Consider the following 55928-nt stretch of genomic DNA (forward strand, 5'->3'; position numbering starts at 1 on the left):
GATATCGTCCTGGCCGACATCGCCGGCTTCCTCCAGGGCAGCCGCCCACTCGTCAGCCAGGGCCTGGTCTTCGGCGGAAGTGTTTTCGTGTTCGGTAGCCATTACATGTCCTCGGCGGAGCAGAAATTAATGTGGATCAGCGGCGGTTGATCGGTTCAATCACTTGCAACGCGAGGTTGCCTTTGTGAGAGCCCAGCTTGACCTTGAACGACGGCACGCCGTTGGCGCGCATGATCAGTTCTTCCGGCAGCTCGACGGGAATCACATCCCCCGGCTGCATGTGCAAAATATCCCGCAACCGCAACTGGCGACGGGCCACGGTGGCGCTCAGGGGTACGTCGACGTCCAGCAGGTCTTCGCGCAGGGCCTTGACCCAGCGTTCGTCCTGGTCGTCGAGGTCGGACTGGAAGCCGGCATCGAGCATTTCGCGCACCGGCTCGATCATCGAGTACGGCATGGTCACGTGCAGGTCGCCGCCACCGCCATCGAGTTCGATGTGGAAGGTGGAGACCACAATGGCTTCGCTGGGGCCGACGATGTTGGCCATGGCCGGGTTCACTTCCGAGTTGATGTACTCGAAATTGACTTCCATGATCGCTTGCCAGGCTTCCTTCAAGTCGATGAAGGCCTGCTCCAGCACCATGCGCACCACGCGCAATTCAGTCGGGGTAAATTCACGGCCTTCGATCTTGGCGTGACGGCCGTCACCGCCGAAGAAGTTGTCCACCAGCTTGAACACCAGCTTGGCGTCGAGGATGAACAACGCGGTGCCGCGCAGCGGCTTGATCTTCACCAGGTTGAGGCTGGTGGGCACGTACAGCGAGTGCACGTATTCACCGAACTTCATCACCTGCACGCCGCCCACCGCCACGTCCGCCGAGCGGCGCAGCATGTTGAACATGCTGATGCGGGTGTAACGGGCGAAACGTTCGTTGATCATCTCCAGGGTCGGCATGCGTCCACGGACGATGCGATCCTGGCTGGTCAGGTCGTAGCTTTTGACGCTGCCGGGCTCGGCAGCCATTTCGGTCTGTACCAGACCATCGTCGACGCCGTGGAGCAGCGCATCGATTTCATCCTGGGACAGCAGGTCCTGCACGGCCATGTCGTGATCCTACTGCAATACGAAATTAGTGAAGAGCACCTGCTCGATCACCGGTTTGCCGACTTCCTTCTGGGCCACTTCCTGCACGCTGGCAGTGACCTTCTGGCGCAGCATTTCCTGGCCCACCGGGGTGGAGAGGGTGTCGAAGGGCTGGGCGGAAAACAGCATCACCAGGTTGTTGCGGATCACTGGCATGTGCACCTTGAGGGCATCCAGGTCTGCCTGGTTACGCGCCAGCAGGGTAATGCTCACCTGCAGGTAGCGTTGACGGCCGTTCTGATTGAAGTTGGCGACAAACGCCGGAAGCATCGGCTCGAAGATTGCCGGTTGCTTGACGTTAGGGTTGACCTCGGCCGTCGCGGCCGGTTTGCTCTGGGCGCTGTGCATGAAGTACCAGGTAGCCCCCACGGACAGGCCGATCGCCAGGAACAAGGCCAGGACAATCAGCAGGATAAGCTTGAGCTTGCCCTTGCCTGCGGGTGGTGTTGCTACGTCGTCGCTCTTCGCCATGCCAATAATCCGTCACTATTCAGGGATTCATAGTTCTGGGGAAAGGCAAGAGCAAGTGTTATGCCAGAGTTGTCAGTTCGGTCACGGTTTCGCCGACACTGCAAAACCAATGTGGGAGCGGGCTTGCTCGCGAAAGCGGTGGATCAGCACCTGTAACGGTGACTGACACTCCGTATTCGCGAGCAAGCCCGCTCCCACATTTTGATCATCGCCAGGCCTTGGATCAGGCGTAATAGTCCACGGCGCTGGAGCCAATCACCGACTGCACCACCGGCGCGGCAACTTCAGCCACCTCACCGATACCGCCGCCATCAACCCCATCACCCCGCCCGCCATTGCCACTGACGCCGCGTGCCTGGCTCTGCTGTTGTTGATCCTGACCCTGCTGACCCTGCCAGCCACGGGATTGGTCAGACACGTTGACGTCGACCTGGCCCATGCCCTGCTGGGCAAACATCTCCCGCAGACGGCCCGACTGGCTTTCCAACGCTTCACGAACCACCGCGTGGCCGCTCATGAAGGTGACCTGCGCCTGTTGGTCAGCGGACATTTTCACGCTGATGTCCAGGCGGCCCAGTTCAGCGGGTTGCAGCTGGATCTCTGCCGATTTGAGGTTGGCGCTGGACAAGTACATGACCCGGTTCACCACCTCGTCGGTCCAACCGCTCTGGTGCATGGCCAGTGGTGCGTTGGCCACCGGCGGCAGGGCATTTGCGGTTTTCGGCGTGGCGGCCTGGGTCAGTGCAGCGAGGCGATTGGCGAAATCGTCGACCCGGGTGTCGCTGCGGGCGTCTTTCAGGTCCTTGAGGCCGCCATCGATCAGGCCGCTGAAGGCTTTGTCGCCGCCCTGGTCGGTGCTGTCCTTGGACGCTTGCTGGTCGACCATGCTGGCCAGGCCAGTGGCGAAGTTTTGCGCGGCAGTTGGCTGATCCTGGGTCGGGGCCGGCGTGCCTTTGGCTGGGGTTTGGCTGCTGGCAGATACGTGTCCGCCCTGCTCCATGGCCAGGCGCACGGCGGGCATGGCGTCCAGTGGGTCGGCTTCGGGGTCGAAGGCGGGCTTGGCGTCGTCGGTGGCGGCCACGGGTGGCGCTACCACTGGCTGGGCCTTGTCGTCTTTCGCCGCGACCGGTGCCGGTGTTTCGACGGGCGCTGGCGTTGCCGGGACGGGAACGGGGACTACCGCGGCCATCAGCGCCGGGTCGACGGCGGGGTCGACCGGGGGTTGCTGGGCCAGGGTGGGGTCATCTGCCGGGGCCGTGTCGTCGGTCTTGGCGGTGGTGTCCGGGGTGTCGGACTTGGCCGGCGGGGTGGCAGGCAAAGTCTTGCCGTTATCGGCAACCGATGGAGTGCCGGCGGCAGGCTTGTCGTTGTTGGCGGCGGGCTTGGTGCTGGCGTCCGCAGGCTTGTCGCGGGTCGACCGGGTGGTGGTGTCGGAGGGTTTTGCCGTGGGCGCAGGGGCCTGTTTGGCGAACACCTGAGCGAAGCCCGGGGCCTTGTCCCGCGGGTCCGCAGCCACTGCCGGTGGATTGGCAGCGGGCGCTTGAGGCTTGGCCGCGGGGGCCGCCTGAAGAAGCGAATTCGGGGTGATTGCCATAGCTAAGAGTCTCCGCCGCACAGGGGTCGAGGGTGCGGTTACAGGAGGTATAGCAAGAGTTGGGCCAGGTTTTGGTTTTGGGTGTATATCCGTTATTTGGGTGATGGCGGCTTATGGTTCCGCTCTTACAGCGGCTCACTTTTGAAAGGAGCCCAAAAGTAACCAAAAGGCTCATGCCCCACCACTCGGCACCTCGCCTAGGCTCGGTGTGCCCTCACTCCGGCTTTGGACCGTGGGCCGCCGTCATGGGCCATCCCTGGCCCAGGACGGCTAACCTGGCGTCCTGCCAGGTTACCCACGCTCCAAAGCCTGCGTTCAGCCAGCGTGGTTTAACGGGGCGCCTAAGATCAAGATCAAGATCAACAGCCAGAGCACAGCGGCCTACCGGCCGGCTTGAGTGTTGAAGAGCAAAAGCCAAATCAAAAGCTAAAGCGGGCACGGTCAAATGTGGGAGCTGGTTTGCCTGCGATGGCATCACCTCGGTGTGCCTGATGCACCGAGTTGTCTGCATCGCAGGCAAGCCAGCTCCCACAGAAAAGCAGAGCTGCATCAGCTTCAGATTTGGCTTTCGCTCTGGCTTTTGATTTGGTTTTTAACACTCAAGCCGGCCGGTAGGCCGCTGTGCTCTTGCTTTTGATCTTGATCTGACTGCCCCAATAAGCCCGAGGCCGAACGCAGGTATTGCGGAGCGGGTAAACCGGCAGGACGCCGGTTTAGCCGCGCCGGGCCATGGATGGCCCGTCGCGGCGGCCCGCGGAGCAATGCCGGAGTGAGGGAACGCCGAGCCCTAGCGAGGCGCCGACAGGCGGGGCAGAGCCCTTTGCTTACTTTGGGGCTTTTCCAAAGTGAGCCGCTGTAAGAGCGGAACCATAAGCCGCCGTTACCTAAATAACGGATATACACACCACCTCAGAGCCAAAACGTCAGAGCTGAAACCGCTCCCGCTCATGCTCATACAACGGCCGCACCAGCGCGAATTCATGGTCAATCTCATCCACCAGTCGCCCCAAATCCGTAAAAGCGTGCTTCGCGGACGTATCCTCGAGCAACTGACAAAGCTCAGCCAACCGCACCGCCCCAAGGTTACCGCTGCTCCCCTTAAAACTATGGGCAATCCGCCCAAGGGCTTTCGCGTCATCCCGGGCCCGGCGCAGCGCCTCTACCCGCTTCTGCGAATCATCGAGAAAAGTGTCGAGCAGCTTCGGATACTCGCCCTCCATGACCTCCTGCAAGCCAGTCAGCACATCGGGGTCCAGATGAATCTCTGCCACTTGTTCGCTCCTTGATCAAGAATCGGCGGATTATGCCAGAGCCTTCCATGAAAACTCCACGCACGCACACCGCCCTCCGTCAGACCAGCCTACATCGCTGCTCAACTGCCGCACCAGGCTCAACCCCCGACCAGACAGACGGTCGACATCCAGCGGCCTGGCCAGCACCTTCTCCACATCAAACCCCGACCCACTGTCCTCGATCCGCAAGGTCAGGCACCCACCCTCCCCGGTCGGCACCACATTCAGATGCACCCGCACATACCCACTGCTCAACCGCGCCAGCCGCTCATTACGCTCGCGGTAATACGCCGCAAACCCCTGGGCATCACGCTTGAGCCGCGAATCCAACCCCAGCACCCCATGCTCCAGCGCATTGGAATACAACTCCGCCATCACGCTATACAACGCCCCGCTTTGCTCACGCAGACCATGAACCTCCAACAGCAACTGCAACAAATACGGCAACGGGTTGTAGGACTTGAGCGTCTCGGCACGAAACTCAAAGCTCACCGACCAATCCAGCGGCGACGACTGGCCGCTGTCGGAATACACCATCGACGGCGAACGCAACGCCTCCCCCGCCTGCAGGCTGATCTCCACCATGCTGACGTCATCACGCACTTCGCCGCGAAAAGCCGCCAGGGCCTGCTCGATCTCCTCGAATAACCGGTCCGGCTCGCGGTTGGCCGCAAAAACCTGCTGCAAACGCTCGGCGCCAAACAACTGCTCCTGGGCATCCGCAGTATCCAGCACACCATCCGACAGCAAGAACACCCGGTCGCCCAGCGCCATCGGCCAGACTTCAGTGCGGTCATCAAACGCCTCGGCCGTCAGCACGCCCAATGGCAAATGCCGCGACACCAGCGGCGTGCGCTTGCCAGTGGCGATGTCATGCACATAGCCCTCGGGCATGCCGCCGTTCCACACTTCCACCACCCGGCGCTGGGCGCTGAGGCACAGCAAGGTGGCGCAGCAGAACATGTCCACCGGCAGGATGCGCTTGAGCTTGGCGTTCATCTCCCGCAGGGTCTGCGCCAGGCCGTAGCCCTTGGCCGTCATGCCGTAGAACACTTCCGCCAGCGGCATCGCGCCGACCGCCGCCGGCAAGCCATGACCGGTAAAGTCCCCCAGCAGCACATGCATATCGCCCGACGGCGTGTAGGCAGCCAGCAACAAGTCACCGTTGAACAACGCATAAGGCGATTGCACGTAGCGAATATTTGGCGCGGCGTTGATGCAGCCGGAATGCGCGACTTTGTCGAACACCGCCTTGGCCACGCGCTGCTCCTGCAACAGGTAGTCGTGGTGCCGGGCGATCAGGTCTCGCTGCTGCAACACCGTGGCCTGCAAGCGACGCAGGCGGTCCATGGCGTTGATTTTGGCCGCCAGGATCACTTGGTTATAGGGCTTGGCCAGGAAGTCGTCGCCGCCGGCATCCAGGCACTGGGCCAGGGCTTCACTCTCGCGCAGGGAGGTGAGGAAGATAATCGGCACCAGCGCCTCCCCCGCCAGTTGCTTGATTTGCCGGGCCGCCTCGAAGCCGTCCATGACCGGCATCAGTGCGTCCATCAGCACCAACTGCGGCCGCTCGCGGGTAAACACGTCGACGGCTTCCTGGCCGTTGCTGGCGGTCAGTACCTGGTGGCCCTGACGGCGCACGATGCTCGACAGCAACAGCAGGTCGGCGGCGCTGTCTTCGGCGATCAATACCGTCAGCGCCTCGAGGACCGGGGCCAGGACGCTCAAGTGAGGTCGAACAGTTTGTCGAAGTTGGAGATGGCGAGGATCTTGCGCACGTCGGAGTTGCTGTTGACCACCTGCACTTCGGCATCGTCGCCGCCGGCATGGTCCCGCAGCAGCAGGAGCATGCCCAGGGCCGAGCTGTCCATGTAGGTGGTTTCCTTCAAGTCCACCACGTAGATCTCGGGCACCTTGTAGAACTTTTCGTAGGCATCACGAAAAGCCTGGTGACTACCGAAATCGAATCGGCCCTTGACGGTGATCGTCGCTTTCTTCCCATCCAGGGACACTTCTGATTCGACTGACATTCGACTGCTTCCTTGTCATTGGCAATGTGCAACAAGGTTTAGCAGGTGATGGGGAAGTGGGCAACTCCATGTGGGACGGGTGGCGTGCTCAATAGGGGTTTTGGCGGGGCAGACGCTGGGACAGTTCATCGAGCAACTTCTGCTCGCGCTTGTCTTCCAGTGCGCGGGCTTCGTCGATGTAGCGTTGCACCAGCTTGCGCAGGCCTTCGACCCGGGCGTAGGCCTGTTGCCAGCTGTCGCGGGCCTTGTCGACATTGGCCTGGTGCCAGGCCAGGCTCTGGCGCTGCTGGCCGACGGCGGTTTCCAACTGGTTGAGAAAGCCCTGGTAGCCCATCAGCCATTGGCCGGAGACGCCTTTGCTGCCGCGCTCGATCCACTGCTGCTGGTACTCGCCGCGAAAGCGTTCCAAATCCCCCAGCTTGCTTTCCGCCAGGCGAACCTGGCCCTGGAAGTATCCCAGGCGCTGGACGGCGGTCTTTTCTGCTTTTTCGGCCATGTCCACCACCGGGGCAAGGCGTGCGGCGCGGGTATTGGCCATGGTTTATCCGCCGGGTGCCGGAGCGAAGATGCTACCCAGGTGCGCCTCGCTTTCACCCATGCTGATCTTGTCGTTGAGGCCTTGGCGCAGGTAGGTCACCAGTTGCGGTTGCAGGGCAATCGCCAGGTCGGTCTCGCGATCACCGCCGGCCACATAGGCGCCCACGCTGATCAGGTCACGGCTCTGTTGATAGCGCGACCACAGTTGCTTGAACTGCTGCGCGCGCATCATGTGCTCAGGCGTGACCACCGACGGCATCACCCGGCTGATAGAGGCTTCGATGTCGATGGCCGGGTAGTGCCCTTCCTCGGCCAAGCGCCGGGACAGCACGATGTGCCCGTCGAGCACGCCCCGCGCCGAGTCGGCAATCGGGTCCTGCTGGTCATCGCCCTCGGAAAGCACGGTGTAGAACGCGGTGATCGAACCCCCGCCGGCTTCAGCGTTACCGGCGCGCTCCACCAGCTTGGGCAGCTTGGCGAACACCGACGGCGGATAGCCCTTGGTGGCCGGCGGCTCGCCGATGGCCAGGGCAATTTCCCGCTGGGCCTGGGCGAAACGGGTCAGGGAGTCCATCAGCAACAGGACGTTCTTGCCCTTGTCGCGAAAATATTCGGCGATGCGTGTGCAGTACATCGCGGCACGCAGGCGCATCAGCGGCGCGTCATCCGCCGGTGAGGCGACCACCACTGAGCGCTTGAGGCCTTCTTCGCCGAGGCTGTGCTCGATGAATTCCTTCACCTCGCGGCCCCGCTCGCCGATCAGCCCGACCACGATGATGTCGGCCTCGGTAAAGCGGGTCATCATGCCCAGCAGCACCGACTTACCCACGCCGGTACCGGCGAACAGGCCCAGGCGCTGGCCGCGGCCCACCGTCAATAATCCGTTGATGCTGCGAATGCCCACGTCCAGCGGCACGCTGATGGGGTTGCGCTTGAGGGGGTTGATGGTCGGGCCGTCCATCGGCACCCAGTCTTCAGCCTTCATCCCGCCCTTGCCGTCGAGGGCACGGCCGGCGCCATCCAGCACCCGGCCGAGCATGCTCATACCCATGGGCAGGCGGCCGGTATCCGCCAGCGGCACCACTCGGGCGCCGGGCGCGATACCGGCAACGCTGCCGACGGGCATCAGGAATACTTTGCTGCCGGAAAAGCCCATCACTTCGGCTTCGACCTGCACCGGGTGGTAGCTGTCGTCGTTGATCACCATGCAGCGGCTGCCCATGGCGGCGCGCAGGCCTTCGGCTTCCAGGGTCAGGCCGACCATGCGCAGCAGGCGGCCCTCCAGGATCGGCTGGCCCGGCAACTCAGTGACTTCGGCATAGCCACCCAGGCGCTTGGCGAAGCTGGTGCGATCAAGGCGCATCACGGGTGTCCAGCTCGACGCTCAAGTCCGGCTCCGCCGGGTGCAGCGCCTGCTCGTGCAACTGGTCGAACAGCTTGGCCATGATCTGGGTGATGCGCGTCTCCACCGTGGCGTCGATGCGGCTGTGTTCGGTCTCGACCCGGCAACCACCGGGCAGCAGCGCGGCGTCTTCGACGATGCGCCAGGTTTCTTCATGGCGCTCGCGCAGCGCTTTGACCTGTTCGAAATCCTGGGGATTGATGTACAGCCGCACATTGCCGGCGCCCAGGGGCAGCAGCTTGAGGGCTTCGCGCATCACGCTTTCGATTTGCGTGGAATCCAGGGCCAATTCGCGCTGAATCACCTGGCGGGTGATGTGCTCCACCAGCCCGACCATGGCTTTTTCGATCTGCGAATCCTGCTCGGCGATGGGCTCGAACAGGCTGCCCATCAGGGTTTCCAGGCTGGCCAGCTTGACGCTCAGCGCCGCCTCGGCTTCCTGGCGGACCTTGAGGGTGGTGCTGCGAAAACCGTCTTTCTCGCCGGTGGAAAAACCTTCGTTGTAGGCTTCCTGACGAATGCTTTCGAGCTCTTCCAGGGTCAGTGGCTGGACTTCTTCCAGCGGCACTTCTTCCATCTCGGCCGGAGCTTCTTCTACCGGCTCGGGCTCTGGCTCCGGGCGATGCGGGTCGAAACTGGGCAGCGACCAGACGTCGAACCCTCCGACGTCCCGTGCGCGAATCAGATCGCTGGGCGTCTCATCTTTGTTCGACATGCGCGGCGCCTTAAATCATTTCTTCGCCGCCCTTCCCACCGAGAACGATTTCTCCGGCTTCGGCCATACGGCGGGCAATGGTGAGGATTTCTTTCTGCGCAGTTTCCACGTCGCTGACGCGCACCGGGCCCTTGGCCTCGAGGTCGTCGCGCAACAGTTCGGAAGCCCGCTTGGACATGTTCTTGAAGATCTTTTCCTTGACGCCTTCGTCCGAGCCCTTGAGGGCCAGCACCAGCACGTCGGAGGAGACTTCACGCAGCAACGCCTGGATGCCACGGTCGTCGACATCGGAGAGGTTGTTGAACACAAACATGAGGTCTTCGATCTGCACCGACAGGGTATCGTCGATCTCGCGGATCGAGTCCATCAACTGGCCTTCCACCGAGCTGTCGAGGAAGTTCATGATGTCGGCCGCACGCTTGATGCCGCCCAACGTGGTACGCGAAGCGTTGGAATTACCCGAGAACTGCTTCTCGAGAATCGTGTTCAATTCTTTCAGGGCCGCCGGCTGTACGGTGTTCAACGACGAGACGCGCAGGATGATGTCCAGGCGCACCTTGTGGTCGAAATGGCCGAGCACTTCACCGGCCTGGTCGGGGTCGAGATACGCCACCACGATCGCCTGGATCTGCGGGTGTTCGTAGCGGATCACGTCGGCCACGGCCCGCGGTTCCATCCACTTCAGGCTGTCGAGGCCGCTGGTGTTGCCACCCAGCAGGATGCGGTCGATCAGGCCGTTGGCCTTGTCTTCGCCCAGGGCCGAGGTGAGCATCTTGCGAATGTAGCTGTCGGAGCCGACACCCAGGCTGGTCTGGTCGCCGACGATCTCGACGAACTCGCTCATCACCTGCTCGACTTGCTCACGGTGCACATTGCGCATTTGCGCCATGGCCACGCCGACACGCTGAACCTCTTTGGGCCCCATGTGGCGCAGCACTTGGGCGGCGTCGGTTTCTCCAAGGGACAGCAACAGCACGGCGGCTTTGTCGACCCGGGAGAGTTTGGCTACTGCAGCTCGGCTATCACTCATCTGCGTTAATCCACTCTTTCACGACCTGGGCCACACGCCCCGGGTCTTCGGCCACCAGGCTCTTGATTGCGTTCAACTGAGCGTCATAACCCTCGCTCGGGCTCGGCAACAGAATGCTTTGCGGGCCACCGAGGCTCACGCGGTCGTTGGCCAGTTCGCCATCGAGGCCGCCCATGCCACCCAACTCGACGTCGCCGCCGGCCAGGGCCAGTTGTTTTTTGCCGTGACCGGTAATGTTGTTGAGCACCGGACGCAGCACGCCGAACACCAGCACCAGGATGAACAACACACCCAGCACTTGCTTGACGATGTCCCAGAACCACGGCTGAGTATAGAACGCTGCCTCGGCAATCACCTCGCCCCGCTCGGCGGAAAACGGCATGTTGATTACGCTGACGCTGTCGCCACGGCTGGCATCGAAGCCCACCGCGTCCTGCACCAGGCGGGTGAAGCGCGCCAATTCATCGGCGCTCCATGGGGCGCGGGTGATGGCGCCGTCTGCGGCATTGACCTTGACCTGGTCATCCACCACCACCGACACCGACAGGCGATTGATCCGGCCCTGTTGCTGCTTGGTGTGGCTGATGGAACGATCAAGCTCGAAGTTCTTGGTGGACTGGTTGCGCTTGTCGGCCGGGTACGGCGCGAGCATGGGCTGGCCGGTGGCCGGGTCCATGATCTGCTGGCCGTTGGCGTCCAGCAGCGGCTGGCCAGGTTGCACCGCGCCTGCGGTAGCAGCAGCGCCACCGGTGGTTTGCGGGGCAGTGGCCGGGGTTGGTGGCTGGTTGCTCAGGGCACCCGGCACGCCTTGCGGGCCATTGCTGGCGGTACGTTGTTCGGTGGTCGATTGCTCGCTGCGCAGGGCCGGCTGGTCCGGGTTGAACTGCTCGGAGGTCGATTCGACGGCGCTGAAGTCCACGTCGGCCGACACTTCAGCCTTGTAGCGATCATTGCCCAACACCGGTTGCAGGATGTTGTGCACCCGCTGGGTCAGCATGCTTTCCATACGGCGACTGTAGTCGAACTGCTTGCCGGCCATGGTCAGCGAAGAGTTTTCCGCGAGGTCCGACAGCAAGTTGCCCTTCTGGTCGACCACGGTGATTTGCGACTTGCTCAATTCGGGAACGCTGGTGGCCACCAGGTTGATGATCGCCAACACCTGGCCAGGCTCCAGGGAGCGGCCGGCAAACAGCTCGACCAGTACCGAGGCGCTGGGCTTGCGCTCGTCGCGTACAAACACCGAGCTTTTCGGAATCGCCAGGTGTACCCGGGCGCCCTTGACGTTGTTCAACGCAGAAATAGTCCGCGCCAGCTCGCCTTCCAGGCCACGACGGTAGCGGGTGGCTTCCATGAACTGGCTGGTACCCAGGCCTTGGTCCTTGTCGAGGATTTCAAAGCCGATATTGGCGTCGGAAGGAGTGACGCCGGCCGCAGCCAGCTTCATCCGCGCACGGGCCACATCATCGGCCTTGACCAACAGGGCGCCGGAATTCGGTTCGACGGTGTAGCCGATGTCGGCTGCTGCCAGGGTTTCCATGATCTGCTTGGAATCCATGCCCGCGAGACTGCCATACAGCGGGCGGTAATCCGGTTGCTGGGACCACAGCACCACGGCAAAACCAATCGCCACGCTGGCAGCCAGGCCGACCATCAGGCCCACCTGACGCAGCATGGTCATCTCGGAGAGGTTTTCCAGGAACGACAGGCCAAACAGCGGCGGCTTGCCGTCTGCCTTGGCGGGTGCGTTATCCACGACTGCTTCTGCCATGACTCAAATCGTCCTTAAACCGGCATCTGCATGATGTCTTGATAGGCTTGAACCAGCTTGTTGCGCACCTGGGTCAAGGCCTGGAATGAAACGCTGGCTTTTTGCGAGGCGACCATCACGTCGGTGAGGTCCACGCCGCTTTTGCCGATCTCGAAGGCGGTGGCCAACTGATTGGAGGCCTGTTGGGTATCGCTGACTTTGTTGATGGCCTGGCCGAGCATGTCGGCAAAGCTGCTCTGGCCCAATTCCGGCACGGCTTGCGCGGCGGATTTCGGTTGGGCCATGGCATCCATTTGCATGGACCGCATATCCAACATCAACCGATTGAACTCAACACCTTGGCTCATGACCTTCTCTCTCCGACGACCCGCAATTTTTTGACACTACACAGCGATTACAGGGGTGGTAGCAACAAGGGTGCCAGCTCCGTGGCATTCTGTAAGAAAAGGCGACTGACCTTGTCGGCTTCGAGAATTTTCAGGTGGCGTAGAGGTAGGCTTCCACGTCCATCCCGGCATCGCGCATCTGCGCCAGCTTGTAGCGCAGGGTGCGCGGGCTGATACCCAGGCGCTCGGCGGCCTCTTTGCGGCGGCCGCGCTCGGAGCGCAAGGTGTCGATGATCATCTGGAATTCGCGGCGGCGCAGGTCGTCACCCAAGGCACCGGCCGACTCGGCAGGCGCGGCTTCAATCTGTGGCGCGACCGCCAGGCTTGGCAACGGCGCTGCGCCAGTGCCCATGGCCAGGCAGAAGTCTTGAGGCTGGATCAAACCGCCCTGTTGCAGAATCAAAGCGCGCTGGATTGCATTGTCCAGTTCCCGCACGTTGCCGGGCCATGGGTAGCTGATCAGGCAGGCCTGGGCGTCGGCCGACAGGCGCGCCTGGGCGTGCTTCATTTTATTGACGTGCTTGCTCAGCAGGCGTTCGGCCAGCGGGATGATGTCTGCCGGGCGCTCGCGCAACGGGCGCCAGGCCAACGGGAAAACCGAGAGGCGGTAGAACAGATCCTCACGGAAACGCCCCGCCGCCACTTCGCCCGCCAGGTCGCGGTTGGTGGTGGCGACCACACGGATGTCCAGCTGGATCGGCTTGCGCGCCCCCACCCGCTCCACTTCGCGCTCCTGCAACACTCGCAGCAATTTGGCTTGCAGGCCCAGGGGCATTTCGGAGATCTCGTCCAGCAGGATAGTGCCGCCGTCGGCCTGTTCGAACTTGCCGGCCTGGGCGGCGATGGCGCCGGTGAACGAGCCTTTCTCATGGCCGAACAAGGTAGCTTCGAGCATGTTGTCGGGGATGGCCGCGCAGTTGATCGCAATGAACGGCTGGCTGGCACGATGGGATTGCTGGTGGATGTAGCGCGCCAGCACCTCCTTGCCGGTGCCGGACTCGCCGGAGATCAATACGGTGGAATCGCTGCGGGCGACCCGGGCCGCCAACTCCAGCAATTGCGCACTGGCCGGCTCGAAGGCAATCGGGCCTTCGCCGTCAGCGACACCCAGAGTGCCGAGGGCATGGCGGGCGACCAGTTCGATCAAGGCTTTGGGTTCGAAAGGTTTGACCAGGTAATCCGCAGCGCCCTGGCGCATGGCGTCGACGGCGCGCTCCACGGCACCGTGGGCGGTCATCAACAGCACCGGCAATTGCGGCTGGCGCGCACGCAACAGGCCGAGCAATTGGTGGCCGTCCATGCCCGGCATGTTCACGTCGCTGACCACCAGGCTGAAGGACTCCTGCTCCACGGCCTCCAAGGCGTCTTCGGCAGAACCGACCGCCCGGTAGTCATGGCCCGCCAGCAACAGCGTGTCAGCCAATGCTTCACGCAGGGCGCGATCGTCTTCAACCAATAAAACCTTGATAGCCATGACCTTTACTCCGCGCTGACGGCGCATGAAAACAGCGGCAGCGTGATCAACGCGCACGTGCCGCGACCCAACCGGGAATGCAGCTGCAATTCTCCCTGATGGGCACGGGCGACTGCCTTGACCACGGTCAGGCCCAGGCCGGTACCGTTAGTTTTGGTGGTGAAAAAAGGTTCACCGAGGCGCTGCAGCACCACCGGGTCAATCCCGCTGCCACTGTCGCTGATGCTCAGGCGCAAGGTGTCGCCGCGGCTATACAGGTGCACTTTGAGCCGCGCCCCGGGGCCGCTGGCCTGGGTCGCGTTTTCGATCAGGTTGAGCAGCGCGCCCACCAGGGTGTCGCGGTTGCACAGCAACTCGCCGTGATGGCTGTCGCACTGCCAACGGACTGACGCTTCCTGGATATGGGTGGCGGCTGCGGCTTGCAGGGACTGCATCAATGCAGCCGGGGTGACACGATCGGTCAGCGGCAATTCGCCGCGGGCAAACACCAGCATGTCGCGCACCTGATGCTCCAGCTCGTGCAGGCGCTCCTTGAGCCGCCCGGCAAAACGCTGGTGGGTGGCCGCCGGCAACTGCTCATCAGTCAAATGACTGGCGTAAATCAGCGCAGCGGACAACGGGGTACGAATCTGATGCGCCAGAGAAGCGACCATCCGCCCCAGGGATGACAGGCGCTCGTGGCGTGCCAATTGGTCTTGCAGGTGACGGGTTTCAGTCAGGTCGTTGAGCAACACCAACTGGCCGGGCTCGGCGTCCAGGGAACGGGTGGCGATGGACAGGCGCCGTCCGTCCTTGAGGGAGATTTCGTGGCCGTCGTCTTCCCGCGGCGCAAAGCAGCGGGTGATGACCTCGCGCCACAGCTCGCCTTCCAGCGGCAGGCCCAGCATGTCGCAGGCGGCCGGGTTGGCTTCGCGCACGCGGCCCTGGTCGTCGATGACGATCACGCCACCGGGCAACAGGTCGAGGAGGTTTTGCAGGCGGTTGGCCAGGCGCTCTTTCTCGGCCAGCTCTTCCATACGCTGGGCGCTGACCACCGCCAACTCGCCTTTAAGCTCGGAAACCCGTGCTTCCAACAGGCTGTAGGAGTCAGTCAATTGGCTCGACATCTGGTTGAACAGGGAAAACGCCTGTTCAAGCCCGAGACGGCTGATCTGCTCTACGGAGGGGGCAGGCCCCTGAGTGTCAGGGACCGAAGATAGTTGGGCGGCGTGGGGCATCATGCTCTCTCGCTTGGCTGACCGTCAGTTAAACGGAACGTTGCGAGTGCTGTAGCAATACCCGTGCCGAAAAAAACCGCTGATTAATCAGCGGTTTGAAAAACAGGCGTCAATCATCCGCCTGTTCATCACCTTCTTTGCGGCTCATGCCGTACTTGCGCATCTTCTCCACCAGGGTGGTGCGGCGAATGCGCAGGCGTTCGGCGGCACGGGCGACGATGCCGTTGGCGTCGTCGAGGGCCTGCTGGATCAGGCCTTGTTCAAGGCTGCCGAGGTAGTCTTTCAAATCCAGGCCTTCCGGCGGCAACATGGCGGTGGAACCCAAGTCCGGCGTATGGCCGTTGATGGCCACGCGCTCTTCCAGGTCGCTGCGCAGGCTGTCTACCAGTTGCTCGTCTTCGTCGTCGACGTAGCGGAATTTCTTCGGCAGCTCGACCACGCCGATCACCCCGTACGGGTGCATGATCGCCATGCGCTCCACCAGGTTGGCCAGCTCGCGGACGTTGCCCGGCCAGCCGTGACGGCACAGGGACATGATCGCCGCCGAGTTGAAACGGATCGAACCGCGCTTTTCGTGCTCCATGCGCGAAATCAGTTCGTTCATCAGCAGCGGGATGTCTTCGACACGCTCGCGCAGGGGCGCCATTTCAATCGGGAATACGTTGAGGCGGTAGTACAGGTCTTCGCGGAAGCTGCCGACCTCGATCATGCTTTCGAGGTTTTTGTGGGTAGCGGCAATGATGCGCACGTCGACGCTTTGGGTCTTGTTGCTGCCCACGCGCTCGAAGGTGCGTTCCTGCAAAACCCGCAGCAGCTTGACCTGCATCGGCAGCGGCATGTCGCCGATTTCGTCGAGGAACAGGGTGCCGCCGTTGGCCAGTTCAAAACGCCCGGCACGGCTGGTGATCGCCCCGGTAAAGGCGCCCTTCTCGTGGCCAAACAGTTCGCTTTCCAGCAGCTCTGCCGGGATCGCCCCGCAGTTGACCGGCACGAACGGACCGTCGCGGCGCTTGGAGTGGTAATGCAGGTTGCGCGCAACCACTTCCTTGCCGGTGCCGGACTCGCCAAGGATCAGCACGCTGGCGTCGGTGTCGGCAACTTGCTGCATCATCTGGCGCACGTGCTGGATCGCACGGCTGGTGCCGACGAGGCTGCGGAAAAGATTGGGTTCGCGGTGACGGCCGCGTTCGCGGGCCTGGTCGTACATCTCGCGGTAGACCTGGGCACGGTGCAGGGAGTCGAGCAATTTGCTGTAGCTGGGTGGCATTTCGAGGGTGGAAAGGACACGACGGCGCTGGTCTTCCGGAAGGTCCACAGAAGAAATATCGCCCATCAGCAACACCGGAAGGAACTCATCCCAGGTTGACAGTGTCTTTAACAAGCCCAAAACGGCGCCAGGAGCATTTACCGTCCCGATCAGCACACAAATGACTTCACGGCTCGACGACAAAGAGCTGACCGCCTGCTGCCAGTCGTGGCTGCCGCAGGGTAAATTTTCTTCCCCAAGAAAATTCAGGATCACCGCCAGATCGCGGCGTCGAACGCTATCGTCATCGATCAGCAGGATTTTGGTTTCACGCCACATGCAATAGCAACTTCCCTAGTAAAACTCTAATGCCCTCGAGTTGGGGCAATCTAGATAGCGGTAGGCATTTTCTGCGCTACAGCTTTCTGACGTCTGAAAATAGCACTAGTTAAGTCAAAAATATGTGCACGGTCAAATTAATGACGCGCCTTGTTCGGATTAACTGAGCCTTCAGCCGAACAGATGGTAAACCTTTGACGCACTTTCCGCTCGGTTGATCTGCGACATCTCCTCGAAAATCGCCTGACGCTCCCCGGTTGTCACCTCAAGCAGCTGCTGATACACCTCCAGCAAACTCTCCAGTTTTTCCCGCAGGGCATCTTCGTCCACCGGCGCATTGCTCAGCGCCTCATCAATCACTGCACGACACCCCAGGTCCAGTTCGCCGATGGCGTCCCAGTTACGTGCGGCCAATGCGTCCATCAAGGCTTCGCGGGTCTCGTCAATCCGTTGCAGGGCGTGGTTCATAACGTCTTCCTCAGGCCAGCAGGCCTACAGTGTTGCAATACCGTCCCAGCCTTCCTTGAGCGTAATCATCAAGCCGGCTACTTCGTCGATCATTGCCACATCGCTCTTGGTATTGGCTTCGAGCAAGCGCGTGGTCATGTAGGCGTACAGGTTATCCAATTGCTGCAAGGCGGCCGGATCATCGGTTTTTTCCGGGTTCAGGCCGTCACGCAGGCCAATCAGGATATCGATCGCCTTGCCCAGCAACAGGCCCTTTTGCGCGATGTCACCACGAGCCATGGCGCCCTTGGCCTGGGCCATGCGGTCCAGCGCGCCTTCCATCAGCATTTGAACCAGACGGTGCGGGCTGGCTTCGGAGACCTGGGCATGGGAATTGACCTTCTGGTATTGGCGAAGGGCTCTCATGGGATTCATGTTTCTACCTCGTGACAGGCAACAGCTAAAAAGAATGGGCTCTGACTATTATGTCGACGGTGTCGCAAAAAACTTTAAGCCGGCGGTCTGCTGAAGATCCCGCCCAGCGAAGCTATTCACTTCACCGGGCGGCTTCATTGAGGATCAACTGTCCGAGGAGGTCTTGTTCAGCGCGTTGAGCGTGGTCATGACACTGGAGCGTTGACTGGTGAGCTGAGCCACCAGGTTGTTCATGGTCGTGTACTTGGCGGTCAGGCTTGTCTTCAGGGCAGCCATGCGCGCGGTCAGGGTGTCCTGCTGGTTTTGCAGGTCCTTGAGGTTGGCCGACAGCGTCGAAGAACGCGTGGCCAGGACGCCGGTGTTGGTCACCGCATAGCTGTCGGTCGCAGATTTCATACGCGCCAACAGGCCATTGTCACCATTGAAAATGCCGCCGATGTCGGTGGGATTGGTGGCGATGGCGGCACTGAACACCTTGTCGTCAATGCTCAACTTGCCGGTTGTCTGGTCAGTGTTCACACCAAACTGGGCCAGGGATTTCAATGTGCCCGTACCGGCCAACGCATTCAGCTGAGCACGCACGGCCGTCTGCAAACCGCGCATGGTGGAATCGCCCGTCAGCGCAGCAGAAGTGGTGGAACCATCCGCGTTGGTAGTGACGGCGGTCTCGGTATTGATCGCGGTCATCAGGGCGTTATAGGTGTCGACAAAACCCTTTACCGAACTCTTGAGAGTGTCGGTACTACGCGTGACGGTGATGGTTGATGCTATCCGATCCTTTTCATCTTTGCTGCCGGTGGGCAGCGGAGACACCGCCACCAACTTAATACTCACACCACTGATCGCGTCGGACAGGGTATTGCTCTTGGATTCCTGAGCAGTACCGTCAATGGTGTACTTCGCATTCTGCGGCGGGCTGCCCACCACTGAAGAGCCAGTATCCAAACCGGAGTTGCCACCCAGCTTGATATCGGTATCGGCGCCAGTATTGGAAGACGTCACGACCAGTCGGGAACCGGTGGCATCAGTCAGAATGTTGGCACTCAGACCTGCGCTGCTGTATTGCGCGTTGATTGAGTCACGCACCTGCTGCAACGTCGCTCCAGGTGGAACGCTGACCCCATAGCTCTGACCTGACTGGGAAATTTCCAGGGTCGTCGCAGTGGTGCCGGTATTGACGACCGTCTTCGCCCCCGCCGCATAAGTCTGGGTAGCAACTTTCGAAGCCGTCGCCAGTTGGCTGACGATCAAGGAGTAGCTCCCGGCAGAAGCACCGGCGCCCAGGGTGACGGTAGAAACATTGGCATCCGAGGTGGTCGCCGTCAGGCCGCCGATACTGGCGTCCTTGGTCATGTTGTCCATGGCGCCGCGGAAGGCATCCAGCGCCGCTTGAATCTTGCCGATCGAGGACAGTTGGGCGGTCGACGTTTGCGTCTGCTTGTTGATCTGCGACTGCTTGGGCGCTTGTTCAGCGTTCACCAAGGCCGTAACGATCGACTCGGTATTAATCCCCGTAACCGGGCCGCTTACCGTGATATCACCCATGACTCTTCTCCTGATCGGGGCTGGCGCTTTCTTGACGGACGACGCCTCAAGCAGCTACAGCAACAAAATTCATGCCAGCTCAGACTTTAGCGTCAAACAACACGTTGCTGGCGTCGTGAAGGCTTTGTGCGAGTTTCAATGCGGTTTCCGACGGGATCTGACGAATGACCTCGCCGCTTTCGGTCGCGATGACCTTGACCACCACCTGATGGGTGGAGTCATCAATGGAAAAATCCAGGTTGCGCTGGGCCGCCTGGACAAATTTGCGAATATCGTTGACGGCCTTTTCCAGGTCGTCCGGTTTCGTTTCCTGCTTGGGCTTTACTGCTGCGACGGTCGCATCAACCTTGGGGGTCTGCGAGTCGGCAGTCACAGGGGCAGGCGCACTCTGTGGCGTTGGGGCAGCAGGATAAGACAGGTTCAACTTGACGCTCATGTCCATGTCCAATCTCCTCATCACGCAAAAGACAAAAGGGCACGTAAACGCGCCCTTCCGTCAGTCATCTACCGATGGCTATTACTGAAGCAGCTTCAGTACAGCGGATGGCAGTTGGTTGGCCTGGGACAGGATCGCAGTGGAAGCCTGTTGCAGGGTTTGTTGCTTGGTCAACTGAGCAGTTTCAGCAGCGTAGTCAACGTCCTGGATCTGACCGCGAGCGGCGCTGGAGTTGTCGGAGATGCTCTGCAGGTTGGCAACGGTGTTGTCGAAACGGTTTTGTACAGCGCCGAGGCCGGCACGCTGGGAGTCGATGTCCGAGATCGCCTGGGTGATCACGTCGATCGAGTTCTGTGCGTTGGCAGCAGTGGTGATGTCGGTGTTGTTAACGGTGGTTTTGGTGGAGTTGGCAGCAGTACCAGTCGCTGCGAACAGACCAGTCACACCGGCGCCGCTCAGGGAGTAGCTGCTGGAGGAGTTCAGGGAAACTGCACCAGTAGCGATGATCGCGGTGTTAGCCAGAGCAACGGCAGTACCGAAGGTGCCAGTGCCGTCTTGGGTAGCCACTTTGATACCGGCAACAGCTCCTGGGTCGCCAGCGTTGAAGGTCAGGTTCTCACCGGTGTCAGACTTGACCGACAGCGCTTGAGTGGTCGAATCGTAGTTAACGGTGATGCCCAGCTTGGCAGCGTTGGACTTCAGCTGGTCAGCCAGATCGGAAGTGCTGGTTACGCCAGTGAACTGGACCGCAGTACCGCTGCCGACTTTCAGGGTGAAGTTTGCGCTGGCAGGGGTTGCACCAGCAATGGCAGCGGAGTCAACGGTGAACTGGGCAACAGTGCTGGCAGTAGCAGCCAGGCCGCCGACAGCGCCGTTCATCTGAGCAGCGATCTGCTTGGCGGAAGCACCAGCAGCGATGGTCAGGTTGGAGGACTGGCCGCCACCGGTAACAGCGATCGCGCCGCCGGCAACGCCTGTTGCGCTTGGAGCAACGCCTTGGGATTTCAGCTGCTGCGAACCAATGTTGTTGGCCGCAACGTTACCGATGCTCATGTCGATGGTCTGGTTGGCGTTGGCGCCGACCTGGAACGAAGTGGTACCGAAAGAACCGTCCAGCAGGTTCTTGCCACCGAAAGTAGTGGTGGTAGCGATACGGGTCAATTCAGCAGTCAGAGCAGCGTATTGAGCCTGGTTCGACTTACGGTCTTCAGCGCTTGGCGAGCCGTTGGCGGATTGCAGAGCCAGGGTACGCATGCTTTGCAGGATGTTGGTGGACTGCTGCATGGCGCCTTCAGCGGTCTGAGCAATCGAGCTGCCGTCGTTGGCGTTCTTGATTGCAACGCCCAGGCCGTTGATCTGGCTGGTCAGACGGTTGGAGATTTGCAGGCCGGCCGCATCGTCTTTGGCGCTGTTGATACGCAGGCCGGAGGACAGACGCTGCATGGAAGTTTGCAGGGCGCCGGAAGCCTTGTTCAGGTTGTTCTGAACGTTCAACGAAGCAAGGTTAGTGTTTACTGTTAAAGCCATGACGAAATCCTCGTGGGTTGTTTACTGCGGCTTCCGGCCCTGGCAACCGCCGGGTGTGGCCTAGAGAACCTTCGTAATAGTTATCGTCGTGAAAGCAGGTTGCTTGAGGACTTTTTTGATTTTTTTTACTAGCACGATGCCACCCCTTGTAATTCAAGCATTTACGACGGCCCAAACCCCCGCAGTTGCTGGCTTTTTGGCGCCAAATAAAAAACGCCCATGATCTTTCGATCATGGGCGTTTTTTTGTGCAGCGCCTTTAAGGCATCAAGGGCGATGCAAAATCGCCGAGCCCCAAGACAGGCCCACGCCAAAACCACTGATGGCGACGCGCTTCCAGGTGGAGTCGAGCATGTGCTTTTCCAGCAGCAGCGGAATGCTCGAGGACACGGTGTTGCCGGTCTCGACCATGTCCTTGATGAACTTGTCCACCGGTGCATCTTCGAAACGCCGGGCCACGGCGTCGACAATCGCCGCACTGCCCTGGTGAATGCAGAATGCGTCAATCTCGTCAGCCTTGAGGTCCGACTCGTTGAGCAGCTCGTGCAAATGGGCCGGCACCTTGAGCAAGGCGAAGTTGAACACCTGGCGGCCGTTCATGAAGAACACGCCATCGCTGACCTTCAAGTGCGGCGCACCGGAACCGTCAGTGCCAAACTTGGCCTTGCCCAGCTGCCAGGGCGCGTCTTCGCCCATCCAGGTGGCAGTAGCGGCATCGCCGAACAGCATGGTGGTGTTGCGGTCTTCCGGGTCGACGATCTTCGAGTACGGGTCGGCGGTCACCAGCAGGCCGTTTTTCAGGCCCGTGGCTTCCATGAAGCCCTTCATCGCATAGATGCCGTAGACATAGCCCGAGCAGCCCAGGGAAATATCAAAGGCCGCCACGTGCGTCGGCAGGCCCAGTTTGTCCTGGACGATAGCGGCGGTGTGAGGCAAGCCCTCTTCGTCGCCGTTCTGGGTGACGACGATCAGCGCATCGATGGATTCGCGCTTCAAATCGGGGTTGTTGGCAAACAAGGCGTTGACCGCCTCGACGCACAGATCGGAGGTTTCCTGTGCAGCATCCTTGCGCGGCAGGAACGCCGAACCGATCTTGCCAATGATGAATTCTTCATCCTTGGCGAATTTGGCACCCTGGGCGTAGTTATCGATCCCGTCTGCCGGCACGTAACTGGCGATGCTTTTTATGCCAATCATTGTGGCTTCCCAATACTAAATAGCTGGAGAACACCCCGCGAGACACGTCGCCGGGTGCTGACAATAATGGGGATAACCCCGCAAAAAACTCGCCGAAAACCGCCTTTACACCTTGGCGGCAGGCCCTCGCAGAGACCTGGCGACGACCTATCCTTTTCACACGATACAGTGAAGATGCGCTTTATGACTCACAGGTCACTCAATTTTCTGCGCTTTGTGCGAAACACGGGGACATACAAGCGCCAAAAACCACAACGGCCCACCCCGTTTCCAGGGTGAGCCGCAGGTTTGCAGCCGCTCGAATCACATCTTGCTGAACAGGCTCAACTGGGAGATTTTCACGAACGCCAGTTGCGAGGCCTGCAGCATGGTCTGCTGCAAGGTCAGGTCAATAGCGGCTTGCCCCATATCAACGTTGGCCAGGGACGACATGGTGGACGTATTGGCCAGGCCCAGGCTAGTGTTTTCCGTGCTCTGGATATCCATCGCACTCTGGCGTGCACCAATGGAGCCGCGAACCTGGTCGATCTGCGCCGAAGCGTTACCCAGGTTGCCAATGCTCGTGGCGACCACGTCCTTGAGGTTATTCAAGGCAACCGGATTGCCGTCGGCCGGGGTTTCCAGGGCTTTGCGCAATTGGCCCAGGGTGTCCAGGGCATTCATGTTCTTGTTGCTGGTGGCGCCGACCGAGAACTGGTCACCGGCACCTGGCGTGCCACTCACACCAAAGGTCAGGCCGGCCGTGGTGATCGACGTCGCGCCGGCAGCCATGGTGCCGCTGGCAATGGCCTTGCTATTGGCGGAGTACGGCTGGGCGAACACCTGGTAATCGGTGCCACTGGTGAACTTAATCACCGCACCCGAGTTGGGAAAGGTGCTGGTATAAGCCGCCGAATCCGTGACCGTGCCACCCGTCAGTTGCGCAGTGGACGGATTGCTTGCCGTACGGGAAATACTGAAGCTGTCAGGCTTGGTCGCCAGGGAGAATTGCTTGCCCGCCACCAGCGCATCGGATGCCGGGCCCGACGCAACGTCTTTGCCCAGGTTCAGCCGGATGTCGAACGTGACACCCCGCAGGCTGACGCTGGATGAGCCTTCCTTGGTGGAGTCAAACGTACCGTTACCGGTGATCTCCGACGTGACGTCGTTGCCGTCCTTGTCGGTCACGCTGTATTGGGTGCTGCTGGCGAAGGTCAGCTTGTACGGCTGGCCATCGGAAAAGCTGTTGGCAAACTTCGTGCTCGACGTGACCAGCCCCGCCGAGATCCCCACCGTGCCGTCATTCACGGCAGGCGGCAGCAACGTGGCCTGGGTGCGACCGGTATTGGACGAGCTTTCCAGCAGCGCCTTGCCGGTATCACCCATGGAGATCGAAAGGTTGTTGGAAATCTGCAGGCTCAGGGGCGTCTCGTCACCCTGGTAGGTGTAAGTACCGTCATTGTTGCGGGTGTACGGCGGTGTATCGGTCTTGGCACCGGAGAACATGTAGTTGCCGCTGGAATCCTTGGAGTTGAGCAAGCCCAGCACCTGGTCCTCAAGCGCTCCTACCTGGGCGGCAATCGCCTTGCGATCGTCATCGCTCTTGGCGATGTTACCGGCCTGCTGCGCCAGGCCCTGGGCGGTTTGCAGCGCGTTATTGATGCTTTGCAGCACGCTCTCTTCGTTGGTCAGGGAGTTTTGCAGGGTGGTGATGTTGGTGTTGTATTGCCCCAACATGTCTTTCTGCTGCTGCAGCATCAGCAATTGGGCAGCAGCCACCGGGTCATCGGAAGCGGTCTGCACCCGGACGCCGGAACTCGCCTGGTCCTGGGCCTTCACCACACCGGAATAGTTGTCCTGGTATTTGGCGGAGCTGGTGTCGAAATACTGCTGTGTAGAAATACGCATCGTCCCAGACTCCCTTAAAGTGCGTTGATCAGTGTGCTGAAGGTTTCCTGCGCCGCCTTGATGATCTGCGACGACGCGGTGTAGTACTGCTGGAACTTGATCATGTCGCCCGCCTCTTCATCCAGGTTGACCTGGGACACCGAGTTGGCGGCCGCCTTGTTCGCTGTCAGCAGCGCACCGGTCGCGGTGCTGTCGGTATTGGCCTGGGCAGCCTTGGAACCCACTTGGGACACCAGGCGGCTGTTGGCACTGACCAGGCTCACGCCCCCGTTGCCGTCCGTCACACCGACAGTTGCCTTGGTTTGCAGCGCCAGCAGCGACTGGGCGTTGCGGCCGTCGGAGGTGGCGCCACTGTTGAAGGAGAAGGTGGTGCTGTCGTTATTGGCCGGCGAGCCGCCAACGGTGGTGTCAAAACTGAAGCTCTTGCCGGTGATCACGGCGCCGGTGGCGTCGCGCATCGGCACATTGATGGTGATCTTGTTGCCCTGGCCCGGAATGATGCTGCCGGTGCCGATCTTGAAGCCTTGGGCGTCGGTGACGGTGTACGGCTGTGTGCCGTCCGCGGCCTTATCGCCGAACACCATTTTCACCGGCATCGAGTTTTCGATCCCGGTGCGCAATTGGGCGGTATCGGCACCGCCATGAATATCCAGCGGCACCGTCAACTGCGGCGGCGTGAACGTGCCGGTGCCGGTGTTCTTGCCGGCAACGCCCGCCAATGGGCCGGCGAATGCGAGTTTATTCGGGTCCGTCAGGTCGACGCCGATCCCGCTGGCGCCATTGCTGGTGGGGCTGACCTTGAAGCTGTCACCCGCCGCCATCGGCCCTTTGCCATCCAGCGCCAGGGTGAAACCGTCAATCACCGGCGGCGGCGTGGTGGTGGTATCGAACGAGCCCATGGCCTTGCCATCGGAACGCACCACGTTGTACTGGTTGCCGCTGGTAAACGTGACCTTGTAGTCGTAGGTGGTCAGCTTGCTGCTGTCGGCAATCGACACATTCAGGTTGCCGGAGCCGGCGCTGTTACCCGCGGTCCCCTGACTACGCTGGGAGATGGCGGCCGCACTGTTGATATCCGAGAACAGCGAAGAGCCGAAATCACCATTCAAATCCAGGCCCTGGCCCAACTGGTTGTTGACGGTATCGGCGGTGACGATGGCCAGTCGGCCCAAGTCATTGATGGCCGGCATCAGCACATCACTGCGATAACGCATCAGGCCGCCAATGCTGCCACCGCTGACCACCGAACCGATGTCCATGGAGGTGCTGCCCATGTTGATCTGAATGGTGTACTGGCTGCTGTCGTTCTTGCTCGGCACTGCCGAAATGGTATTGGCAACATCGCCGTCTACCAGCGACTGGCCGGTGCCGGTTGTGATGTTGACCTGGCCGTCCTTTTCAGTGGCCGTGACACCGATCAGTTCATTGAGGGAGCGCACCGCTTCGTTGCGCGCATCCAGCAGGTTGGCGGGCGCGTTGCTCGTCGAGCCCTGGACCTGGGAAATCTGCTTGTTCAGGGATGCAATCGAGGAGGTCAGCTTGTTGACCTGATCACTCATGGTGCTCAACTGGCCGTTGATGCTTTCTTTCTGTTGAGTCAACTGCGAGGAAATCGCGTTGAACCGGTTGCTCAAGGTCTGGGCACTGGTCACCAGCAATTGCCGGGCGGACACATCACTGGGCGTGGCTGCAGAAGCCTGCGCCGCCGCGAAAAAGGCGCTGAGCACGGCCGACATGCCGGTGCTTTTGTCCGACAGGGTCTTGTCGATTGCACTGGCCTGGCCCAAGTAAGCATTGGCGTCGCTATTGAGGGCGGTGCTGTTCTGGTAAGCGGTGTTCAGGAAGTCGTTGTACACCCGGCGCACATCCGCCAGGGTCGTACCGGTGCCGATGAACACACCGCCGAACGCATTCGACGCACTGGCGTTCTGGGTGGTCTGCTGACGCGAGTATCCCGGGGTGTTGACGTTGGCGATGTTGTTACTTAAGACCGACAACGATCCTTGGGCGGCATTGAGCCCCGACATCCCGATATTGAGCAAACTCATGATTCAGACCTTATAAATGAGTGGAAGCGCCCGCGGCAGCGTAATTCTGGTAGCTGTTCATCGTTTTTGCGATCTGCGAAATCTTGCTGGCGTAATCCGGGTCGGTTGCATAACCGGCTTTTTGCAACTCGCGCACAAACTGTTCCGGGTTGTCGGCTGATTTCACAACTTCTTTATAGCGATCATTGCTTTGCAGCAACGTCACCAGGTCATGGAAGCTGTCCTGGTAGGAGTTGTAGGAACGGAACTGCGCCGTCTCCTTGACCATCGCACCATTGCGAAACTCGCTGGTGATCGCCCGGGCCTGTTCGCCCTGCCAACTCTGGCCGGCCTTGATGCCGAACAGGTTGTGGCTGCTGGTGCCGTCTTCGGCACGCATCACCGATTTACCCCAGCCGGTTTCCAAAGCGGCCTGGGCCACCAGGTAGCGTGGGTCGATGCCAATCCGCGCGGCGGCCTGCTTGGCCATCGGCAACATGGTGGCGACAAATTCATCCTGCGAACTGAAGGCTTTTTTCGCGGGTGCCAGCGGCGGCTGGGCCACGGCGCGACCGTAAACCTGCATTTGTCCGCGCGGGGGTAGTGCAGCCAGGCTGCGGGCAGAACTGTTGACCACACCGTCATCGGCGGCGCTGTTACGCAGCGGCGCGGCCTTGGCGGCAGTGGTGGTGGCATCGGCACCCGGCACGATGCCGGCCAGCAGGCGATCCGTCAGCTTGCTCGGCAACGAGATGCGCCGCTGATTCATCAGCGCCATGTCGTTGGCGTGGGAGTTGGTGCCTTCAGGCACCGCCACGCGGTACGCCCACAAAGGCCGTTGACCATTGCTGCGGCCCAGCGGGCCATCGGCCTTGGTACCGGCGGCAATTTCGGTCGGCACATCCACCTTCTTCGCCGGTGCGGCCGGGCCTTGCAAGGTGGCCGCCTGGGCGTCCACCGGCTTGTTCTTCTGCATCTGGCGCATCAGCACGTCTGCCAGGCCAATACCACCGCCCTCACGAGACAGGGAGACCGCCAACTGCTGGTCGTACATTTCCTGGTACTGCTTGGCCGCCGGAGTATTCAGCGGGTTGTCCTTGCCCAGGGCTTCGGTGGCCGAGCGCATGGACTTGAGCATCTCGCCGAGAAACAGCGACTCGAATTCCTGCGCGACCTTGCGCATGTTGCCGTCGCTGTTCTTGTCGCCGACCTTCAACTGGTTCAGCCGGTTGAGGTCGGAATAAGAACCCGAGTCTGCCGTGCTGCTCAGGCCGCTTTTACGCATGTCCATGGCCATGGCGTCAGATCACGATCAGGTCGGCTTGCAAGGCGCCGGCCTGTTTCAACGCTTCGAGGATCGCCATCAAGTCGCCTGGCGCGGCGCCCACCTGGTTCACCGCACGGACAATCTCGTCCAGGGTGGTACCGGGGCCGAACTTGAACATCGGCTTGGCTTCTTGCTGGGCATTCACCCGGGAACGGGGCACCACGGCGGTCTGGCCGTTGGACAACGGGCCAGGCTGGCTGACAATCGGGTCTTCGGTGATGGTCACGGTCAGGCTGCCGTGGGTCACGGCCGCCGGCGAAACCTTGACGTTCTGGCCGATCACGATGGTGCCGGTCCGCGAGTTGATGATGACTTTCGCCACCGCCTGGCCCGGGTCAACCTCTAGGTTTTCCAGCAAAGACAGGTAGTCCACGCGCTGACTTGGGTCCAACGGTGCGGTGACACGCACCGAACCGCCGTCGATGGCCTGGGCCACGCCCGGGCCCAGCAGCTCATTGATCTTGTCGACCACGCGCTTGGCGGTGGTGAAGTCCGAACGGTTGAGGTTCAGGGTGAGGCTGTTGCCCTGGTTGAAGCCGCTGGGCACGGTGCGCTCCACCGAGGCACCACCGGGAATCCGGCCGGCCGACGGCACGTTGACAGTGATCTTCGAACCGTCACGGCCTTCGGCGTCAAAGCCGCCCACCACCAGGTTGCCCTGGGCAATGGCGTAGACGTTGCCGTCGATACCTTTGAGCGGCGTCATCAGCAAGGTGCCGCCCCGCAGGCTTTTCGAGTTACCCATGGACGAGACGGTGATATCGACCACCTGCCCCGGCTTGGCAAACGGCGGCAAGTCAGCGCTGATGGACACCGCCGCGACGTTCTTCAACTGCACGTTGCCCGAACCCGGCGGTACCTTGATGCCGAACTGCGAAAGCATGTTGTTGAAGGTCTGCAGGGTGAACGGGGTCTGGGTGGTCTGGTCACCGGTGCCGTTAAGCCCCACCACCAGGCCGTAGCCGATCAACTGGTTGGACCGGACGCCGGAAATGCTCGCGATGTCTTTCAAGCGCTCAGCCTGGGCGCCTGCGCTCAGGGCCAGCAGCAACATCGCAGCCATCAGCTGTTTGAAGTTCAAAGTGATCACCTAGAAAGGGAACAGCGGGCTAAGGAAGAAACGGTCAAACCAGCCCGGCTGACTGGCGTCAGCAAACGAACCCGTACCCGAGTAGGTGATGCGTGCATCGGCAATCCGTGTCGACGGCACGGTGTTGTCGGTGGAGATATCGTCGGCGCGAACCATGCCCGCAATGCGCACCAGTTCGTCACCGGTGTTGAGGGTCATCCACTTCTCGCCGCGTACGGCAATGATGCCGTTGGGCAGCACGTCGGCCACGGTCACGGTGATCGAACCGGTCAGGCTGTTGCCCTGGCCCGCCGCACTTTTGCCGTTGGTGGCGCGGTCGCCGCTGTAACCGGCGTCCAGGCTCAGGTCACCACTGCCCAGCGGGTTGTTGGTGTTCGGTACACCGCCAAACAACGAGGTCAGGCCGATGCTGGTCTTGCTGGTCTTGCCGATCTGCGAGTTGGCGTTCTTGCTCGCCTGGGTCTTCTCGTTCAGCGTGATGGTGATGATGTCACCCACCCGGAAGGCCTTGCGGTCGCTGTACAGGTTCTGTTCGAAACCGGCCTGGTAGATCGAGCCATTGTTGGCGGCCGCCGGCAACGGCGTGCGCGGCAACACCGGCGCATAGTACGGATCATTGGGCTTTGGCGTCGGCGCGACACAGCCCGCCAGCGCAGCAATCCCACTCAATGCCAGAACAGAAACATAGCGATTCATGACCCATACCTCACGGTGTTGCAGGCGCCTTCAAGGGCGCCCCATAGACTTGATTACAGATTCTGCGTTACGAACGAAAGCATCTGGTCGGCGGTGGAAATCACCTTGGAGTTCATCTCGTAGGCGCGCTGCGTGGTGATCATGTTGACCATCTCTTCAACGGTGCTGACGTTGGACGTTTCCAGGGTGCTTTGCAGGGTGGTACCAAAACCGTTAAGGCCAGGGGTGCCGATTTGCGGCGCGCCGCTGGACGCGGTTTCCAGGAACAGGTTGTTACCAATCGCCTGCAGGCCGGCCGGGTTGATGAAGTCGGCGGTTTGCAGGTTGCCGATCACCTGGGAGGCCGGGTTACCGGCCACGGTGATCGACACGGTGCCGTCGTTGCCGACGGTGAAAGTCTGGGCGTTGTTCGGCACCACAATCGCCGGCTCCAGCGCGAAACCGTTGGCGGTCACGACCTGGCCATTGGCGTCCAGGTGGAACGTACCGTCGCGGGTGTAGGTGGTGGTGCCGTCCGGCTGCAGGATCTGGAAGAAACCCTTACCGTTGACCGCCAAGTCCAGCGGCTGGCCGGTTTGCTGCAAGTTACCGGCGCTGAAGTTCTTCTGAGTGCCAACGATGGCCACACCGGTACCCAGTTGCAGGCCCGACGGCAATTCGCTGTCCTGGGTCGACTGGGCGCCAGGCTGCTTCTTGATCTGATAGAGCAAGTCCTGGAACTCGGCGCGGTCACGCTTGAAACCCGTGGTCGACACGTTGGCCAAGTTGTTGGAAATGGTGGTCAGGTTGGTGTCCTGGGCGGACAAACCGGTTTTGGCAACGTATAGAGCAGGAAGCATGTTCTTCTCCTTCGTGCGCCTGTTTTATGGCGCCGCGCTACAAAAATTAGTGTGTGGCTGCTATCAGCTCATCGCCAGAACGCGAGTCATGGCCTGGTCGTCTTCTTTGGCGCTGTTCATCATCTTGATGTGCAATTCGAACTGCTTGGACAGAGCCAGCACCGCCGTCATTTCTTCAACGGCGTTCACGTTGCTCGCCTGCAGGAAGCCCGACGTCAGCTTGACGGTGGCATCGGCCTGGGCCGGCTGGCCATCCTTGGTGTGGATGGTGCCGTCGAGGCCCTTGGTCATGTTCTTGAGGTCGGGCTGCACCAGCTTGATCCGGTCCACTTCAGCCATCACCCGCGGGCCTTCGCCCATGGCGCGGATGCTGATGGTGCCGTCCTGGCCGACTTCGATCTGCTGCTGGGGCGGCACGGCAATCGGGCCGCCGTTGCCCATGATCGGCATCCCGTTGCCGGCCCGCAGTACGCCCAGCGCATCGACGTTCATGCTGGCGCTGCGCACGTAGGACTCGCCGCCATCCGGGTTTTGCACGGCCATCCAGCCGTCGCCGCTGACGGCCACATCGAGGTCACGGCCGGTTTCAATCATCGCGCCAGGGGAAAAATCCGTGCCTGGGCGCTCGGTCAAGGCAAAGGCCCGCGCCGGAAAGCTGTCACCGAACACCGGCATCGAGCGCGCCTGTTCCAGGTCGCGTTGAAAACCATTGGTGGAAACGTTCGCCAAGTTGTTGGCGTGGGCCTTCTGCGCCAGTGCATTCTGGCTGGCGCCGGTCATTGCCACGTAAAGGTACTTATCCACGCTCTTTCCTCTTTCTGACGGACGCTTGCCGCCCACCGCTGTACTGATGAGGCTTAAGCAATTTGCGAACCAACTTTCGGAAATACGGAAAAGTCCAGGCGGGGCGGGGGGTTGCCGGCAGGGAGCAGCTTAAGGCAGTAGGGAGAGAGTCGAAAAAACGGCGGACTTATGCCGCTAACGGCAAGTGCAGGTATCAAGACCGACAAAGATCAACTGTCGGAGCTGGCTTGCCTGCGATGGCGGTGTATCAGCTACCACTTGTTTTGCTGACCCAGCGCTATTGCAGGCAAGCCCGCTCCCACAGGTTTAACCGCGTTCGGCTTTGACGACTTCGTAGTCGCGCAACTTGTTGGCAATGGTGGTGTGAGATACGCCCAGCCGCTTGCCCAACAGTCGACTGCTGGGGTGCTCGGAATACAGCTGCTCCAGCACCGCCTTCTCGAAGCGTCCGACGATCTCCTCCAACCCGCCTTCCAGGGAAAAATCCCCCAGCGGCTGGCGCACGCCATAGTCCGGCAGGCGAATGTGCTCAGCCTTGACCGTGCCGCCCTCACACAGCGAAACCGCCTGGAACAGCACGTTCTCCAACTGCCGCACATTTCCCGGCCAGTGGTAATGGCTGAGGCGATCCATCGCCGCAGGCGCCAGCTTGGGCAGCGGGCAGCCGATCTGCCGGCTGGCCTGATCCAGGAAGTGCTCCACCAGCGGCGGCAACCCATCCAGGCATTCGCGCAGCGGCGGGATATGCAGCGAGAGCACATTGAGACGGTGGTAAAGGTCCTGGCGAAATTCGCCCCGGGCGCACAGTTCGGAAAGGTCCACCTGGGTCGCGCAGATCACCCGCACATCCAGGTACACCTCTTCATCACTGCCTACACGGCGAAAGCAGCCGTCCTGCAGAAAGCGCAGCAACTTCACCTGCAACCGCGCGCTCATTTCGCCGACGCCATCGAGAAACAACGTGCCGCCCGCCGTCAGCTCCAGCAGCCCCAACTTGCCCTCCGCCCTCGCCCCTTCAAAAGCACCGGGGCCATACCCGAACAACTCGGTCTCGGCCATGGACTCCGGCAAACCGGCGCAGTTGAGCGCCATCAACGGCGACTGCCCGCGCGGGCTGGCCAGGTGGCAGGCGCGGGCCAGCAACTCTTTGCCGGTGCCGGTTTCGCCTTCTATTAATAGAGGGGCATCCAACGGTGCCATGCGCCGGGCTTCACGCACCACGGCGGCCATGACTTTGGAGCTTTGGAAAATGCTGTCGAAGCCGCGCAGCTCCTGCTTGCGCACATTGTAGATACGCTCACCCACGCGGTCGGCGCGGTGCAGGGTCAGCACGGCGCCGGCCATGGCTTCGCTGTCGTCATGTTCAGAGGATTGCAGCGGCGCAATATCGGCCAGGAACACATCGCCCTTGACCTTGACCCGCAAGCCATTGATCCGCGACTTGCTGGCCCGTACCAGTTCCGGCAAATCGAAGTCTTCGGCGTAGCGCGACAACGGAATGCCCGGCACCTCATCCACCCGTACCCCGAGCAACTGCGCCGCCGCACGGTTGGCGGCAACGATGGAGCCGCCCATGTCGATGGACAGCACCGGAAACTCCAGCGCTCCCAACAGCGCGTTGAGTTCCATGTGCCGACGTTCGCTGGGCATCAGCCCTACCCGCTTGACGCCAAACACCCCGGCAATCGCTTCGAACTGCGGGCGCAATGCCTGGAATTGCAGGTTCACCAGATTCGGGCAGAACAGGTAAATGGCGTTGCCGTGTTCGCCACCGACTTCGCCCTTGGCGACGTTTACGCCGTACTCCACCAGCAGGTTGAGGATGTCCCGCAGGATGCCGATGCGGTTCTGACAATGCACTTTGATACGCATGTGAAGGCCCGAAGAGGTGGAGGCGCTGCGTCTTTTTGCCGCTGGGCGCAGATAGTCGTCAAGATTATGTGACAGTCGCGAGGCGATTCACACCCAAAACACGCCACATACACAACTAGACGCCTCAACCGTAACGAAAACTTTACGAATTCCAGTAACTTTTCCTACAGACCCGTGCCGCAAGAGGATGGATTCCTGGTCCAGGCGGCGTATCAATAGGCTCATCCCAGGACATAACAAGAACGAATGCCTAGCAGGAGAGCAGTATGAAGCAGACGCAGTACGTGGCCCGCGAGCCCGACGCGAACGGTTTTATCGACTACCCGCCCGAAGAACATGCGGTGTGGAACACCCTGATCACGCGCCAACTGAAAGTGATCGAGGGCCGTGCCTGCCAGGAATACCTGGACGGCATCGACAAGCTCGGCCTGCCCCATGACCGCATTCCGCAATTGGCGGAAGTCAACAAAGTGCTGGCCGAGACCACCGGCTGGCAAGTCGCCCGAGTGCCGGCACTGATCCCCTTCCAGACCTTTTTTGAATTGCTCGCCAATAAGCAGTTTCCGGTGGCGACGTTTATTCGTACCCGTGAAGAGCTGGATTACCTGCAGGAACCGGACATCTTTCACGAGATCTTCGGCCACTGCCCACTGCTGACCAACCCCTGGTTCGCGGAATTCACCCACACCTACGGCAAGCTCGGCCTGGCCGCCACCAAGGAACAGCGCGTGTACCTGGCGCGACTGTACTGGATGACCATCGAGTTCGGCCTGGTGGACACGCCCGAAGGCCGGCGCATCTACGGCGGCGGCATCCTGTCTTCGCCCAAGGAGACCGTGTACTGCCTCTCGGACGAACCTGAGCACCAAGCCTTCGACCCGCTGGAAGCGATGCGCACGCCGTACCGCATCGACATCCTGCAACCGCTGTACTTCGCCCTGCCCAACCTCAAGCGCCTGTTCGAAGTGGCGCAGGAAGACATCATGGGCATGGTTGAACGCGGGATGCAGCTGGGTCTGCACGCACCGAAGTTTCCGCCCAAGCCCAAAGCGGCTTGAGCTGTGGCTTTTAGGGCCAGGTGAGTCTGTTCCCTGGCCCCGCGTTGCTTTAGGGTGACGCCACTGACGACCGTTTTCCAAACACTCGATTTCAGGAATACCCACATGACCACGTTGAACCAAGCCCACTGCGAAGCCTGCCGCGCCGACGCCCCGCAAGTCAGCGACGAAGAATTGCCGGTGCTGATCAAGCAGATCCCCGACTGGAACATCGAAGTACGCGACGGCGTGATGCAGCTGGAAAAGGTCTTCCTGTTCAAGAATTTCAAATTTGCCCTGGCCTTCACCAACGCCGTGGGTGTGATCTCCGAAGCTGAAGGCCATCACCCGGGCCTGCTCACCGAATGGGGCAAGGTCACCGTGACCTGGTGGAGCCACTCCATCAAGGGCCTGCACCGCAACGACTTCATCATGGCCGCGCGCACCGACGAAGTGGCCAAGGATGCCGAGGGCCGCAAGTAATGCATTTCGACGCAATTGGCCGGGTGCCCGGGGACCCGATCCTCGGGCTGATGGAGCTGTATGCCCAGGACCCGAACCCGAACAAGTTCGACCTCGGCGTGGGCGTGTACAAGGACGACCAGGGCCTGACGCCGATCCCCCATTCGGTGAAACTGGCCGAGCAGCGCCTGGTGGAGCAACAAACCACCAAAACCTACATCGGCGGCCACGGCAATGCCGCGTTCGGCACGCTGATCAGTGAATTGGTGCTGGGCGCCGATTCGCCGCTTCTGAGTGAACGCCGCGCCGGCGCCACCCAGACGCCTGGCGGCACCGGCGCGCTGCGTCTGAGCGCCGACTTTATCGCCCACAGCCTGCCCGGCCGTGGCGTATGGCTGAGCAACCCGACCTGGCCGATCCACGAAACCATCTTCGCCAAGGCCGGGCTCAAGGTCAGCCATTACCCGTACGTGGGCAGCGACAATCGCCTGGACGTAGCGGCGATGCTGGCCACCCTGTCCACCGTGCCAAAAGGCGATGTGGTGCTGCTGCACGCCTGCTGCCACAACCCGACCGGCTTCGACCTGTCCCAGAATGACTGGCGCCAGGTGCTGAAGATTGTCAAAGAGCGCGAGCTGCTGCCGCTGATCGACTTTGCGTATCAGGGTTTTGGCGATGGCCTGGCACAAGATGCATGGGCGGTGCGGCTGTTCGCGGCTGAGCTGCCTGAAGTGCTGATCACCAGTTCTTGCTCGAAGAACTTTGGCCTGTACAGCGACCGTGTAGGCGCGCTGATTGTGTGCACGACGAATGCCGAGAAGCTGACGGATGTGCGCAGCCAGTTGGCGTTTATTGCGCGTAATTTGTGGTCGACGCCGCCGGATCATGGTGCTGCAGTCGTGGCGACGATTCTCGGTGATGCCGGGCTGAAAAAGCAGTGGGCCGAGGAAGTTGAAGCGATGCGCGCGCGGATTGCGCAGCTGCGTTCCGGGCTGGTGGAGGCGCTGGCGCCCCATGGGTTGTCGGAGCGGTTTGCGCATATCGCGGCGCAACGCGGGATGTTTTCCTATACCGGCTTGAGTGCGGAACAGGTGAAGCAACTGCGGGAGCAGCACAGCGTGTATATGGTCAATTCCGGGCGTGCGAACGTGGCGGGGATTGATGCGACGCGGTTGACGCTGTTGGCCGGAGCCATCGCGGATGTTTCCCACATCTGACTGAAGAAACCGGCTCCAAATGTGGGAGCGGGCTTGCTCGCGAAGGCGGTGGGGCAGTCGAATTATTTGGTGACTGACACTCCGCATTCGCGAGCAAGCCCGCTCCCACATTTAGACTGAGTGAGTCTGTGAGTCTGTGGGTTTGAGGCTCAGCCCGCCACCATTTCGGCCTTTAGCTGCGCCTCTTTCGCCTGGGCATCCGCCAACCGATACAGCTCGATATGCCCGTCCCAGTGCTCGATCAGCGCCGTGCACGACTCCACCCAATCCCCGCAATTGAGGTAATCCACCTCGCCCACCTTGCGAATCTCCGCATGGTGGATATGCCCGCACACCACGCCGTGCAATTCGCGCTTGGTCACTTCATGGGCAATCGCTTCTTCAAAATCACTGATAAAGCTGACCGCCGTCTTGACCTTGTGCTTGAGGTACGCCGACAACGACCAGTAGCCGTAGCCATAACGCGCCCGCCAGTGGTTCAGCCAGCGGTTGAGCGTGAGGGTGAATTCGTAGGCCGAATCGCCAAGGAACGCCAGCCAGCGGTGATACCGGGTGATCACATCGAACTGGTCGCCATGGATCACCAGCAGGTGCCGGCCATCGGCAGTCACGTGCACCGCTTCGTCCACCAGCTGGATATTGCCGAGGATCAGCTTCGAATAACGCCGCAGAAACTCATCGTGGTTGCCGGTGACGTAGATCACCTCGGTGCCGCGCTTGCTCATGGTCAGCAGTCGGCGGATCACGTTGGTATGGGCCTGGGGCCAATACATGCCGCTGCGCAGCTTCCAGCCGTCGATGATATCGCCCACCAGGTAGACCTTGTCGGCGTGGTAGCCCTTGAGAAAATGCGAGAGGTGTTCGGCCTGGCAATCCCGGGTGCCCAAATGCACGTCGGAAATCCACAGGGTACGCACGCGTTGCTTGCGGCTGGGTTTGGCGAGTTCGGCGCTGGTCATGGGCATGCCTCACGGTGTTTTCGCGAGCTTGCGCCCATGGGGTTAATAGCCCATGACAGTGTTGCGTCAGTCTGATGACAGCGCCCAAGGCCGGTGAAGCGATGTAAACTGCGGGCCTGCCCAGGAGACTGCGATGAGACCCAACCTCACGCTACGCCACTACATCGAAGAGCCTATCGCCCACAGCCATGAACACGCGCAGCTGGTGTTTGGCCTGTCCGGGCATCTGGACTTCGAGGTGGATGGCCGTGGCAGCCAGGTACAACACAGCAGCGTGATGGTGCTGCCCTACGCCGCTCATCACGCGTGTATCAGCCGCGATGGCAGCCGCTGCCTTGTGCTGGACGTGCCCGATGGACACTGGTTGGCTCAGTCCCTGGGGGAGCATGCCGACGCCAGCCGTCGCTTGCTCGACCAGTCCGCCCACCTGACCCTCGACAATCGCCAAAGCCAACTGGTGCAGTGGCTGGCGAACAGCCCGGTGGACGACCCGCTGATCGCCCAGCAAGGCGCCGTATTACTGCTGGCCAGCCTCAATCTCGTACAGCCGCCGACGGGCAAGCGCCTGCCCTATGCCGCGTTCGATGCGCATATTCAGCGGCACGCCGCACACCCGCTGCAAGTAGCAGACCTGGCGAAGATCGCCGACCTGTCCGTCGCCCGTCTGCATGCACGGTTTATCGCGGAATGCGGGCAGACGCCGATGGACTACCTCCGTACCCGGCGCTTGCAGATGGCGCGCGACCTGTTGCGCAACAGCCAATTGCCCATCGGCGAGATTGCCGCGCGGGTTGGCTACGGTTCGCAAAGTGCATTTGCTGCGGCGATGTTGCGGGAGTTTGGCCTCTCGCCCCGAGCCTTCAGACGAACACCGCCCGGTGTAGGAGCTGTCGAGCCTGCGATAGCATCACCGCGCGCGCTCTGAAATACCGAGTCGCTTGCATCGCAGGCAAGCCAGCTCCCACAGGGGATCGCTTCCTGGTAAGAGCCCTGCGACAAAACCCGCGAGCCCAACGACAGACGCGAACGCCTGCAACCCTCTAGACTGCGATCCTGTAAACCCGTTGTCTAAGGATCGCAATGACTCCCCGCACAGCCCTCGGCGCCCTGCATATCGGCGCATTGATGTTTGGCCTCACTGGCGTGTTCGGCAAGCTGGCGGCCGCCTCGCCGGCAATTATCGTGTTCGGTCGCGCCGCGTTCGCGGTGCTTGCCCTGGCGATCTTTGCGCGTTTCGCCAGCAACACCACCTGGCAGAGGCTGCAAGCCCGCGACTGGCGCCGCCTGCTGGTCAGCGGCCTGTTGCTGGCCGGGCATTGGGTGAGTTTCTTTATCGCGGTGAAGGTCGCCGGCGTGGCCATCGCCACCCTGGGCTTCGCCACCTTCCCGGCCTTTACGGTGATCCTCGAAGGCCTGATTTTCCGCGAGCGGATTCGCGCCAACGAAATCCTGCTGGTGGTGCTGGTCAGCATCGGCCTGGTGCTGGTCACGCCGGACTTCAACCTCGCCAGCCAGGCCACCAGCGGCCTGTTGTGGGCCGTCGGTTCCGGCTTGCTGTTCTCGCTGCTGTCGCTGAACAACCGCGCCAGTGGGCGCATCCCGCCGGTGCAGGCAGCCTTGTGCCAGAACGTGGTGGTCGCGCTGTGCCTGTTGCCGGTGGCTGCGCCTGGGCTCGCGGAGGTGCGCGCATTGGACTGGCTATGGATCGGCCTGCTCGGGGTGTTCTGCACCGGCCTGGCCCACAGCCTGTTTGTCGCCAGCCTCGCGGTACTCAAGGCGCGCACCGCCGCGGTGGTGTTTGCCATGGAGCCGGTGTACGGCATCACCATGGCCTGGCTGCTGTTTGCCGAAACCCCGACGCTGCGCATGCTGATGGGCGGCGCACTGATCATCGTGGCCATCGTGGTGTCCGGGCTGATGGGCAACGCCAAACCGGCCAAGCAGCCGGCCGCCACGGCCTGATCTATACTTTGTGTGTCCGTGACAGTGTGTGGTCGTTCAACGGATCCAGACTTCTCGACAACAGCCCGGGTGCTTTTTGAAGTTGCTGCAAGCGAGTGGTCATTCCATCAACGCGATGCAGGGGTTGCACCATGGAAATCTTCATCAGCCTGGTCCTTCAAATGATCAGCGGCGCCATCGGCGGGCAGATCGCCGGCCTGGGCAAACACAGCCTGGGCACCGGGCTCAATACGCTGGTTGGCGGGGTCGGCGGCCTGGTATTGGGCCAGATCGTTTCTCTGATCACCGGCACCGAGACCGCGACTGACCTGACGCTTGCCGCCCTGGCCAGCAACATCATCGGCGGCGGGGTCGGCGGGTTGGTCCTGACGGTTCTCGTCAGTTGGGTGAAACAGCGGATGGCCACCAAGTAAGCGCTGATGCTTATTGCACGCGGTCGTTATGCCCCAGGTCCCGTTGCGGGTCGATCTGGTCGCGTACCCGTTGCTTGAGCACCTTGGCTTCCGGGAAGCCACCATCAGCCTTGCGCTCCCAGATCTGCACACCGTCGCAGGTAATCCGAAACGCACCGCCAGTGGCCGGCTCCAGGGCCACTTTGCCGAGGTCGTCTGCGAAGGTGCTCAACAGCTCCTGGGCCAGCCAAGCGGCGCGCAGCAACCACTGACATTGGGTGCAATACGTGATGACAATCTCGGGTTTGGCCGCTGACATGAATTGACTGGCTCCTGCTTGGCGGGTTGAAAGGATCGAGTGGCTATAATAGCGGCCTTTATCGTCCTGCCTTGAGATTGATGATGCGCCGCCTGTTGTCCTGCCTGTTGCTGTGCCTGCTCCCTGTCCTCGTCCAAGCCGTCGAAAACCCGCGCCCGAAGATCGGCCTGGTGCTCTCCGGCGGTGCCGCCCGTGGCCTGGCGCACATTGGCGTGCTCAAGGCTCTTGAGGAGCAAGGCATCCACATCGATGCGATCGCCGGCACCAGCATGGGCGCAGTGATCGGCGGGCTGTATGCCTCGGGCTACAAGATCGATGAGCTGGAGAAACTCGCGTTGAGCATCGATTGGAGGCTCGCCCTGTCCGACGCGCCGCCACGGGAAGATGTACCGTTCCGGCGCAAGCAGGATGACCGGGATTTCCTGGTCAAACAGAAACTCAGCTTCCGCGACGACGGCAGCCTGGGCCTGCCACTGGGGGTGATCCAGGGTCAGAACCTGGCCTTGCTGTTGGAAAGCATGTTTGCCCACACCAGTAACGTACGGGATTTCGACAAGCTGCCCATCCCCTTCCGCGCCGTCGCCACCGACATCACCAGTGGTGAAAAGGTGGTGTTCCGCAAAGGCCACCTGCCCCAGGTGATCCGCGCCAGCATGTCGATCCCGGCGGTGTTTGCCCCGGTAGAGCTGGATGGACGGCTGCTGGTGGACGGGGGCATGACCGATAACATCCCGTTGGATGTGGCGCGGGAAATGGGGGTCGACATCGCCATCGTCGTCGACATCGGCACCCCGCTGCGTTCACGCAAGCAACTCAACACCGTGGTGGACGTGCTCAACCAGTCCATCACGCTGATGACCCGGCGTAACTCTGAAGAACAACTCAAGGCCCTGGCCCCCCGCGACGTACTGATCCAGCCGCCATTGGCTGCCTACGGCGTGACGGATTTCGGTCGCGCCAAGGACATGATCGACGCGGGCTACCGCGCCACCCGCGCCCTCGACGTACGCCTGGCCCACTTGCGCCCGGCCGAGCCGGTAGACCCGTCCCTGGTGGCCGCCCGCACGCCCGGCGAGCGCAATCCCGTGATTACCGCGATCAAAGTGGAAAACGACTCCAAGGTGGGCGACGAGGTGATCCGCTACTACATCCGCCAGAACCTCGGCGAGCCTCTGGACATGGCCCGCCTGCAAACCGACATGGGCACCCTTTACGGCCTGGATTACTTCGAGCAGGTGCAATACCGCGTGGTGAAAAAGGGCAAGGACAATACCCTGGTCATCAGCGCCCGAGGCAAACGCAGCGGCACCGACTACCTGCGCCTGGGCCTGAACCTGTCGGATGACATGCGCGGCGACAGCGCCTTCAACCTCGGCGCCAGCTACCGCATGAACGGCATCAACCGACTCGGCGCCGAATGGCTGACGCGGGTGCAGATCGGTGACAAGCAGGAGCTTTACAGCGAGTTCTATCAGCCGATGGACACCGGCTCGCGGTACTTCGTCGCGCCCTATATCAGTGCCCAGGCGCAAAACGTTGAACTGATCGAAGACAACAACCCGATCTCCGAGTACCGCCTGGAACGCTACGGCTTCGGCTTGAACGTGGGCCGGCAGATCGGCAACAGCGGCGAGATTCGTTTCGGCGTCGGCGAGGCCTGGGGCAAGGCGGATGTGCGCATTGGTGACCGGGATTCACCGAGCATCAACTTCAGCGAGGGCTTCTATGAGCTGAAGTACTCCTTCGACTCGTTCGACAACGTGTACTTCCCCCATACCGGCGAAGACATTGGCTTGGCCTTCCGGGAGTTCGAACCGGGGCTGGGTTCGGACCAGCGCTATCGCCAGTGGGAGTTCAAGCTGGACAAAGCCATGAGCAGCGGGCCGGACACGCTGATCCTCGGCGGGCGTTATGGGCGCACTCTGGATAAGTCGGATGTGGTGATTTCCAGCTTCCTGCTGGGGGGCGCGCGGCAGTTGTCGGGCTTTCGCGAGGATGCGATTGCGGGGCAGAACATCAGCCTGATGCGCGCGGTTTACTACCGCCGGCTGACGCCGCGGTCTTACTTGCCGCTGGACTTCCCGTTGTACCTGGGCGCGTCACTGGAGCGCGGGCGAGCGTGGAACAACGACAATGAATACGACAGCGGGTACATCAACGCCGCCAGTATTTTCCTGGGGTTTGATACGCCGCTGGGGCCGTTGAATTTCAGTTACGGGTTTAACGATGACAATCAACAGGCCGTGTATCTGAACCTGGGGCAGACGTTCTGACTACGCCACAAAACCCATGTGGGAGCGGGCTTGCTCGCGAAGGCGGTGTGTCAGTCAGCACATGTATTCACTGACACTCCGCTTTCGCGAGCAAGCCCGCTCCCACATTTTTGATCTTCTGTGTACTTGGGATCAGGACTTCTCGAGATTCCCGAGGATGTGCTCATGCACCCGCATGCACACCCGCAGATCCTCTTCGTCGACGCCCACAAACAGCTCATGGCGCAAGGCCGTGGCGATGGTTTCAATCTGTTCGATCAACGGCTTCGCGGTATCGCACAGCACGATGCGCTTGGCGCGGCGATCTTCCACAACGGCCTGGCGTTGCACCAGGCCCTGGCTTTCCAGGCTGTCGAGCAAACGCGCCAATGTAGGCCCTTCTACCCCAACACTTTGCGCCAACTCACGCTGTGTCGGCGGTTCGGTAAAACGGGCCAGGTGCAGCAGCACCAGCCAGCGTGCCTGGGACAAGCCCAGACCTGCCAGACGACGATCCAGCTCGGCACGCCAACCTCGGGACATCTGCGCCAACTGCATGCCAAAACGGTGTTGATCGGTTAACGGCATAAAAAACTCATGGATTAGACTGAAAATAAAGTGTGGCTAATTATTAGTCAGCTAAGCATGACCCATGCCAGTAGGCAAGACCCGGTATGTACTGATTCGTTACATTGTCGTAATTGGCACATCAAATCTCGAATTCCGACTGCAAAGCGGCCCTTACGCAGTACAAAACGCCCTCGGGAACGCGCCCGGTAAACAGCGGCGCAATCTCGGAAACAGGTGGCAATTCGCCTTCTCCGTCCAGGAATGCATCCTGGATTTCGCCGAGCAAATCTTCCGGCAAATCAAGGGCCTGCTCCAACGACAACTGCTGCTTGCCGATGGATTCCGCCAACAAGGTGTAGACGTTTTTTTCCGAGCACTGCAACTGCCCGGCGATCTGGATCGGGGTCATGCCGGCACGGGCCAGGCTGATCAACTCGTGGCGGATATCGGCCACCTCTTTCGGCGCCTCGACCTGGCCGCCGAGCACTTCGAGGAACGCCTGGCCGTAACGCTCCAGCTTGCGCGCACCGACGCCGCTGACCCTGGCCATTTCGCCCAGGGTGGTGGGATGCTCGCGGAGCATTTCCAGCAACGTGGAGTCGGGGAAGATGACGTAAGGCGGCACGCTGTGTTCCTGCGCCAGCTTCTTGCGCAATGCACGCAAAGCTTCCCACTGTTCGCGCTCTTCGAAGCGCACCAGTTGGCTGGCTTGGCTGGTGCTGGTTTTGGGGGTGGTTTGCGGCTTGAGGTCGCGGCGCAGCTCCAGGCTGACTTCGCCCTTGAGCAGCGGCCGGCAACTGTCGTTCAGGCGCAGGCCGCCGTAGCCTTCCAGGTCGATGTCCACCAGGCCACGGGCGACCATCTGCCGGAACAGCGAGCGCCATTCGCCTTCAGCGCGGTCTTTGCCGACGCCGTAGACCGAGAGTTTTTCGTGGCCGAAGCTGCGAATCTTTTCGTTGTCCTTGCCCAGCAGCACGTCCACCAGATGGCCGACACCATAACGCTGGCCGGTACGGTAGATCGCCGACAACGCCTGACGCGCCGGTTCCGTGGCGTCCCAGGTCTGCACCCCGTCCACGCAGTTATCGCAGTGGCCGCAGGGTTGAGGCATGTCTTCGTCGAAGTAGGCGAGCAAGGTCTGGCGACGGCAGCGGGTTTCTTCACACAGCGAGAGCATGGCGTCGAGCTTGTGCTGTTCCAGGCGCTTGTGACGCTCGTCGCCTTCGGAGTTCTGCAGCATCTGCTTGAGCATCACCACGTCTTGCAGGCCGTAGACCATCCAGGCATCCGCCGGCAGGCCATCACGGCCGGCACGTCCGGTTTCCTGGTAGTACGCCTCGAGGGATTTGGGCAGGTCCATGTGGGCCACGAAGCGCACGTTGGATTTGTCGATGCCCATGCCGAACGCGATGGTAGCGACCATGATCAAGCCTTCCTCGTTGAGGAAGCGCTTCTGGTGGTACGCCCGCAGTTCGTTGGGCAGGCCGGCGTGATACGGCAGCGCCGGGTAGCCCTGCTCACTGAGGAATGCGGCGACCTCGTCGACTTTCTTGCGCGACAGGCAGTAGACGATGCCGGCGTCACTGCGCCGATCGGAAAGGAACGCCAGCAACTGCTTGCGCGGCTGTTCCTTGGGCACGATGCGGTAAAAAATATTAGGTCGGTCGAAGCTCGAGAGGAACCGCTCGGCGTTTTGCAGGTGCAGACGCTCGACGATTTCTTCGCGGGTGCGCTTGTCGGCCGTGGCGGTCAGGGCAATGCGCGGGACGTTGGGGAACAGCTCCGCCAGTTGACCCAGTTGCAAGTATTCACGACGGAAATCGTGGCCCCACTGGGACACACAGTGGGCTTCATCGATGGCGAACAGGGCGATTTCCAGGCTCTGCAGGAACGCCAGCATCCGAGGCTGCACCAGCCGTTCGGGGGCGAGGTAAAGCATCTTCACTTCACCGCGCTTGATGCGGGCGGCGAGGTCGCGCTGCTGTTCGGCGCTGAGGGTGGAGTTCAACGCGGCAGCCGCCACGCCGAGCTCTTCCAGAGTGGCCACCTGATCGTCCATCAAGGCGATCAACGGCGACACCACCACTGCAAGCCCTTCACGCAGGAGTGCCGGCACCTGGAAACACAGCGACTTGCCGCCGCCGGTAGGCATCAGTACCAGGGCGTCACCGCCGTTGGCCACGCGCTCAATGATCGCACCCTGGCGGCCACGAAAACTGTCGTAGCCGAAGATGTCCTTGAGGACGCGTTGAGCCTGCTCGAGCATGAAAAACTCCAAATATCGCCGAAATCCCTCTGTACAGGCTGGTCGAAAAAGCACGCTTGAGCGGGAAATAATCCGTAAGCGAACTTTTCCCGCGACTGGCGCTTGGCCTGTAGGGGCATCACAAAACGCGGCAGTATACCCGAGGGTCACCCGGCAAAGGGTGCCGTTGGTGAATTGCCCAGGCCCATTAAATGGCCCGAAATGCTGGGAATTCATTCCGTCGGGTAGACCCAATTGTCCCCTTCGCGAGCAAGCCCGCTCCCACAAGCTGGCCTGGCAGCTCAAGAAAGCCTAGAATTGCCCATCGTTTATTCCCAAGGTAGTCCGTCAATGTCCTTCGCTGAGCAACTAACCCGCCTGCAAGCCTTCCTCGATGCCGATGAGCTGCACGACGAGGCGCTGGACTACGTGGCCGCCCACGGCTATCTGACCGCGCTGTCGATCTGCTCCGATGTCGTGCCTGATCGTGAATGGATCGACGCCCTGTTCTCCGAAGAGCCTCACTACAGTGATGCCGCCCAGCGCGAAGAAATCGAATCGACCCTGCTGGCCCTCAAGGCTCACATTGGCCGCCAACTGGCTTCAGATGAAGAGTTCGAACTGCCTTGCGACCTGGACCTCGGTGAAGATCCGGATGATTCCGAACTGCGCGGCTGGTGCATCGGTTTCATGGAAGGCGTGTTCCTGCGTGAAGAGGCCTGGTTCGAAACGGCTGAAGAAGAAGTCAGCGAAATGCTGCTGCCGATCATGGTCGGTTCCGGCCTGTTCGACGAGCAACCTGAGTTCTCCGACATCGCCTCCGACGCCAACCTGATGGACGACATGATCGTTCAGATCCCGGAAGCGCTGACCGCCCTGTACCTGCTGTGCAACGCCCCTGACGAAAAGCCGGCGATCCTCAAGCCTCGCCACCACTAAGACCCTTGCCCGTGGCGCCCATGGGCAATCGCTCTGTGATCACGCGTTACGTTCTGCTGGCTATCGGCTGGTTGAGCGTAGCGCTTGGGGTGATCGGCATCTTCCTGCCGGTGCTGCCCACGACTCCCTTCCTGCTGCTGGCTGCCGCCTGCTTCGCCCGTAGCTCCCCGCGCTTCTACCAATGGCTGGTGGAACACCCGCGCCTGGGGCCGTGGATCCGTGACTATCTGGATGGCAACGGGATTCCGCTCAAGGGCAAGGTGTATGCCATTGGGTTGATGTGGGTGAGTATCGGGTTTTCCTGCTACCTGGTGCCGCTGATCTGGGCGCGAGGGTTCATGCTGACCAGTGCGGTGTTGGTGACGGTTTATATTTTGCGGCAGAAGACATTGCCCAAGGCACCGCAGGACTAAATGTGGGAGCGGGCTTGCTCGCGAATACGGTGGATCAGTCAGCACATGTATCGGCTGACACACCGTATTCGCGAGCAAGCCCGCTCCCACATTTTTGATCCAGTGGCTTCAGAGGGATCAACGCATCGGCGGCAAGCCATACGCCGCCAGATCAAACTCCGCCAACTTGCGAATAATCTGGTCCGCATGGTGATACTTGCTGTCCGCCATCGCCTCATCCGGCACCGCAATCGCGGTCATGTGCGCAGCCTTGGCTGCCGTCACGCCAAACGGCGAATCTTCAAACACCAGGCAATCCTCCGGTGCCACACCCAAGCGCCGCGCCGCCGTGAGGAAGATATCGGGCGCAGGCTTGGCCGCCCCCACTTCCGGGTCATCCGCGGTCACGATAGTGTCGAACAGCCCAAACCACTCACGGTGCAGCGTAGTCTTGTGACCAAACGAATTGCGCGACGAACTGGTGCCCACGGCAATCGGAATGTTATGCGCCTTCAAGTGCCGCACCAGCGCTTCAGCGCCCGGCATGCCCAACGCCTTGGGGAAACGCTCGCTCATCAGCGGCTCGCGGATCACCAGGAATTCGGCGGGCGTAATCGGCAGGTCCAAAGCCTTGACCACGTAATCCGCCAGGTCCTGGGCGCCGCGACCAATGATGTGCTGCTTGATCCCCCAGTCATAGGTACGGCCGTAACGTTCGGCGATGATCTGCGTGACTTCGGTGTAGATGCCTTCTGTGTCCAGCAACAACCCGTCCATATCGAAAATGACAGCCTTGATCGGGACAGCGGTACGCGGTGCATTCATCACTACAGATCCGTGGGCAAAAGGACTAAAAGGATTCAGCACAATAACGGCCCGCCTGCGCTGCTAGCAACCGTTACGAGCCTGTCCCGAACCCTGTCAGCGTTTCACTCAGGAAAATCAGCGCCCTCAGTCACCTCAGCCCACGCATCAAAATCAGCGCTCAATGCCTTCACCTTGGTCCGCGCAAAGGTCAACGCCGCCTTGCCCAGCAGCAAGCGCAATGGCGGCTGCTCGGCCTCCACCGCCTTGACGATGGCAATCGCTGCACGCACCGGATCACCCGGCTGTTTGCCGCTGTAGTTGCGGACCATGTTGGCACGGGCCACCGCCGTTTCTTTGTAGTCGGCAATCCCGTGAGCCGCCTCGTTGGCCGAACGTCCGGCCCAGTCGGTACGGAACGGGCCCGGCTCGACCAGCAACACCTTGATGCCCAACGGCGCGACTTCCTGGGACAGCGCCTCGGAAAGGCCCTCCACCGCAAACTTGGTCGCATTGTAGAAACTCAGCGACGGGAACGCCGCCACACCGCCCACCGAGGAAATGTTCACGATGCTGCCCGAACGCCGGGCGCGCATGCCGGGCAAGGCCGCGCGAGTCATGGCGCTCAGGCCCCATACGTTGATTTCGAACATGTTGCGCACGTCATCCAGGTCGCTTTCTTCGAAGGAGCCGAAGTAGCCGACACCGGCGTTGTTGACCAGTACGTCGATATGGCCGAAACGTTCTTCAGCCGCTTTGACAGCCGCCTCGACCTGGGCCTGGTCGGTCACGTCCAGCGTCAGAACCAGCGCGTTGTCTTCGTGACCGGCGACGATGTCCTGCACCTGTTGCGTATTGCGTGCGGTGACCACGGTCGGGTAGCCGAGGCTCAGGGTGTGCAACGCCAGCTGGCGGCCGAAACCGGTGGAGCAGCCAGTGATGAACCAGACGGGTTTTGCGGTGGAAGTCGTCATAAAGGGCCAATCCTCGTGTGTGTAGGAAAAGTATGCGCGCCGCTCTTCTTGCTAAAAAGATGCATAATCTGCAAGGCCCTTTCGGAAATACCACACAATGGAAACGCCCGATTTTCAGCAGTTGCGACTGTTCCTGCAGGTTGCCCGCTCGAAAAGCTTCACCCAGGCGGCCGACGCCAGCAGCCTCTCGGTGTCGACCGTCAGCCATCGCGTGCGCGCCCTCGAGAAACAGTTGGGCGTACAACTGCTCAACCGCACCACCCGCAGCGTCAGCGTGACCGAGGCCGGCGAGCAATTGATCCAGAAGATCACGCCGCTGCTGGAAGAGCTGCAAACCAGCCTGCACAGCGTAGCAGCGGCTACGGTCGACGCCGCCGGTACCTTGCGCCTGAATATTCCCTCCACCGCCAGCCGAATGGTCCTGCAACCGTTGCTCCAGCGCTTCCTGCGCAAATACCCGGGCATCAACCTGGAAGTGGCGGTGGACAACAGCCTCGTGGATATCGTCGCCCAGGGTTTTGACGCGGGCATCCGCTACGACCATGTGCTGGCCGAAGACATGGTGGTGGTGCCGGTGGCGACGCAGTTGCGATTCGTCATCGTCGCCACGCCGGAGTATTTGCAGGGGCGCAAACTGCCCACTCATCCCCACGATTTACTAGAGCATGAGTGCGTCAACTACCGCAGTGCGCAGACCGGCTCGCTGCACCGCTGGGACTTTGAAAAAGCCGGCAAGCAGATGCGGGTTACGGTAAAAGGCCGGCTGGCGACCAACGATGTTGAATTGATGGTGCGCGGTGCGCTGGACGGGTTTGGCTTTGCCTACGTGGCGCGCTCCAGCGTCGAGCAGTACTTGCAACGCGGTGAGTTGGTGGAGGTGCTGGACGACTGGATTGCCCACAGCGCGCTGTATTTGTATTACTTCAACCGTACGAACACGCCGAAGAAATTGCGGGTGTTCATCGAGTTCCTGAAGGAAGAATTCGGGACCTGATCCTTTCAAAAAGCGAACCCAATCATGCTCTACCGCTTCGCCGCTGACGGCCTGGTGCTGTTTCATTTGTCGTTCATTCTGTTCGTGCTGTTTGGCGGTTTGCTCGCCCTCAAATGGCGGCCCGTGATGTGGCTGCATTTGCCCGCTGCTGCCTGGGGCGTTGCGGTGGAAGTGTTCCACCTGCCCTGCCCGCTGACCCGCTGGGAAAACCTGTTTCGCCACCTTGCCGGGCAGGACGGTTATGGCGGCGGGTTTATCGAGCATTACATCCTGACCCTGATCTACCCGGCCGGGCTGACGCCGCAGATCCAATTGGGGCTGGGCGCGCTGGTGCTGTTGATCAACATCGCGGTGTATGTGCGCCTGATCAGGCGCTCTTAGGCAGGCAACCAATACCAACTAACGTCGCCTCAACCGCCTCATCCAACGGTGTGTGGGGTTCGCTGCCCAGCACCTGCACCAAGTGACGGTTATCCATGCGTACCTCGGTTTGCCACAGGTAGCGCATTTCCTGCATCTCGCGGAAGGTGGTGACAAAGGGCGCGGCCAGTTTCAGCAACCACCAGGGGAAAGCCCTGACAGAGGGCTGCTGGCCGGTCCTGCGTGCCACCACCCGCTGAATCGCTTGGCTCATCTGCCGACCATCAGCGTCTATGTGCCCCGCCATATGAAAGCGGGCGAAGGCATCAAGGTTGTCGCGGCGTGCAATCAACTCGACCATGGTCCTCGCCACGTCAGGCAGGTAAGCCCACTGATGCCCCACGCCTGGCGCGCCTGGATAGCTCACGTTGGCCACCGGCTTCGCGGGTTTGACCAACCCTTGTGAAAACCAGCTACTGCCGGCCTTGGCGCCGAAAAAATCGCCCGCCCGCACGATCAGCGCCCGTGCGCCCTGCTGGGTCGACTTAAGCAAACGCTGCTCCATCTCCACCCGGATCGCGCCCTTGCGGGTAAGTGGATGCTGCGGCGAATCCTCCTCCAACCGCGCAAATGCATCCGGCCCGAAGTTGTACACCGTGCCCGGCAGAACAATTGTCGCCCCTTCAGCGACTGCCGCCGCGATGCTGTTGTCGATCATCGGCAGCACCAGCTCCGCCCAGCGCTGGTAACCGGGCGGATTCACCGCATGCACGATCACCGAACAGCCCTTGGCCGCCGCGATGACTTCCTCACGGTTCAGCGCATCACCTTTTATCCAGGTGAAATCGGCATTCTGCTTGTGAGCCTTATCCACATCCCTCGTCAGGGCGCACACCTGCCAGCCCGCAGCGAACAACTGCCGTGCCACCTCACCACCAATCCCGCCCGTCGCACCCAAAACCAGAACCTTGTTCATGCTTTTTCCCCTGAGGGTTGTTTGATGGGGCGATTCTGTTCGCCGGCAGGCTATAGAGGAATTGCCGAAGATCATCCAGACGCTATACATTTATGCATGGCATCAAGTATTGGTTGGGAGCTTTACCGGTCATTCCTCGGCGTACTCAAGGAAGGATCGTTGTCGGGGGCCGCACGGCAGCTCGGCATCACTCAACCCACCGTCGGGCGGCACATCGCTGCGTTGGAGAAATCCCTGAACGTGGTGCTGTTCACCCGCTCCGCCAGCGGCCTGCTGCCCACCGCCGTCGCCCTCACCCTGCGCACCCATGCCGAAACCATGGAAACCACGGCTGCCGCCCTCGAGCGGGCCGCCTCTCCACAAGGCCCGGAAGTACGCGGCGTGGTACGGGTGTCTGCCAGCGAAGTGATCGGCGTGGAAGTCCTGCCGCCGATCATCACCCGCCTGCGCCAGCAGCACCCGCACCTCAAGGTCGAACTGGTGCTAAGCAATCGCCTGCTCGACCTGCTGCAACTGGAGGCCGACATCGCCGTGCGAATGGTCCGACCCAGCCAGGAACAACTGCTGGCGAAGCGCATCGGCGTTATCGAAGTCGGCCTGCACGCCCGCAACGACTACCTGCAACAACACGGCACGCCCCAGAGCCTGAATGACCTGACAGCCCACTCAGTCATCGGTTACGACCAGGAAAGCGCCTTCATCCGCAGCCTGGCCGTCAAAGGCTTCGACCGCAGCGCCTTTTCCCTCAGCAGCGACAGCGACCTCGCACAACTGGCACTGATCCGCGCCGGCGCCGGTATCGGTGGCTGCCAGGTCAAACTGGCCCGGCAAGACACCCGCCTGAGCCGGGTCATGCCCGACGCCTTTGCCCTGCAACTGGACACCTGGGTCACCATGCACGAAGACCTGCGCAACAGCCCACGCTGCCGCGTCACCTTTGATGCCCTGGTGGCCGGTTTGCAGCATTACGTACAGGATTGAGACAGCTTCGCTGGTGAAGAATCAGAGTCCCTCAATCCCTTCATAGACGCCCCCATGTCCGAAGCCTTCGAAGTTCCCAGCCCCCACGAAAAACACGTCGAACACGCCACCGAACATGCCCACCGCAGCGGGGACAATTTCGCCAGCCGCATCGCCGTGATGACCGCCATCATGGCCACCGTCGGCGCCATGCTCAGCTACCAGGCCGGCTCCACCGAAAGCGAAGCGGCGATGGACAAAAACAACGCCGCCATCTTCAAGACCGAAGCCGCCAACCAGTGGAACTACTACCAGGCCAAATCCAGCCGGCAGAACCTCGCCGAGCTGGCGACCCATATTCCGGGGGTTGATGCCAAGCACTACACCGACGAGATCGAGCGTTACAAAACCCAGAAGGAAGACGTGCGCAAACAAGCCGAAAAGCTTGAAGCCACCTCGAAAGAATGGGATGAAAAGTCCGAACAGGCACTGCACCAACATCACCGCTGGGCACAGGCGATGACCGCGATTCAGATCGCGATTTCGTTGGCGGCGATTACGTTGTTGACAAGGAAGGAATGGTTGAAGCGCATGGCGTATACCGCCGGTGGGGTGAGTGTGGTGTTGGGCGGGATGGCGTGGTTGCATATTTGAGAGCTGGATTTTCATCGCCCTTCGAACGTGGAGCGCGGAAAAAGCAGAAACACGACGTTACGTCACGTCGCGTTTCGCTGGTAGCTATCCCTAAACCAAACCGACTATAAAACTCGCCATCGCTCGCAACGTGCCGGAGGTACGAAATGCTTATTACGACTTCGCAAACAAAACCTTCCGAGACACTGCGGGCCGACAGCTTCTGGATGGAAATCTGGCAAAGTGGAGCTTTGAGCATCCAGGAAGCCGAAAGGCGGGCGCAGGGCTCGCGACGCTTAAAAGAGGCCTACTCGTCGGTACCCTTCTACGCGAAGAAGGCAGCTCGAGACTCTCAATTCTGGAGCAAATTTTACGCGAGCCGCGTGAATTCGTAGAAAAGGGCAATCTTGCGGGAATCTTCTACTGACCATCTGATACCCCCTCCTCCTAGACTCACTTATATTCACCAGCCCCCTCGCGTCAGAAAACATCGGCATATTCCGGCATATCCGCTTGGGGTCCTACACCTACTCGCTATATAGTAAAACGCATAACGCCTGACACTATAAAGCCGAGGAAAAGCCGGTGACCGCACAATCATCCAAGGAAGCTGTGGGCGTCGCCTACAGCATCGAGTCAATGCGCTACGCACAGGCCATGACCTGGCGCGCCATCGAAGCGCTGTCCAGGCTCATCCGCCCCGGCATGCTCGAATCCGAAGCCCGCGAACTCGGCAAAAAGGTCCTCGCCGACCTCGACATGCAGCGCATCTGGCACCCCCTGCTGGTGCGCTTTGGCGCCAACACCCTCAAGACCTTCAAGGAACGCTCCGACGGCGACCCGGTGCTGGGGGAAAACGACATCTACTTCATCGACATGGGCGCCGTGTGGCAAGGCCATGAAGGTGATGCGGGGGCGACATTCAGCACCGGCAACGACCCAGAGATGGCCGCGTGTGCGAGCGCGGCAAAAGCGTTGTTTGATCGGGTTGAGCAGCGCTGGAGGAACGACAAAGTCGTCGGCCTGGAGCTGTATCGTTTTGCCGAAGAACAAGCGAAGGAAATGGGTTGGGTGCTGAACCTGGACATCAAAGGGCACCGCGTCAGCGATTTCCCCCATGCGATTTATCGTGGCGGTGATCTTGGGGACTTTGACCAGTATCCCAATGAAGGGCTGTGGATTCTGGAGATACAGATCGCGCACCCGGGCGGGGCTTATGGTGCGTTTTACGAAGATTTGCTGGCTTAACTTTTCAAGGAATAAAGATGGAACGCTCGACCGAATTTCCCGTGCTGTTGTTTTCCTACGGCACGTTGCAGGACAAGGCTGTGCAGTTGGCCAACTTTGGTCGAGAGTTGGTGGGCCAGCAGGATGCGATGCTGGGGTATTCGACAAGCTGGGTAGAGATTACCGATCCCGAGGTGTTGGCTGCGAGTGGCAAGACCCATCATCCGATTGTTTCGCCGAGCGGGCGGAATGAGGACAGTGTTGAGGGGATGGTGTTTCAGATTACCGAGCAGGAGCTGGCGGCGGCGGATGCGTATGAGGTGTCGGACTATAAGCGGGTTTCGGTGGGGCTGGCTTCGGGGTTGACGGCTTGGGTGTATGTGCAGGCTTGAGAGCGTGCAGCTGGTCAATCGGAGTGATTTCCTACAGATCAATCGGAAGGCATGCCCTGCCCGCATCGTAATGCCAGGTCTATAGTCTTTCGGTCGCCGTCATGGCGACCGAGTTTGGCGACTCGAAGACAAATCTGAAAACTAAAACTCTGCGATCCAGTTTTTCAGGCGACGGCTGTTTTATGAAGGTCTAACTTGAAAAAGGTTAGCTATTTTTCTATTTGTCTCAGATGGACTCCCGTATGAATCAATATATGGCACTCACCAGCAACGACTGCACCACACCCGCCCTTTTCGTAGACACCACAGCACCGCTGGATGTCCTGCTTGATGCTGCAAACTATCGGATTCGCGCCGTAACCCAAGTTCTAGAAAACCTGGCGCTGCGTGCAGAAATCAGTAGTGATACGGTCGTGCTGGGCGACTTTTCCTTGCTCTGCGCAATTCCGTTACGCGATGGATGCGATCTGCTGGATGTCATAGGTCGGAGGATGGCAGCGCAGTATTCCTGACCCCATTGGCTTGACCCCGCAAAAACGAAAAAGGGACGACCTCTCCGTCATCCCTTTTTGCGAACATTACCCAACCTAAACACAACGTGTGCCACGAGCCTTATGCTCGTACTCCCACCCCTTACACGCCAACCCTACATGCTTGGGAATCAGAGCGGCCCCGCTGCTGTAGGAAGTAATGGTCCTACGAGTGAAGCCTAGTTCCACAGCCGCAGCGGAGAGCGACAGATTGTTGCTGAGCATCCACTTTCTGAAGTCCTGCGTCAGCATGACCTCGCCGGACTGTTCCAGCGCCAAACGATGCAAGGTGACGGAGGACAACTCCAGGTCATTGCCCCAAGTCACGTCAAAGCCCCACTCACCGACTTCAACCCGACCAAATAGAGCCAAGTCCTGAAGGGGTTTTAGAATCGGGAAGGTATTTATGTGATCAGTGAGATCAACGGTGTGCCGCTTACCGTTATTCCACTCAATTTCGATGGCATGCTTGCCGGCAACTGGTTGCACAGCAGAGATGCGAAGCTTGCTGGTCATAAGTCAGTTCCTCCGGTTTTGTTCATTCCATACGCGCCAAAGATCAGTGGTATGGACTCTTGCCCAAAGCAGGGCAGCTTTCAAGGCCTTGGTTTCGGCACCTTTGCCGAGAACCACCAGCCCTTCTATCTGAACCAACGACTCTCCGTCCGGCGTTTGCACGTGAAAGTGCGGCGGCGCGTGGTCGTCGGGATAGATTTTTATTTTCCAGTTTCGTTCACTGTGAAGGGTAGCCATGGGGACAGATGCTAGAGAAAATTTTTCTCTAGCACAACCCTGTATTCAAACCCCAGAAACCACAAAACCCCTGACTTCTCTCGAAACCAGGGGTTTTGTTTACATCGAATTTGGCGGTGAAGGAGAGATTCGAACTCTCGATACAATTTCTTGTATACACACTTTCCAGGCGTGCTCCTTAAGCCACTCGGACACTTCACCGTATCTCGTCAAACTGATTCAGTCTGTCGAGGCGCGCTAATGTAGTCGAAAGCTTTTCCGATGGCAAAGGTTTTTTTCAGAATTTTCATGCGCTTAGGCGGTTATGCCGTTCCAGACCTCTACGGCGCCATACACACCAAGGCGATTCTGCCATTCTCGGGCACTCGCGGCGCTTGTCTATAGTAGCTGCTGCGCCCTGCCGAAGGCCGCCTGCGGGCGGGCATGGGGGAAAAGTCTGACTGGGTAGTCAGTCACGGCGCTTTACCAGGGCGGGCGCGGTGGGTAACGTCTGCCGTCTGTCCTTCTATTACAAGCATTACAAGGAATCGCGTCATGAGTGAGTTGATTGCCTACCACCTCGAAGACGGTATCGCGACCCTGACCCTGAGCAACGGCAAGGTGAATGCCATTTCGCCGGCAGTGGTCAGTGCGTTTAATGAAGCGCTGGATCAGGCCGAGAAAGATCGGGCGGTGGTGATCATCACGGGCACGCCGGGGATTTTGTCCGGTGGCTATGATTTGAAGGTGATGACCGCCGGCCCTAAAGAAGCGGTGAGCCTGGTGACGTCGGGTTCCACCCTCGCCCGCCGCCTGTTGTCACACCCGTTCCCGGTGATCGTGGCGTGCCCTGGGCACGCGGTGGCCAAGGGCGCGTTCCTGTTGCTGTCGGCAGATTACCGGATCGGTGTGGACGGGCCTTTCAGTATTGGCCTGAATGAAGTGATGATCGGCATGACCATGCACCACGCCGGGATCGAGCTGGCGCGGGATCGTCTGCGTAAGTCGGCCTTCCACCGTTCGGTGATCAATGCCGAGATGTTTAACCCGCAGGACGCGTTGAGCGCCGGGTTCCTGGATAAGGTGGTCGCGCCGGAAGAATTGCAGGCCGCGGCGCTGGAAGCAGCTCGCCAACTGAAGAAGATCAATATGAACGCCCACAAGCACACCAAGCTGAAGGTGCGTAAGGCGCTGCTGGAAGCGCTGGATGACGCGATCATTCAGGATCAGGGGCACTTGGGTTAATCAAACCTACGCCTGCTGAATCGAAGCCCGACCTTGAGTCGGGCTTTTTCTTACAAAGAATTCCGGATTGCCTACAACCGCTCTAGGCGGTGTCTGTCACGGCACGTTGAAACATGCGCTTAAACATCGCCTATCTTCCGACTCTATAGGGGCAATTGCCGAATACAGTGCACATCCGTACACTGCGCCACCTTTTGTCCCGATGGGCTGTGTCGATGCTTTTTTTGTTACGCATGTTGTTGATGGGCCTGCATTTTATGATTGCGGGCGTACTGGGCGTGGTGCTCGGGATCTGTCGGCCGTTCAATCCGGACAACAGCCGTTACTGCGCACGCCTGTATGCCGTGCCGGCGATGTGGCTGTTGCGCCTGCGGGTGAAGGCTGAGGTCGACTCGCTGCGCAACAAGCCCAGCAGTTGCGTGATCATCGCCAACCATCAGTCCAACTATGACCTGTTTGTGTTTGGCACCGTGGTGCCCTACCGCACGGTGTGTATCGGCAAGAAGAGCCTGAAGTGGGTGCCGTTGTTTGGGCAACTGTTCTGGCTGGCGGGCAATGTGTTGATTGACCGGGGCAACGCCC

58 protein-coding genes and 1 tRNA gene (2 of these 59 only partly in view) are annotated in these 55928 nt (G+C 60.7%); 19 read left to right on the forward strand and 40 right to left on the reverse strand.

Annotated elements, in window-relative coordinates; all coding sequences use genetic code 11:
- The 30 genes from fliN to JFU58_RS01445 all read right to left on the reverse strand — a co-directional run.
- Positions 1–102: the beginning of a flagellar motor switch protein FliN gene (fliN, locus tag JFU58_RS01300; protein WP_201139721.1), read on the reverse strand. 366 nt of this gene lie to the left of the window's left edge; the window shows 102 of its 468 coding nt (coding positions 1–102); it begins with the start codon at positions 100–102; its stop codon lies off the left edge, out of view.
- 34 nt (positions 103–136) lie between these two features.
- The gene (gene fliM / locus JFU58_RS01305; protein WP_010166091.1) at positions 137–1105 is read right to left on the reverse strand and encodes a flagellar motor switch protein FliM; all 969 of its coding nucleotides are present in this window, start codon (positions 1103–1105) and stop codon (positions 137–139) included.
- 9 nt (positions 1106–1114) lie between these two features.
- A complete protein-coding gene (gene fliL / locus JFU58_RS01310; RefSeq protein WP_201139722.1) occupies positions 1115–1615 on the reverse strand; it encodes a flagellar basal body-associated protein FliL in 501 nt (166 codons plus the stop codon).
- A 223-nt stretch (positions 1616–1838) separates the two neighbouring features.
- Complete coding sequence (locus JFU58_RS01315) at positions 1839–3209, reverse strand: flagellar hook-length control protein FliK (protein WP_201139723.1); 1371 nt, start codon at positions 3207–3209, stop codon at positions 1839–1841.
- A 923-nt stretch (positions 3210–4132) separates the two neighbouring features.
- A complete protein-coding gene (locus tag JFU58_RS01320; protein ID WP_020480190.1) occupies positions 4133–4480 on the reverse strand; it encodes an Hpt domain-containing protein in 348 nt (115 codons plus the stop codon).
- Positions 4481–4510: 30 nt separating this feature from the next.
- Positions 4511–6229 carry a fused response regulator/phosphatase gene (locus tag JFU58_RS01325; RefSeq protein WP_063028100.1) on the reverse strand — a complete coding sequence of 573 codons (1719 nt, stop codon included), beginning with the start codon at positions 6227–6229 and terminating at the stop codon, positions 4511–4513.
- Positions 6226–6531 carry an STAS domain-containing protein gene (locus tag JFU58_RS01330; RefSeq protein WP_063028096.1) on the reverse strand — a complete coding sequence of 102 codons (306 nt, stop codon included), beginning with the start codon at positions 6529–6531 and terminating at the stop codon, positions 6226–6228. Before JFU58_RS01330 ends, JFU58_RS01325 begins: the two co-directional genes overlap by 4 nt.
- An 88-nt stretch (positions 6532–6619) precedes the next feature.
- Positions 6620–7069, reverse strand: a complete 450-nt coding sequence (fliJ, locus tag JFU58_RS01335; protein WP_008434833.1) for a flagellar export protein FliJ — start codon at positions 7067–7069, stop codon at positions 6620–6622.
- Between the two features lie 3 nt (positions 7070–7072).
- Complete coding sequence (gene fliI / locus JFU58_RS01340; RefSeq protein ID WP_017477459.1) at positions 7073–8431, reverse strand: flagellar protein export ATPase FliI; 1359 nt, start codon at positions 8429–8431, stop codon at positions 7073–7075.
- Entirely contained in the window at positions 8421–9185 is a 765-nt protein-coding gene (gene fliH, locus JFU58_RS01345; protein ID WP_201139724.1) for a flagellar assembly protein FliH, read from the reverse strand. Before fliH ends, fliI begins: the two co-directional genes overlap by 11 nt.
- Before the next feature lie 10 nt (positions 9186–9195).
- A complete protein-coding gene (fliG, locus tag JFU58_RS01350) occupies positions 9196–10215 on the reverse strand; it encodes a flagellar motor switch protein FliG (RefSeq protein WP_017477457.1) in 1020 nt (339 codons plus the stop codon).
- Positions 10208–11983: a flagellar basal-body MS-ring/collar protein FliF gene (fliF, locus tag JFU58_RS01355; RefSeq protein ID WP_201139725.1), complete on the reverse strand. Its 1776-nt coding sequence runs from the start codon at positions 11981–11983 to the stop codon at positions 10208–10210. The genes fliG and fliF overlap by 8 nt, the downstream gene beginning before the upstream one ends.
- A 14-nt stretch (positions 11984–11997) precedes the next feature.
- Positions 11998–12330 (reverse strand): flagellar hook-basal body complex protein FliE, encoded by a 333-nt coding sequence (gene fliE, locus JFU58_RS01360; RefSeq protein WP_003214581.1) that lies wholly within the window; start codon positions 12328–12330, stop codon positions 11998–12000.
- A 130-nt stretch (positions 12331–12460) separates the two neighbouring features.
- Positions 12461–13843, reverse strand: a complete 1383-nt coding sequence (locus tag JFU58_RS01365) for a sigma-54-dependent transcriptional regulator (protein ID WP_201139726.1) — start codon at positions 13841–13843, stop codon at positions 12461–12463.
- Between the two features lie 5 nt (positions 13844–13848).
- Positions 13849–15060, reverse strand: coding sequence for a sensor histidine kinase (locus JFU58_RS01370; RefSeq protein ID WP_207198186.1), 1212 nt, complete (start codon positions 15058–15060; stop codon positions 13849–13851).
- Between the two features lie 109 nt (positions 15061–15169).
- The gene (locus JFU58_RS01375; RefSeq protein WP_063028088.1) at positions 15170–16645 is read right to left on the reverse strand and encodes a sigma-54 dependent transcriptional regulator; all 1476 of its coding nucleotides are present in this window, start codon (positions 16643–16645) and stop codon (positions 15170–15172) included.
- A 171-nt stretch (positions 16646–16816) separates the two neighbouring features.
- Complete coding sequence (locus JFU58_RS01380; protein WP_063028086.1) at positions 16817–17113, reverse strand: hypothetical protein; 297 nt, start codon at positions 17111–17113, stop codon at positions 16817–16819.
- 24 nt (positions 17114–17137) lie between these two features.
- The gene (fliS, locus tag JFU58_RS01385) at positions 17138–17527 is read right to left on the reverse strand and encodes a flagellar export chaperone FliS (RefSeq protein WP_026077955.1); all 390 of its coding nucleotides are present in this window, start codon (positions 17525–17527) and stop codon (positions 17138–17140) included.
- A gap of 144 nt (positions 17528–17671) precedes the next feature.
- Positions 17672–19072: a flagellar filament capping protein FliD gene (fliD, locus tag JFU58_RS01390; protein ID WP_201139727.1), complete on the reverse strand. Its 1401-nt coding sequence runs from the start codon at positions 19070–19072 to the stop codon at positions 17672–17674.
- A 79-nt stretch (positions 19073–19151) separates the two neighbouring features.
- Positions 19152–19514 carry a flagellar protein FlaG gene (locus JFU58_RS01395; protein ID WP_063028082.1) on the reverse strand — a complete coding sequence of 121 codons (363 nt, stop codon included), beginning with the start codon at positions 19512–19514 and terminating at the stop codon, positions 19152–19154.
- 75 nt (positions 19515–19589) lie between these two features.
- Positions 19590–21035 (reverse strand): flagellin N-terminal helical domain-containing protein, encoded by a 1446-nt coding sequence (locus JFU58_RS01400; protein ID WP_063028081.1) that lies wholly within the window; start codon positions 21033–21035, stop codon positions 19590–19592.
- A gap of 266 nt (positions 21036–21301) precedes the next feature.
- Positions 21302–22231: a ketoacyl-ACP synthase III gene (locus JFU58_RS01405; protein WP_063028079.1), complete on the reverse strand. Its 930-nt coding sequence runs from the start codon at positions 22229–22231 to the stop codon at positions 21302–21304.
- A 303-nt stretch (positions 22232–22534) separates the two neighbouring features.
- On the reverse strand, positions 22535–24118 hold the full coding sequence (locus tag JFU58_RS01410) for a flagellar hook-associated protein 3 (RefSeq protein ID WP_201139728.1): 1584 nt from the start codon (positions 24116–24118) through the stop codon (positions 22535–22537).
- 14 nt (positions 24119–24132) lie between these two features.
- Complete coding sequence (gene flgK, locus JFU58_RS01415; protein ID WP_063028075.1) at positions 24133–26166, reverse strand: flagellar hook-associated protein FlgK; 2034 nt, start codon at positions 26164–26166, stop codon at positions 24133–24135.
- 10 nt (positions 26167–26176) lie between these two features.
- Complete coding sequence (flgJ, locus tag JFU58_RS01420; protein WP_063028073.1) at positions 26177–27442, reverse strand: flagellar assembly peptidoglycan hydrolase FlgJ; 1266 nt, start codon at positions 27440–27442, stop codon at positions 26177–26179.
- A 4-nt stretch (positions 27443–27446) separates the two neighbouring features.
- Positions 27447–28535, reverse strand: coding sequence for a flagellar basal body P-ring protein FlgI (locus JFU58_RS01425; RefSeq protein ID WP_032899355.1), 1089 nt, complete (start codon positions 28533–28535; stop codon positions 27447–27449).
- Between the two features lie 27 nt (positions 28536–28562).
- Entirely contained in the window at positions 28563–29258 is a 696-nt protein-coding gene (flgH, locus tag JFU58_RS01430; RefSeq protein ID WP_010166028.1) for a flagellar basal body L-ring protein FlgH, read from the reverse strand.
- A 53-nt stretch (positions 29259–29311) separates the two neighbouring features.
- The gene (gene flgG / locus JFU58_RS01435; protein WP_017477441.1) at positions 29312–30097 is read right to left on the reverse strand and encodes a flagellar basal-body rod protein FlgG; all 786 of its coding nucleotides are present in this window, start codon (positions 30095–30097) and stop codon (positions 29312–29314) included.
- Positions 30098–30160: 63 nt separating this feature from the next.
- Positions 30161–30901 carry a flagellar basal body rod protein FlgF gene (locus JFU58_RS01440; protein WP_063028071.1) on the reverse strand — a complete coding sequence of 247 codons (741 nt, stop codon included), beginning with the start codon at positions 30899–30901 and terminating at the stop codon, positions 30161–30163.
- A gap of 306 nt (positions 30902–31207) precedes the next feature.
- Positions 31208–32773 carry a sigma-54-dependent transcriptional regulator gene (locus tag JFU58_RS01445; RefSeq protein ID WP_063028069.1) on the reverse strand — a complete coding sequence of 522 codons (1566 nt, stop codon included), beginning with the start codon at positions 32771–32773 and terminating at the stop codon, positions 31208–31210.
- A 266-nt stretch (positions 32774–33039) separates the two neighbouring features.
- On the opposite strand from JFU58_RS01445, the gene phhA reads away from it, so the two are divergent.
- The 3 genes from phhA to JFU58_RS01460 all read left to right on the forward strand — a co-directional run bounded on the left by phhA (position 33040) and on the right by JFU58_RS01460 (position 35489).
- Positions 33040–33831: a phenylalanine 4-monooxygenase gene (gene phhA, locus JFU58_RS01450; RefSeq protein WP_063028067.1), complete on the forward strand. Its 792-nt coding sequence runs from the start codon at positions 33040–33042 to the stop codon at positions 33829–33831.
- Positions 33832–33936: 105 nt separating this feature from the next.
- Entirely contained in the window at positions 33937–34293 is a 357-nt protein-coding gene (locus JFU58_RS01455; protein WP_003214616.1) for a 4a-hydroxytetrahydrobiopterin dehydratase, read from the forward strand.
- Positions 34293–35489, forward strand: coding sequence for an amino acid aminotransferase (locus JFU58_RS01460; protein WP_201139729.1), 1197 nt, complete (start codon positions 34293–34295; stop codon positions 35487–35489). Before JFU58_RS01455 ends, JFU58_RS01460 begins: the two co-directional genes overlap by 1 nt.
- Positions 35490–35638: 149 nt before the next feature.
- Here JFU58_RS01460 and JFU58_RS01465 read toward each other — a convergent pair whose 3' ends face one another.
- The gene (locus JFU58_RS01465) at positions 35639–36448 is read right to left on the reverse strand and encodes a UDP-2,3-diacylglucosamine diphosphatase (protein WP_003214618.1); all 810 of its coding nucleotides are present in this window, start codon (positions 36446–36448) and stop codon (positions 35639–35641) included.
- Positions 36449–36581: 133 nt separating this feature from the next.
- On the opposite strand from JFU58_RS01465, the gene JFU58_RS01470 reads away from it, so the two are divergent.
- From JFU58_RS01470 to JFU58_RS01480, 3 genes are all read left to right on the forward strand, one after another.
- Positions 36582–37373 (forward strand): AraC family transcriptional regulator, encoded by a 792-nt coding sequence (locus JFU58_RS01470; RefSeq protein WP_201139730.1) that lies wholly within the window; start codon positions 36582–36584, stop codon positions 37371–37373.
- A gap of 155 nt (positions 37374–37528) precedes the next feature.
- Positions 37529–38410, forward strand: a complete 882-nt coding sequence (locus JFU58_RS01475; protein WP_093207442.1) for a DMT family transporter — start codon at positions 37529–37531, stop codon at positions 38408–38410.
- Between the two features lie 131 nt (positions 38411–38541).
- The gene (locus tag JFU58_RS01480) at positions 38542–38823 is read left to right on the forward strand and encodes a hypothetical protein (RefSeq protein WP_063028059.1); all 282 of its coding nucleotides are present in this window, start codon (positions 38542–38544) and stop codon (positions 38821–38823) included.
- Between the two features lie 10 nt (positions 38824–38833).
- Here JFU58_RS01480 and JFU58_RS01485 read toward each other — a convergent pair whose 3' ends face one another.
- Entirely contained in the window at positions 38834–39121 is a 288-nt protein-coding gene (locus JFU58_RS01485; RefSeq protein ID WP_093207434.1) for a SelT/SelW/SelH family protein, read from the reverse strand.
- Positions 39122–39204: 83 nt separating this feature from the next.
- Here JFU58_RS01485 and JFU58_RS01490 point away from each other — a divergent pair, with 83 nt between their 5' ends.
- Positions 39205–41394: a patatin-like phospholipase family protein gene (locus JFU58_RS01490; RefSeq protein WP_177025769.1), complete on the forward strand. Its 2190-nt coding sequence runs from the start codon at positions 39205–39207 to the stop codon at positions 41392–41394.
- A gap of 132 nt (positions 41395–41526) precedes the next feature.
- Here JFU58_RS01490 and JFU58_RS01495 read toward each other — a convergent pair whose 3' ends face one another.
- Together JFU58_RS01495 and recQ are read right to left on the reverse strand one after the other, a co-directional pair.
- On the reverse strand, positions 41527–41961 hold the full coding sequence (locus JFU58_RS01495; RefSeq protein WP_017477432.1) for a MarR family transcriptional regulator: 435 nt from the start codon (positions 41959–41961) through the stop codon (positions 41527–41529).
- 121 nt (positions 41962–42082) lie between these two features.
- Positions 42083–44209: a DNA helicase RecQ gene (recQ, locus tag JFU58_RS01500; protein ID WP_177071210.1), complete on the reverse strand. Its 2127-nt coding sequence runs from the start codon at positions 44207–44209 to the stop codon at positions 42083–42085.
- 330 nt (positions 44210–44539) lie between these two features.
- Here recQ and JFU58_RS01505 point away from each other — a divergent pair, with 330 nt between their 5' ends.
- Together JFU58_RS01505 and JFU58_RS01510 are read left to right on the forward strand one after the other, a co-directional pair.
- Positions 44540–45127: a UPF0149 family protein gene (locus JFU58_RS01505; protein WP_017477430.1), complete on the forward strand. Its 588-nt coding sequence runs from the start codon at positions 44540–44542 to the stop codon at positions 45125–45127.
- Positions 45128–45147: 20 nt separating this feature from the next.
- A complete protein-coding gene (locus JFU58_RS01510; RefSeq protein ID WP_177043011.1) occupies positions 45148–45540 on the forward strand; it encodes a YbaN family protein in 393 nt (130 codons plus the stop codon).
- Between the two features lie 117 nt (positions 45541–45657).
- Here the strand turns inward: JFU58_RS01510 and JFU58_RS01515 are convergent, their stop codons facing one another.
- Both JFU58_RS01515 and JFU58_RS01520 read right to left on the reverse strand, forming a co-directional pair.
- A complete protein-coding gene (locus JFU58_RS01515; RefSeq protein WP_177043010.1) occupies positions 45658–46344 on the reverse strand; it encodes an HAD-IA family hydrolase in 687 nt (228 codons plus the stop codon).
- A 104-nt stretch (positions 46345–46448) separates the two neighbouring features.
- Complete coding sequence (locus JFU58_RS01520) at positions 46449–47297, reverse strand: oxidoreductase (protein WP_063028048.1); 849 nt, start codon at positions 47295–47297, stop codon at positions 46449–46451.
- A gap of 97 nt (positions 47298–47394) precedes the next feature.
- Here JFU58_RS01520 and JFU58_RS01525 point away from each other — a divergent pair, with 97 nt between their 5' ends.
- Positions 47395–48291, forward strand: coding sequence for a LysR family transcriptional regulator (locus JFU58_RS01525; RefSeq protein ID WP_201139731.1), 897 nt, complete (start codon positions 47395–47397; stop codon positions 48289–48291).
- A 24-nt stretch (positions 48292–48315) separates the two neighbouring features.
- Complete coding sequence (locus JFU58_RS01530) at positions 48316–48672, forward strand: DUF2784 domain-containing protein (RefSeq protein WP_063028044.1); 357 nt, start codon at positions 48316–48318, stop codon at positions 48670–48672.
- On the opposite strand, the gene JFU58_RS01535 is transcribed toward JFU58_RS01530, so the two are convergent.
- Positions 48659–49627: an SDR family oxidoreductase gene (locus JFU58_RS01535; RefSeq protein WP_177025765.1), complete on the reverse strand. Its 969-nt coding sequence runs from the start codon at positions 49625–49627 to the stop codon at positions 48659–48661. The genes JFU58_RS01530 and JFU58_RS01535 overlap by 14 nt on opposite strands.
- Before the next feature lie 96 nt (positions 49628–49723).
- Here JFU58_RS01535 and JFU58_RS01540 point away from each other — a divergent pair, with 96 nt between their 5' ends.
- The 6 genes from JFU58_RS01540 (at position 49724) to JFU58_RS01565 (ending at position 53351) form a co-directional block, all read left to right on the forward strand.
- Positions 49724–50608 carry a LysR family transcriptional regulator gene (locus JFU58_RS01540; RefSeq protein WP_201139732.1) on the forward strand — a complete coding sequence of 295 codons (885 nt, stop codon included), beginning with the start codon at positions 49724–49726 and terminating at the stop codon, positions 50606–50608.
- A gap of 54 nt (positions 50609–50662) precedes the next feature.
- Positions 50663–51241: a DUF4337 domain-containing protein gene (locus tag JFU58_RS01545; protein ID WP_008434886.1), complete on the forward strand. Its 579-nt coding sequence runs from the start codon at positions 50663–50665 to the stop codon at positions 51239–51241.
- 130 nt (positions 51242–51371) lie between these two features.
- A complete protein-coding gene (locus tag JFU58_RS32510; RefSeq protein WP_161635744.1) occupies positions 51372–51647 on the forward strand; it encodes a hypothetical protein in 276 nt (91 codons plus the stop codon).
- Between the two features lie 158 nt (positions 51648–51805).
- Positions 51806–52468: a M24 family metallopeptidase gene (locus JFU58_RS01555; protein WP_201139733.1), complete on the forward strand. Its 663-nt coding sequence runs from the start codon at positions 51806–51808 to the stop codon at positions 52466–52468.
- A 17-nt stretch (positions 52469–52485) separates the two neighbouring features.
- Positions 52486–52839 (forward strand): gamma-glutamylcyclotransferase family protein, encoded by a 354-nt coding sequence (locus tag JFU58_RS01560; RefSeq protein WP_008434891.1) that lies wholly within the window; start codon positions 52486–52488, stop codon positions 52837–52839.
- A gap of 242 nt (positions 52840–53081) precedes the next feature.
- Positions 53082–53351, forward strand: coding sequence for a short-chain dehydrogenase (locus tag JFU58_RS01565; protein WP_087692753.1), 270 nt, complete (start codon positions 53082–53084; stop codon positions 53349–53351).
- Between the two features lie 75 nt (positions 53352–53426).
- On the opposite strand, the gene JFU58_RS01570 is transcribed toward JFU58_RS01565, so the two are convergent.
- From JFU58_RS01570 to JFU58_RS01580, 3 genes are all read right to left on the reverse strand, one after another.
- A complete protein-coding gene (locus tag JFU58_RS01570) occupies positions 53427–53885 on the reverse strand; it encodes a DUF2442 domain-containing protein (RefSeq protein ID WP_087692754.1) in 459 nt (152 codons plus the stop codon).
- A gap of 3 nt (positions 53886–53888) precedes the next feature.
- Positions 53889–54122 carry a DUF4160 domain-containing protein gene (locus JFU58_RS01575; RefSeq protein WP_169385986.1) on the reverse strand — a complete coding sequence of 78 codons (234 nt, stop codon included), beginning with the start codon at positions 54120–54122 and terminating at the stop codon, positions 53889–53891.
- Between the two features lie 111 nt (positions 54123–54233).
- A tRNA-Ser gene (locus tag JFU58_RS01580) sits at positions 54234–54323 on the reverse strand.
- 333 nt (positions 54324–54656) lie between these two features.
- Here JFU58_RS01580 and JFU58_RS01585 point away from each other — a divergent pair.
- Both JFU58_RS01585 and JFU58_RS01590 read left to right on the forward strand, forming a co-directional pair.
- Positions 54657–55346 (forward strand): crotonase/enoyl-CoA hydratase family protein, encoded by a 690-nt coding sequence (locus tag JFU58_RS01585; RefSeq protein WP_076015114.1) that lies wholly within the window; start codon positions 54657–54659, stop codon positions 55344–55346.
- A gap of 215 nt (positions 55347–55561) precedes the next feature.
- Positions 55562–55928: the start of a lysophospholipid acyltransferase family protein gene (locus JFU58_RS01590; RefSeq protein WP_201139734.1), read on the forward strand. The gene runs 389 nt beyond the window's last position; the window shows 367 of its 756 coding nt (coding positions 1–367); it begins with the start codon at positions 55562–55564; its stop codon lies beyond the right edge, outside the window.

Origin of the sequence: Pseudomonas sp. TH34 (assembly GCF_016650865.1) — a bacterium.
Classification (GTDB): domain Bacteria; phylum Pseudomonadota; class Gammaproteobacteria; order Pseudomonadales; family Pseudomonadaceae; genus Aquipseudomonas; species Aquipseudomonas yamanorum.

Coding starts and splice junctions, on each gene's coding strand:
- fliM (WP_010166091.1), bottom strand. CDS start 1,105: ATGGCCGTGCAGGACCTGCTGTCCCAGGATGAAATCGATGCGCTGCTC.
- fliL (WP_201139722.1), bottom strand. CDS start 1,615: ATGGCGAAGAGCGACGACGTAGCAACACCACCCGCAGGCAAGGGCAAG.
- JFU58_RS01315 (WP_201139723.1), bottom strand. CDS start 3,209: ATGGCAATCACCCCGAATTCGCTTCTTCAGGCGGCCCCCGCGGCCAAG.
- JFU58_RS01330 (WP_063028096.1), bottom strand. CDS start 6,531: ATGTCAGTCGAATCAGAAGTGTCCCTGGATGGGAAGAAAGCGACGATC.
- fliJ (WP_008434833.1), bottom strand. CDS start 7,069: ATGGCCAATACCCGCGCCGCACGCCTTGCCCCGGTGGTGGACATGGCC.
- fliI (WP_017477459.1), bottom strand. CDS start 8,431: ATGCGCCTTGATCGCACCAGCTTCGCCAAGCGCCTGGGTGGCTATGCC.
- fliH (WP_201139724.1), bottom strand. CDS start 9,185: ATGTCGAACAAAGATGAGACGCCCAGCGATCTGATTCGCGCACGGGAC.
- fliG (WP_017477457.1), bottom strand. CDS start 10,215: ATGAGTGATAGCCGAGCTGCAGTAGCCAAACTCTCCCGGGTCGACAAA.
- fliF (WP_201139725.1), bottom strand. CDS start 11,983: ATGGCAGAAGCAGTCGTGGATAACGCACCCGCCAAGGCAGACGGCAAG.
- fliE (WP_003214581.1), bottom strand. CDS start 12,330: ATGAGCCAAGGTGTTGAGTTCAATCGGTTGATGTTGGATATGCGGTCC.
- JFU58_RS01365 (WP_201139726.1), bottom strand. CDS start 13,843: ATGGCTATCAAGGTTTTATTGGTTGAAGACGATCGCGCCCTGCGTGAA.
- JFU58_RS01370 (WP_207198186.1), bottom strand. CDS start 15,060: ATGCCCCACGCCGCCCAACTATCTTCGGTCCCTGACACTCAGGGGCCT.
- JFU58_RS01375 (WP_063028088.1), bottom strand. CDS start 16,645: ATGTGGCGTGAAACCAAAATCCTGCTGATCGATGACGATAGCGTTCGA.
- JFU58_RS01380 (WP_063028086.1), bottom strand. CDS start 17,113: ATGAACCACGCCCTGCAACGGATTGACGAGACCCGCGAAGCCTTGATG.
- fliS (WP_026077955.1), bottom strand. CDS start 17,527: ATGAATCCCATGAGAGCCCTTCGCCAATACCAGAAGGTCAATTCCCAT.
- fliD (WP_201139727.1), bottom strand. CDS start 19,072: ATGGGTGATATCACGGTAAGCGGCCCGGTTACGGGGATTAATACCGAG.
- JFU58_RS01395 (WP_063028082.1), bottom strand. CDS start 19,514: ATGGACATGAGCGTCAAGTTGAACCTGTCTTATCCTGCTGCCCCAACG.
- JFU58_RS01400 (WP_063028081.1), bottom strand. CDS start 21,035: ATGGCTTTAACAGTAAACACTAACCTTGCTTCGTTGAACGTTCAGAAC.
- JFU58_RS01405 (WP_063028079.1), bottom strand. CDS start 22,231: ATGATTGGCATAAAAAGCATCGCCAGTTACGTGCCGGCAGACGGGATC.
- JFU58_RS01410 (WP_201139728.1), bottom strand. CDS start 24,118: ATGCGTATTTCTACACAGCAGTATTTCGACACCAGCTCCGCCAAATAC.
- flgK (WP_063028075.1), bottom strand. CDS start 26,166: ATGAGTTTGCTCAATATCGGGATGTCGGGGCTCAATGCCGCCCAAGGA.
- flgJ (WP_063028073.1), bottom strand. CDS start 27,442: ATGGCCATGGACATGCGTAAAAGCGGCCTGAGCAGCACGGCAGACTCG.
- JFU58_RS01425 (WP_032899355.1), bottom strand. CDS start 28,535: ATGGCTGCGATGTTGCTGCTGGCCCTGAGCGCAGGCGCCCAGGCTGAG.
- flgH (WP_010166028.1), bottom strand. CDS start 29,258: ATGAATCGCTATGTTTCTGTTCTGGCATTGAGTGGGATTGCTGCGCTG.
- flgG (WP_017477441.1), bottom strand. CDS start 30,097: ATGCTTCCTGCTCTATACGTTGCCAAAACCGGTTTGTCCGCCCAGGAC.
- JFU58_RS01445 (WP_063028069.1), bottom strand. CDS start 32,773: ATGCGTATCAAAGTGCATTGTCAGAACCGCATCGGCATCCTGCGGGAC.
- phhA (WP_063028067.1), top strand. CDS start 33,040: ATGAAGCAGACGCAGTACGTGGCCCGCGAGCCCGACGCGAACGGTTTT.
- JFU58_RS01455 (WP_003214616.1), top strand. CDS start 33,937: ATGACCACGTTGAACCAAGCCCACTGCGAAGCCTGCCGCGCCGACGCC.
- JFU58_RS01460 (WP_201139729.1), top strand. CDS start 34,293: ATGCATTTCGACGCAATTGGCCGGGTGCCCGGGGACCCGATCCTCGGG.
- JFU58_RS01465 (WP_003214618.1), bottom strand. CDS start 36,448: ATGACCAGCGCCGAACTCGCCAAACCCAGCCGCAAGCAACGCGTGCGT.
- JFU58_RS01470 (WP_201139730.1), top strand. CDS start 36,582: ATGAGACCCAACCTCACGCTACGCCACTACATCGAAGAGCCTATCGCC.
- JFU58_RS01475 (WP_093207442.1), top strand. CDS start 37,529: ATGACTCCCCGCACAGCCCTCGGCGCCCTGCATATCGGCGCATTGATG.
- JFU58_RS01480 (WP_063028059.1), top strand. CDS start 38,542: ATGGAAATCTTCATCAGCCTGGTCCTTCAAATGATCAGCGGCGCCATC.
- JFU58_RS01485 (WP_093207434.1), bottom strand. CDS start 39,121: ATGTCAGCGGCCAAACCCGAGATTGTCATCACGTATTGCACCCAATGT.
- JFU58_RS01490 (WP_177025769.1), top strand. CDS start 39,205: ATGCGCCGCCTGTTGTCCTGCCTGTTGCTGTGCCTGCTCCCTGTCCTC.
- JFU58_RS01495 (WP_017477432.1), bottom strand. CDS start 41,961: ATGCCGTTAACCGATCAACACCGTTTTGGCATGCAGTTGGCGCAGATG.
- recQ (WP_177071210.1), bottom strand. CDS start 44,209: ATGCTCGAGCAGGCTCAACGCGTCCTCAAGGACATCTTCGGCTACGAC.
- JFU58_RS01505 (WP_017477430.1), top strand. CDS start 44,540: ATGTCCTTCGCTGAGCAACTAACCCGCCTGCAAGCCTTCCTCGATGCC.
- JFU58_RS01510 (WP_177043011.1), top strand. CDS start 45,148: ATGGGCAATCGCTCTGTGATCACGCGTTACGTTCTGCTGGCTATCGGC.
- JFU58_RS01515 (WP_177043010.1), bottom strand. CDS start 46,344: ATGAATGCACCGCGTACCGCTGTCCCGATCAAGGCTGTCATTTTCGAT.
- JFU58_RS01520 (WP_063028048.1), bottom strand. CDS start 47,297: ATGACGACTTCCACCGCAAAACCCGTCTGGTTCATCACTGGCTGCTCC.
- JFU58_RS01525 (WP_201139731.1), top strand. CDS start 47,395: ATGGAAACGCCCGATTTTCAGCAGTTGCGACTGTTCCTGCAGGTTGCC.
- JFU58_RS01530 (WP_063028044.1), top strand. CDS start 48,316: ATGCTCTACCGCTTCGCCGCTGACGGCCTGGTGCTGTTTCATTTGTCG.
- JFU58_RS01535 (WP_177025765.1), bottom strand. CDS start 49,627: ATGAACAAGGTTCTGGTTTTGGGTGCGACGGGCGGGATTGGTGGTGAG.
- JFU58_RS01540 (WP_201139732.1), top strand. CDS start 49,724: ATGGCATCAAGTATTGGTTGGGAGCTTTACCGGTCATTCCTCGGCGTA.
- JFU58_RS01545 (WP_008434886.1), top strand. CDS start 50,663: ATGTCCGAAGCCTTCGAAGTTCCCAGCCCCCACGAAAAACACGTCGAA.
- JFU58_RS01560 (WP_008434891.1), top strand. CDS start 52,486: ATGGAACGCTCGACCGAATTTCCCGTGCTGTTGTTTTCCTACGGCACG.
- JFU58_RS01565 (WP_087692753.1), top strand. CDS start 53,082: ATGAATCAATATATGGCACTCACCAGCAACGACTGCACCACACCCGCC.
- JFU58_RS01570 (WP_087692754.1), bottom strand. CDS start 53,885: ATGACCAGCAAGCTTCGCATCTCTGCTGTGCAACCAGTTGCCGGCAAG.
- JFU58_RS01575 (WP_169385986.1), bottom strand. CDS start 54,122: ATGGCTACCCTTCACAGTGAACGAAACTGGAAAATAAAAATCTATCCC.
- JFU58_RS01585 (WP_076015114.1), top strand. CDS start 54,657: ATGAGTGAGTTGATTGCCTACCACCTCGAAGACGGTATCGCGACCCTG.